The organism is Leptothoe sp. LEGE 181152 (genome assembly GCF_032906605.1).
Lineage (GTDB): Bacteria > Cyanobacteriota > Cyanobacteriia > Phormidesmidales > Phormidesmidaceae > Leptothoe > Leptothoe turfae.
The window spans coordinates 1-57671 of sequence record NZ_JASATU010000008.1; the positions used below are offsets into that span (position 1 = coordinate 1).

General features: G+C 46.3%; 44 protein-coding genes and 1 pseudogene. 15 read left to right on the top strand and 30 right to left on the bottom strand.

Annotated elements, in window-relative coordinates; genetic code table 11:
* Nucleotides 1–354: 354 nt before the first annotated feature.
* The 18 genes from QGP82_RS04360 to QGP82_RS04445 form a co-directional block, all read right to left on the bottom strand.
* Nucleotides 355–1521 (bottom strand): glycosyltransferase, encoded by a 1167-nt coding sequence (locus QGP82_RS04360; protein ID WP_499057283.1) that lies wholly within the window; start codon nt 1519–1521, stop codon nt 355–357.
* Nucleotides 1518–2636 (bottom strand): acyltransferase family protein, encoded by a 1119-nt coding sequence (locus tag QGP82_RS04365; RefSeq protein WP_499057285.1) that lies wholly within the window; start codon nt 2634–2636, stop codon nt 1518–1520. Before QGP82_RS04365 ends, QGP82_RS04360 begins: the two co-directional genes overlap by 4 nt.
* A gap of 76 nt (nt 2637–2712) precedes the next feature.
* Nucleotides 2713–3774, bottom strand: coding sequence for a glycosyltransferase family 4 protein (locus tag QGP82_RS04370; RefSeq protein ID WP_163702754.1), 1062 nt, complete (start codon nt 3772–3774; stop codon nt 2713–2715).
* A complete protein-coding gene (locus QGP82_RS04375; protein ID WP_163670873.1) occupies nt 3774–4931 on the bottom strand; it encodes a glycosyltransferase in 1158 nt (385 codons plus the stop codon). Before QGP82_RS04375 ends, QGP82_RS04370 begins: the two co-directional genes overlap by 1 nt.
* 82 nt (nt 4932–5013) lie before the next feature.
* Nucleotides 5014–6306, bottom strand: a complete 1293-nt coding sequence (locus QGP82_RS04380; protein WP_163702755.1) for a glycoside hydrolase family 17 protein — start codon at nt 6304–6306, stop codon at nt 5014–5016.
* A gap of 4 nt (nt 6307–6310) precedes the next feature.
* Entirely contained in the window at nt 6311–6781 is a 471-nt protein-coding gene (locus tag QGP82_RS04385; RefSeq protein WP_163702756.1) for a hypothetical protein, read from the bottom strand.
* 247 nt (nt 6782–7028) lie between these two features.
* Nucleotides 7029–8474, bottom strand: coding sequence for an O-antigen ligase domain-containing protein (locus tag QGP82_RS04390; protein WP_163670878.1), 1446 nt, complete (start codon nt 8472–8474; stop codon nt 7029–7031).
* A gap of 78 nt (nt 8475–8552) precedes the next feature.
* Entirely contained in the window at nt 8553–9581 is a 1029-nt protein-coding gene (locus tag QGP82_RS04395; protein ID WP_163670880.1) for a glycosyltransferase family 2 protein, read from the bottom strand.
* Between the two features lie 15 nt (nt 9582–9596).
* Nucleotides 9597–10865, bottom strand: coding sequence for a glycosyltransferase (locus QGP82_RS04400; protein ID WP_499057287.1), 1269 nt, complete (start codon nt 10863–10865; stop codon nt 9597–9599).
* Between the two features lie 4 nt (nt 10866–10869).
* Nucleotides 10870–12099: a glycosyltransferase family 4 protein gene (locus tag QGP82_RS04405; RefSeq protein ID WP_499057290.1), complete on the bottom strand. Its 1230-nt coding sequence runs from the start codon at nt 12097–12099 to the stop codon at nt 10870–10872.
* 50 nt (nt 12100–12149) lie between these two features.
* Nucleotides 12150–13553, bottom strand: a complete 1404-nt coding sequence (locus tag QGP82_RS04410; protein ID WP_499057294.1) for a glycosyltransferase — start codon at nt 13551–13553, stop codon at nt 12150–12152.
* Between the two features lie 14 nt (nt 13554–13567).
* Nucleotides 13568–14668 (bottom strand): polysaccharide pyruvyl transferase family protein, encoded by a 1101-nt coding sequence (locus QGP82_RS04415; RefSeq protein WP_499057296.1) that lies wholly within the window; start codon nt 14666–14668, stop codon nt 13568–13570.
* 47 nt (nt 14669–14715) lie between these two features.
* On the bottom strand, nt 14716–15564 hold the full coding sequence (locus QGP82_RS04420) for an FAD-binding protein (RefSeq protein ID WP_499057298.1): 849 nt from the start codon (nt 15562–15564) through the stop codon (nt 14716–14718).
* A 69-nt stretch (nt 15565–15633) separates the two neighbouring features.
* Complete coding sequence (locus QGP82_RS04425; RefSeq protein ID WP_163670892.1) at nt 15634–17097, bottom strand: MOP flippase family protein; 1464 nt, start codon at nt 17095–17097, stop codon at nt 15634–15636.
* 49 nt (nt 17098–17146) lie between these two features.
* The gene (gene hepC, locus QGP82_RS04430; RefSeq protein WP_163670894.1) at nt 17147–18079 is read right to left on the bottom strand and encodes a heterocyst development glycosyltransferase HepC; all 933 of its coding nucleotides are present in this window, start codon (nt 18077–18079) and stop codon (nt 17147–17149) included.
* Nucleotides 18080–18234: 155 nt separating this feature from the next.
* Nucleotides 18235–20490: a GumC family protein gene (locus tag QGP82_RS04435; protein WP_499057301.1), complete on the bottom strand. Its 2256-nt coding sequence runs from the start codon at nt 20488–20490 to the stop codon at nt 18235–18237.
* A gap of 55 nt (nt 20491–20545) precedes the next feature.
* Nucleotides 20546–21667, bottom strand: a complete 1122-nt coding sequence (locus tag QGP82_RS04440; RefSeq protein WP_163700826.1) for a glycosyltransferase — start codon at nt 21665–21667, stop codon at nt 20546–20548.
* A 129-nt stretch (nt 21668–21796) separates the two neighbouring features.
* Complete coding sequence (locus QGP82_RS04445) at nt 21797–22954, bottom strand: SLBB domain-containing protein (protein WP_163670900.1); 1158 nt, start codon at nt 22952–22954, stop codon at nt 21797–21799.
* A gap of 2242 nt (nt 22955–25196) precedes the next feature.
* Here QGP82_RS04445 and QGP82_RS04450 point away from each other — a divergent pair.
* Both QGP82_RS04450 and crtD read left to right on the top strand, forming a co-directional pair.
* A complete protein-coding gene (locus tag QGP82_RS04450) occupies nt 25197–25685 on the top strand; it encodes a hypothetical protein (RefSeq protein WP_006519472.1) in 489 nt (162 codons plus the stop codon).
* A 47-nt stretch (nt 25686–25732) separates the two neighbouring features.
* Complete coding sequence (gene crtD / locus QGP82_RS04455; RefSeq protein WP_499057304.1) at nt 25733–27259, top strand: C-3',4' desaturase CrtD; 1527 nt, start codon at nt 25733–25735, stop codon at nt 27257–27259.
* A 28-nt stretch (nt 27260–27287) separates the two neighbouring features.
* Here crtD and QGP82_RS04460 read toward each other — a convergent pair whose 3' ends face one another.
* Nucleotides 27288–28004, bottom strand: coding sequence for a DNA alkylation repair protein (locus QGP82_RS04460; RefSeq protein WP_499057306.1), 717 nt, complete (start codon nt 28002–28004; stop codon nt 27288–27290).
* Between the two features lie 82 nt (nt 28005–28086).
* On the opposite strand from QGP82_RS04460, the gene lepB reads away from it, so the two are divergent.
* Nucleotides 28087–29178 (top strand): signal peptidase I, encoded by a 1092-nt coding sequence (lepB, locus tag QGP82_RS04465; RefSeq protein WP_163670908.1) that lies wholly within the window; start codon nt 28087–28089, stop codon nt 29176–29178.
* An 86-nt stretch (nt 29179–29264) separates the two neighbouring features.
* Here lepB and QGP82_RS04470 read toward each other — a convergent pair whose 3' ends face one another.
* Nucleotides 29265–31727: an ATP-dependent Clp protease ATP-binding subunit gene (locus QGP82_RS04470; protein WP_163670910.1), complete on the bottom strand. Its 2463-nt coding sequence runs from the start codon at nt 31725–31727 to the stop codon at nt 29265–29267.
* 660 nt (nt 31728–32387) lie between these two features.
* Complete coding sequence (locus tag QGP82_RS04475; protein ID WP_163700838.1) at nt 32388–32792, bottom strand: hypothetical protein; 405 nt, start codon at nt 32790–32792, stop codon at nt 32388–32390.
* Nucleotides 32793–33094: 302 nt separating this feature from the next.
* Between QGP82_RS04475 and QGP82_RS04480 the strand changes: the two genes are divergently transcribed.
* Complete coding sequence (locus QGP82_RS04480) at nt 33095–34792, top strand: ABC-ATPase domain-containing protein (RefSeq protein WP_499057308.1); 1698 nt, start codon at nt 33095–33097, stop codon at nt 34790–34792.
* A 125-nt stretch (nt 34793–34917) separates the two neighbouring features.
* Nucleotides 34918–35112 carry a hypothetical protein gene (locus QGP82_RS04485; protein WP_499057310.1) on the top strand — a complete coding sequence of 65 codons (195 nt, stop codon included), beginning with the start codon at nt 34918–34920 and terminating at the stop codon, nt 35110–35112.
* A gap of 286 nt (nt 35113–35398) precedes the next feature.
* Here QGP82_RS04485 and QGP82_RS04490 read toward each other — a convergent pair whose 3' ends face one another.
* Together QGP82_RS04490 and gnd are read right to left on the bottom strand one after the other, a co-directional pair.
* Complete coding sequence (locus tag QGP82_RS04490; protein WP_163670918.1) at nt 35399–37924, bottom strand: TIR domain-containing protein; 2526 nt, start codon at nt 37922–37924, stop codon at nt 35399–35401.
* Nucleotides 37925–38238: 314 nt separating this feature from the next.
* Nucleotides 38239–39657, bottom strand: coding sequence for an NADP-dependent phosphogluconate dehydrogenase (gene gnd / locus QGP82_RS04495; RefSeq protein WP_163670919.1), 1419 nt, complete (start codon nt 39655–39657; stop codon nt 38239–38241).
* Between the two features lie 412 nt (nt 39658–40069).
* Between gnd and fcmB the strand changes: the two genes are divergently transcribed.
* The 3 genes from fcmB (at nt 40070) to QGP82_RS04510 (ending at nt 43554) form a co-directional block, all read left to right on the top strand.
* Complete coding sequence (fcmB, locus tag QGP82_RS04500) at nt 40070–41110, top strand: filament morphology actin-like protein FcmB (protein WP_163670921.1); 1041 nt, start codon at nt 40070–40072, stop codon at nt 41108–41110.
* A gap of 117 nt (nt 41111–41227) precedes the next feature.
* Entirely contained in the window at nt 41228–41644 is a 417-nt protein-coding gene (gene fcmC / locus QGP82_RS04505; RefSeq protein WP_499057314.1) for a filament morphology membrane protein FcmC, read from the top strand.
* A gap of 377 nt (nt 41645–42021) precedes the next feature.
* Complete coding sequence (locus QGP82_RS04510) at nt 42022–43554, top strand: FecR domain-containing protein (RefSeq protein ID WP_499057316.1); 1533 nt, start codon at nt 42022–42024, stop codon at nt 43552–43554.
* A gap of 107 nt (nt 43555–43661) precedes the next feature.
* Here the strand turns inward: QGP82_RS04510 and QGP82_RS04515 are convergent, their stop codons facing one another.
* The 3 genes from QGP82_RS04515 to QGP82_RS04525 all read right to left on the bottom strand — a co-directional run bounded on the left by QGP82_RS04515 (nt 43662) and on the right by QGP82_RS04525 (nt 47047).
* Nucleotides 43662–45362, bottom strand: coding sequence for a glycoside hydrolase family 10-like protein (locus tag QGP82_RS04515; RefSeq protein ID WP_499057477.1), 1701 nt, complete (start codon nt 45360–45362; stop codon nt 43662–43664).
* 105 nt (nt 45363–45467) lie between these two features.
* Nucleotides 45468–45818, bottom strand: a complete 351-nt coding sequence (locus tag QGP82_RS04520) for a translation initiation factor (RefSeq protein WP_499057318.1) — start codon at nt 45816–45818, stop codon at nt 45468–45470.
* 158 nt (nt 45819–45976) lie between these two features.
* On the bottom strand, nt 45977–47047 hold the full coding sequence (locus QGP82_RS04525) for a hypothetical protein (protein WP_163700855.1): 1071 nt from the start codon (nt 47045–47047) through the stop codon (nt 45977–45979).
* A 662-nt stretch (nt 47048–47709) separates the two neighbouring features.
* Between QGP82_RS04525 and QGP82_RS04530 the strand changes: the two genes are divergently transcribed.
* Nucleotides 47710–48381 (top strand): hypothetical protein, encoded by a 672-nt coding sequence (locus QGP82_RS04530; RefSeq protein WP_163670937.1) that lies wholly within the window; start codon nt 47710–47712, stop codon nt 48379–48381.
* A gap of 71 nt (nt 48382–48452) precedes the next feature.
* On the opposite strand, the gene QGP82_RS04535 is transcribed toward QGP82_RS04530, so the two are convergent.
* Nucleotides 48453–48947: a DUF427 domain-containing protein gene (locus QGP82_RS04535; protein ID WP_163670939.1), complete on the bottom strand. Its 495-nt coding sequence runs from the start codon at nt 48945–48947 to the stop codon at nt 48453–48455.
* A 16-nt stretch (nt 48948–48963) separates the two neighbouring features.
* Nucleotides 48964–51225 (bottom strand): caspase family protein, encoded by a 2262-nt coding sequence (locus QGP82_RS04540; RefSeq protein ID WP_499057321.1) that lies wholly within the window; start codon nt 51223–51225, stop codon nt 48964–48966.
* Nucleotides 51226–51558: 333 nt separating this feature from the next.
* On the opposite strand from QGP82_RS04540, the gene QGP82_RS04545 reads away from it, so the two are divergent.
* The 4 genes and pseudogenes from QGP82_RS04545 to QGP82_RS04560 all read left to right on the top strand — a co-directional run bounded on the left by QGP82_RS04545 (nt 51559) and on the right by QGP82_RS04560 (nt 53154).
* Entirely contained in the window at nt 51559–52026 is a 468-nt protein-coding gene (locus QGP82_RS04545; protein WP_499057323.1) for a hypothetical protein, read from the top strand.
* 198 nt (nt 52027–52224) lie between these two features.
* Entirely contained in the window at nt 52225–52404 is a 180-nt protein-coding gene (rpmF, locus tag QGP82_RS04550) for a 50S ribosomal protein L32 (protein WP_006519493.1), read from the top strand.
* Nucleotides 52405–52525: 121 nt separating this feature from the next.
* Nucleotides 52526–52880, top strand: a pseudogene (locus QGP82_RS04555) (cation:proton antiporter domain-containing protein); the annotation flags it as partial.
* 28 nt (nt 52881–52908) lie between these two features.
* Nucleotides 52909–53154 carry a hypothetical protein gene (locus QGP82_RS04560; protein ID WP_499057326.1) on the top strand — a complete coding sequence of 82 codons (246 nt, stop codon included), beginning with the start codon at nt 52909–52911 and terminating at the stop codon, nt 53152–53154.
* Between the two features lie 118 nt (nt 53155–53272).
* Here QGP82_RS04560 and QGP82_RS04565 read toward each other — a convergent pair whose 3' ends face one another.
* Together QGP82_RS04565 and QGP82_RS04570 are read right to left on the bottom strand one after the other, a co-directional pair.
* Nucleotides 53273–54958: a GAF domain-containing hybrid sensor histidine kinase/response regulator gene (locus QGP82_RS04565; RefSeq protein WP_163670945.1), complete on the bottom strand. Its 1686-nt coding sequence runs from the start codon at nt 54956–54958 to the stop codon at nt 53273–53275.
* A 684-nt stretch (nt 54959–55642) separates the two neighbouring features.
* Nucleotides 55643–55996 (bottom strand): slr1659 superfamily regulator, encoded by a 354-nt coding sequence (locus QGP82_RS04570; protein ID WP_163670947.1) that lies wholly within the window; start codon nt 55994–55996, stop codon nt 55643–55645.
* A 306-nt stretch (nt 55997–56302) separates the two neighbouring features.
* Here QGP82_RS04570 and QGP82_RS04575 point away from each other — a divergent pair, with 306 nt between their 5' ends.
* Nucleotides 56303–56773 (top strand): DUF2656 family protein, encoded by a 471-nt coding sequence (locus QGP82_RS04575; protein ID WP_499057329.1) that lies wholly within the window; start codon nt 56303–56305, stop codon nt 56771–56773.
* Between the two features lie 7 nt (nt 56774–56780).
* Complete coding sequence (locus QGP82_RS04580) at nt 56781–57518, top strand: lysophospholipid acyltransferase family protein (RefSeq protein WP_499057332.1); 738 nt, start codon at nt 56781–56783, stop codon at nt 57516–57518.
* Nucleotides 57519–57671 lie beyond the last annotated feature (153 nt).

Genomic DNA, 57671 nt, shown 5'->3' on the forward strand with positions numbered 1-57671 from the left:
GCTAAGGCTGATGAGTCAGGGAGTAGATGCTGTAGAAAGTCCATGATGGGATGCACGTGAAGGCCAATCCCTATTTACGGTTTGCCATCCCATTCGGATCACCAAAAGTCGCCAAGAGCCCGAAGTTGTGTGAATCAGCAGCGGTCTCGTATAGTGAGTGGCATCGTACCCATAGTTTGACTTTCTCAGGGCTACGATACCGGGCTCTCGGCTTCGCCGCAGAGCTTTTTTAGTAGGTGCTTATTGATACATCATCCCTGATGCTTTTTCATTTCGCCTTCTGTGGATACCCCTCTAATTCTTTAGAGAGTCTATGCACAAGTATTTATGCGGCAAGGTTTAAGTGGCTCAAAGCTAAACCTTGATCGTCTCACTGAGCAACTGTGAAATTTGACCATTTGTCGTTTCTAAATTAAACCTTTGACCAGCTTGCACCTGTGCCTTTTGTGCAAGGGCTTTCGATTGACTAGACTGATCCTGACAGGTGCTGATAATGTCTGCCAACTTTTCAGCATCTCCAGGAGGCGTTAACCAGCCTGTTTGCCCATGGTCAATCAACTCCACAGCTCCTCCAGCCGCTGCTGCTACCACTGGAGTACCACACAACATTGCTTCCACAATCACCCGACCAAAGGGTTCAGGGGCTGTAGACGTATGGGTGACTAAATCACAGGCTGCCATCAGTTGAGGAACATCCGATCGAAATCCCAGAAACTTTACTCGATGCTCCAGATTAAGGCCCTGAATCTGTTGATGTAGGTGTTGCACATACTCTTGCTCATCAAAAAGGGCATCACCAATAAATACGGCCACAACATTCTCTGGACAATGTTGCAGAGCTTCGATTAGCACATGCTGACCTTTCCAAGGAGAGAGACGACTAAAATGTCCAACCACAAATGGAGAAATACTGTCTTCCGGATGAGGTAAGATAGGGACTATTTCATTCTTCAAATGCGCTTGCTTACTAGCGCAGTCAACATAGTTCTCTAGACGAAAACCGTTATGCACAACATGGACTCGATCTGCTCGTCCTCCTTGCTGAATAAACGCTTCACGACTAGCGTGAGAATTAGCAATCACTAAAGCCGCTCGATTGGCCAATGTGATGATAATGTGGCGATTGATCACACTAAAGTGGTCAGGAGAAACAATATCGTGTAGATGATAAACAAGGGGGCAACCGCTCAAAACACTGGCAAGGGCTCCCACCACTAAAGCTTTTTGGGTGTTGGCATAGATCACATCATACTGCTTGCTGAGCTGGGCAACTCTAATAATCAAAGGTATTAACCGGTTTAGACTTTTCAGTCCTGGCAACAAACCGCTCGCTTTTTGTACCTGAAGGGATTGCTCAGCCAGAATTTCGACCGGAATATTGTATTGACGTAGGTAATCTGGGAATATCCCCTCAGCAAAAACACCCACCAGGCTAGTTGTAGAAAACTGCTGCGCAATATCGGCCAAACAAAGTTCAGCGCCTCCTAGCTTGCCACTCTGGTCTAGAAACAGAATCTTCATGCTCGTTTATACGCTAGACGATTTCTAAATATTGATGTGAGTCTCTTTTCAACATAAACGTGAGTAATACACCCAATCAAAACCGTTATCACGCAGGCCAACATCATCCCTATGGTATAAAAACCAATACTGTTGATGCCTGTGGCCTGAATCACTTTGGTGAATATGGATAAGATCAGATAGTGGGTGAGATAAATGGAAAAAGAAGCTGCTCCTAAAACCACGAATCCTTTACTAACCGATAGCTTATGATCTTTTTCTAGAAAAGCAGCGCCTCCTACAATCAAGATTGACGATAGGCCATAGGCCACAAATTCATAATAGTGGGCAAAGCCTGAGCTATTGGAACTCGTCTGTAAAACATAGACGTCGAGCAATCCTGATATCATAAAGGTGCAGCAGCCCGTTAATAATATCCATAAACTGACTGACTTTTTCAGTTGGATTCGTCTAAAGAAAATACCGATTAACCATCCGCCTGCAAATTCAAAATTATAGTAAGAGAAAATAAAATTTAGCAGAAAGTGATTGTTGTTCCGAAGCTGAAAACCTGAGAGTATATCAGTTAGCATAAAAACTGCTGACACTGACAAACCAGCAAGAATAAGTTTAGATGCCACTTTAGGCAACAGAATAACAGTAGTAAACGCTAAGTAGAATAATACTAAATGGCTTAGGAACCAGGCTACGGAAAGTATGGGCGGATGCTCCTGGGGAATAAGTAGCAATGACTTGATAATGACACCAATATCTTGCTCATGACCTTTTCCAAAGGATGGGACTAAAAAGTAAACTGGAATTACGCAGAGGCTCAGCAACCAATAGAGGGGATAAATACGAACACAGCGCTTGATTAGAAAAGCTTTTGCCGTATGCCGATGACCCATATATTTAAAGCTCGACAGTGCTAAGAAGAAGCCACTCAAGACAAAAAAGAAATCAACGCCCGAATCTCCAAAATCAAATAAAGATAGTAAAAAGGGTTGATCAAATTTGAGCGTAAATAACTCCGCTGCATGAAAGGTAACAATAAGTAGAGCTGCGATCCCTCTAAGACTTTCTAAAAGCTCCAACTTTTGAGGGGGTTGTTTTCTCATTTTATTGGCGTACGTCATAGATCCCTGGTATTGCTTTAAGTTGGAGAGTAGGGAGTGGGGGAATAGGGAATAGGGAGTAGTTTTTTTATATCAGTCAATTGGGTTTGAGCTCGCCATATACTCCGAGAGTTTCGGTGGCAACACGGGTAGCATTAAGCCAGTCAAGATTTTTTTGGGCTTGTTCTTTCCAATAATTGAGTTTGGTAGAATGCTTCAGCAGATCGGCTATGGTTGTGGCCAGGGCTTGGCTGTCGCCTGGTGGCACTAATAAACCGGCTTTGCCATGTTCCAATACTTCAGGAATACCATCGACATGGCTAGCGACGATGGCACAACCAACTTCTCGAGCTTCTGAAATAGCCAACCCAAAGGGTTCTCGATGGGAGGCTAGAACAAAAACATCCGTCGATAATAGATAGGCGCGAGGATCAGACTGAAACCCTTCAAAATGAATGCGATGTGCTACACGGGTTTGGCGGGCCTGGGACTGAAATTGTTCTTTTTCCGGACCATGGCCCACCAGGTACAGATGGGCCTCTGGAAAATCTGAAGCCACTCGTTCAAATGCCGCAATCAGCTCAGAAATACCCTTGCGAGAGTTCATGCCAGCCACTGTGGTAATTGCTGGGCGCTGTAAATAGGCAGGAGAGCACTCTGTTAGGGCACCTACCCGAGGACTCTCAAGGGTGCCGTTGGTGACAACTCGCAGCTTGCGTGTGGGAATACCTCGCTGCTGCATCGATTTAGACACCGCCTGGCTCACGGCAATGACGCGATCGGCCAGACCCATGAACTTGGCGCTTTCTTGAAATTCGTTGTGAACGGTTGCTACTAAACCGTATTTACTCCAAAGCTTTAAACCACGAGCCAGGACAGCCCCTGTCATCATGTGGGCATGGACAATGTCAGGCTTTACCTGACGCACGATTGTACGATACTGGGACGCTGCATGCATCAAATTACGCCAGGTTCGGGTTTGGTTTAACCGAAAATGGGTCACCTGATATTGGTCTAACAATGCTTCATATTCACCGCCACCAGAGATAACACTGACCTCATATCCAGCTTGAGCCTGAAGGCAAGCCAAATCCACCGCAACGTTGACAATCCCATTCCCTACTTTTTGAATATGGTTGAGGATGTGTAGGACTCGCATTATATGGCTCCAGCAGTGGTTTGTTGCATAGCCTGTAAACTGTTCAAGACGTCTAGATATTGGCGCACGATGCAGTCTATGGTGAAGGCTTGCGATCGCGCCTTCAGCACCGTGGTATCCATGGGGTCTTTCAGGGTCGAGACGATAGCATTAGCCATCGCTTCATAGTTACCCACCGGCACCAGTGCACCGTACTGACCCTTGTTTAAAATTTCCGCCGGACCGCTCTCACAGTCAGTGGATACCACCGGAGTGCCAGCTGCGATCGCTTCTGCCACCACATTGCCAAAGCCCTCATAGATAGACGACAACACAAAGACATTGGCTCTCGCCATATAGGCATAGGGATTCTCCACAAAGCCCAGAAACAACACATCGTCCTGTAATCCAAACTTTTCAATTAAGGCATCCAACTCAGGCTTAACCTCAGGCTCTCGCGGATCTACATCTCCCAAAATCATTAGCCGTGCCGGATGTTGTTTACGCACAAGGGCAAACGCCTGTACAAGGGTGGCAAAACTCTTTTGTTTAACAATCCGTCCCACCCCCAACAACACAGGCGGTTGACCTTCTTCAAACCATGGATGAGCAATGGTTTCCTGCGCTTTCTGAGTAAAGTCTGAGGTAACCACGGGGTTATGGATAACCGTCATCTGCTGCATTGAGATTTGGGTATGTTGCTCCAAATCACGGGCCACCCCCTCTGATGCGGTCACAATGGCATCGGCCCATGGATAAAACCGCTTGACCACCGCCCACTTAATCTTTTGCATCAGCATGGCGTGGCGATCTTGAAACTGTTGGGACAGATTGGTTTGAACACACATCACCACCCGCGTGTTCACCCCCGCTAAAAGTTTTGCCCAAGTAGCAGAGCTAAAAATATCCAGCGTTGAGATTAAGAAAGCAGGCTGTTCCTGCTTCAGATACTGTTTTAGGGCCAATGTCTTAAACAGAAGTACAGGTGATTTGGCCTCTAAATTTATCAGCCGGATATTGTCTGGAATATTCGATAGATAGGCTCCCTCAGCCTTGGCAACCACTAGATCAACAGCAAATCCTCGCTCAGCAAATCCTTCCGCCAGGTGGAGCATGACTCGCTCCGCCCCGCCGCCATCAAGATTGGGAATAAATAAACTAATAAATGGTTTTGGCATTTTGACTCTTAAAGATCGAATACAAAATCTCTGGCATCAATCGCTACTCGTTAAGCCGTAGAGAGCACAAGCTATATTGCATCTACGCTGGAGCAAGCTCCACCACCAAGGGTTCATCAGCAACATTTAAGACCAGTGACCGAGGATTGTTATACCTGGCCGTAGCATCCGTTGACCTTAGGGGTTGATAGAGGCTGGCGGATCTAATGGCCGTGGTTAATCTCACTGTCACTGCCTGGGTTGGCACTGAAATATCTCGCTTGTTGGATACATCAAAGCTTGGCACCTCTTGCCAGAGAATCAGATAAAAGCGTCCATCCCGTTTTTGTAGCAAGGTGTGATGCACATTTGTTGTTGCTCCAACCATAGTGTAGCTGAGAGCACCTGGCGAGAATACACCTTCCCCATCTCGCAATAGCGCTATTAGGTTCTGTAGCGCAGTAAACGCTGGTTTAGGGGTGCCATTTTGCCGCAGAATACCAAAATTCCCCTCCTTATCAGCCGTCTGCCACTTGTCGATGAACTCATTGATATATACTCGCTGAATATCGCGATTAAAATATTCCAGCCAAAGGCGAGGGACATACTTTCCAGCCGCTGCTTCTGAAATGCCTGGCTGACCAGATTCAGCTGCAACTGCATTATGCCAGCCAGTCTCTGTTGCGATCAGAGGCTTATCAGGACAGATTTGTCGTGTAGATGGAATCCAGTGCCAATCTAAGCCCGCTGTCGGAGGCTGGCCGCCGGGGTAGCTATGCATCGCTCCATAATCACAAACAACTTCACCCAGCGATGTGGCATTATGCCAAAGGGCCACCGTCGGGCTCAGTACGTCAAGTCTGGCGGTGGCTGGATCTTGCTTGACAGCATTGAAAAGTTCAGACTGAAACAATCTTACTCCCTGGGGAAAGGGCTGTCCTTTGTAGGATAAATCAGGCCAAACATCCCACTCATTCGGACCTTCAACCGCCTCGACCGCTGTGGGTATTGCCTTCACAATATCAACGGCAACGGAGGCATCTTGCTGATCTCTGGGATCCATTACTAACGTGGACTTGATACCGACGGTGGCAAGATCCACAAATTTTTGCTGGGTTTCTCGATCATCTAGCCGAACGCCGTCTCGAATATGACGCACACCCAGTTCTTGTAATCTCGGCTTAATAATGGAATCGTAATTACGGTAGGCACTATTGGATCTGTTTAGATGGACAACAACACCCAGTGAATCAATAAATGAGCTAGCCGCGTGAGCCGTTTCGGATGGGTTCTGGGATTGACCTGGCAGCACCGTACTACAGGCAAATACAGTGCTCACCAATAACACAAGCAAATACTGACGACGCTGAATCCAGGGTGACAACAACGATTTCATAGGTTTAGATTTCCAAAAATCTCCGATAGAGCGAATTAGCGGTGGGTAAGAGCGGATGTTCTTTCAGTTCTTGAAGCACATCCTGTTTAATTCGAGCCTTAGCTACAGTTGGAATAGCAACTAAATGCTCAGGTTGTTTCAGTTGTTTTTGAGTTTCCTGTAGCTGATTAAAAATCGTATCTCGGGTTTCAGGGGTAATGGGCTCCATATGAAATGAAGTGCCATAGCGCTGGTTGATTCTTTCCACCACATACTGGGGGCGTTGGGTTGTATCTTTGAAGTCTGAAATGGTGACATCATCGCGAACGGGCCAAATCTTCTCGTAAAAATTGATGTAGCTTTGAATGGAAAAACGTGTAGACAGAGTACGATCAACTACCAAAACAGAAGCGATAGCATCAATGGGATTGCGAATCAACACAACACAGGGAATGCCATAGTTGACAGCTTTAATGACCTGCAATGGCGCGTGCATATGGTGCGCGGCTTTAGCAGTCGGATTATACAACCGAAACATCTTCGCAAAAAAAGAGTTCGCCGAGCGGGGGAACCCTTCTATACAAATATCTTTATCAGGTGATATTTTCTTCCATCGGTTTTTTTCAGAAAAAGGAAGGAACTGAAACAGGATTTCATGGCGTCCCATGATGTGTCCTGTTCGATATTTTGTATTTTTAATCAGGCCTTTAGCAATCATGATTTTAACTGTTTAGATTATGGAGTTAATTTTGGTCCCAAATTTCATAACGCTCAAATTTGGATTTGGCATGATAGCGGGATGCCGCTAGGCCAATGCCTAAAAAGCCCCACAGCACCATGCCAACAACACCCACCATGGAGACATTGAGACCCATCTGAGCAAAAATGCCAAATGCGATCGCACGTGACGCACTGGCAAATGTATCAAAACTCGCTTCGGTTCCCTCAAACAGCTTGAAGAAGATCAAAAATACTCCGGTAATGTAAGGAATTGTTCCCATCCACCCCAAAGAAAATAACAATGTCAAAATACCGCTGTCCTGGCTTCCTAAACGGCTACTTTCTACCACTGTTCCCAAACCGCGACCCACACCTTCAGTAAGAGCCTGCCCGAGCAACTCGTTATAGCCATCCAAACGGGCTTGATAACTACCATCCTCTTGGGTGTTTGACAGAGATTCTAATCGAGGAGCAATCTCGCTGGCCAGGGGCTCTACGGAGGCTAATGGAACTACCAATAAAGCCATACTCATTAGAGTAATGAGCAACCTAACTTGCAAGTGTGATTTAAGTGAGGGCAGATAAAGCATTAGCGCAGCCACCCAGCTCAGCCACCCTGAGCGAGCCAGGGTCAGTAAAAAGGAGAGATATCCGACGCCAGTGGCAACAAACTTTATGCTTTCGCGATTACTCAACAGCAAAATCAGCCCTGCCATAATCACAGCTGCAAACGGCTGAGGAGAATTCATCGTGCTCCATACCCGAATCCCTAAGGGTTCTGGATAACCAAACACATTTGTATCCACCGCATTGCTTAACCAAAAGCGATCCCATTCCGGAGCTGTTAGATACTGCCATACGCCGTAGCCCCCCATCACCAAAGTCCCCCAGAGGAAGGTGCGCTGGATTGTTTGACGACACACAGGATATTGACGCCAGTTAACAAATAGGTGAAAGCCAAATAGGAGTGGGGGCAGCCAGTTTAACAATGCAACAAGGGTGCCTGCTACCGAGTTTTGCACTAGGCCCATCAGAAATCCATAAAAGACGCTGACAAAACAGAGAATAAAGGGCAGTCCCCCCTGACGATGAATCTTCGGCAAATAGCGCACCAGTGTGGCAGCAGAGATTAAGGTCACCAAAGGGGGTGCCAATAAGACAATGCTAGGATCTTGCCAACCACTGCGCTGATCAATTAACCGACGTACCAGGGGCGTTAAAAACCAAATCCACCAGGTAAATCCTATGTAGAGTAAGGGATAACGCACATACAACAAAACACCGACGGCAGTGGCCATCAATGGAAATAACAGCCGTAACAGGCTGCCTGCTCCAGCAACCGTGCCCAGGCCTGTGATTAGCACCAAGCTCAGAATACCGGTCCAGGCTAACGCAGGCCGAAAACGCAGCCATGAAAACGTGCCATGGCTCGGGAAATAATTGCCTGGTTGTTGCTCTTGCAAGATCATCTAATGGCGTTAGAGGTCTATCTCAGAAATCTGTCTTGGAATTATTAGCATCAGAAAATAAATAGCCAGCGCTGTCTGTTATCGGAATCTTGTGAACAGTCCAGGACTGCGCATATGGGCTAAGGAGTAGGCCATGGACTGTGGTAGGTAGCTGGCGCTAAGTGCCACCAGCGTACGCAAATTGAAAGTCTGATGCCGTAAGGCTTGTTTCAGATGAAAACGGGCATCGTCAAGCTGCCCAAGCCGCAGAAAACCAATTCCTAAGGTAGTACTGGCGTGGGCCAATTCCCGTTGAAAATAAGGCCGATAGTCTTGGAGATTTTCATCCTCCATAAACTGTTGATGACAAAATGTAGCAGCTTTGCCCTTACGGATTTTTGCCTGAATATTACGGCTTCCACTAACCATGTTTTCAGACTGAGCATGCACCCGATAATAGGCCAAGCGCTCATCGCAGTAGTAGGCCCCTTTCCCTGAACGGCAGGCTAGATAAGCGATGTAGTAATCCCAAAACACCCCTGCCTTAAATAGCTGCTCCCAAGGTACAGCAGCCCTACGAATTAATGCAGCGGATGCGGTAAAGACCGCCTGATCAACTAAACCAATCTTCCAGAAAGGCTGATAAACACCTTCTTGTAGGTGATGACGTTTTTCTTTTTGAGTCTGTTTTTTACTGGCTGACCATTGGACAATACCATTGTCATCAATCACGTAATAGTCACAGAACGCCAGCACTAATTCTGAATTTTCTTCCAGCGGCTGCACCAGTGTTTCTAGAAAGTCGCTGGCCCAGCGATCGTCGTCGTTGAGACTGGCCACATATTTGCCATTAGACTCAGCAAAAGCATAGCTCGTGTTTAAGCCAACACCCAGATTTCTAGAATTACGTCTGAGGCGCAGGCGGGGGTCTTGAAATGAATTAACCATGTCTTCCGGACTGTGATCGCTACAGTCATCCGAAACAATGATCTCAAGATTGGCATAGGTTTGATTAACGACACTTGCGATCGCTTCTTTTAAATAAGCCGGACGATTATAGGTGGGAATAATCACACTAATCAGTGGCAGTTCTGAATTATGCGTTTTTTCTAAAGGATTATCCATCATCAAAAGAGTATTGAACTAAGAGGTGGCTAATGAAGGCACGTTAACTGTTGAATTTGATGCCAAAGCAGCTCGCACATGGTTTTGAATCAGCTGAATAACGTTGGCGCGATCGTACTGCTGAGACGCTTGTTGGTGGGCAGCAGAGCCCAGACGTTGACAGAGATGATCGTTGCTCAACAAGTCAATGCAGGCTTGCGCCATCCCCTGGGCTGACGTTCTAATCAGTACATCGTCACCGTCATTGAGAGATAATCCTTCAGCGCCAATGGAAGTGGAGACAATGGGTTTGCCATAGGCTGCGGCCTCAATAATTTTGACACGGGTGCCGCCACCCGACAAAATTGGGCAGCAGACTATTCGGCTACGGGCATAGAGCTCATCCAAATTTTCAACAAAGCCAGTAAACTCCACTCCCGGAATTCTTGAGTGATAGCTGCGAATATTCTCAGGATGGGTGCCAGCAATGATTAACTTAGCATCGGATCTGACCTTGGTAATCTGGGGCCAGACTTGCTCAATCAAAAAGTTAGCGGCATTGAGATTAGGGTAATAGTAATAGCCGCCGAGAAACATGATGGTAGGTTCAGGGCAGAGGGATTGTGGCTTGGGAATTGCCACTGCATTGGGCACGCTCACCACTCCCTTTAGTCGTCCTTGCTGAGTCAAATATTGCTGATCTAACTGAGAACAAACAAATGTGCGTAGAGCTGTTTGCACGCTGCGCCGTTCTCCCCACCAGAGGGCAGGAATTTGCAAGTAATAAAGCTTTGTTATCAATCGAGTGGGCGGCTGACGAATCTGACGGGCAAAGGAAATATGTTCAACATCATCCAGGTCAAAGAACAATGGCGGCAGGGTTTTCTGAGTTTGCAAAATAGGCGTCATTGATTCTAGGCGATGGCAGAAAATTGCATCGGGCTGCCGTTCTAAGCAAGTCTCTAAAGCCTTTACCTGTTTAGCCGCGCTAGTTGCCACAAAGTTCCCCTGGGCACGATAGTCAAAGATGGGGGCAAACTGTCGCTGCCATTTGGGGCCTGAATTGTCAGCTGTGTGTTGCGGGCATAGGAACAGGTTAATGGGTGCTCTCCAATGTTCTGATAGGGCTTTTTGATGAGTTGCGATCGCATCCACAGAACAATCGACATCCGCTGGCACATAAAACAGGACGTCAAGCTGTGCCATCGCCTTCAACGCATCCAGAAATAAATTAAACCGCCTAAAGGTGCCCTGAACATCTCGTTTAAGATCCGTAGGAAATCGGCAGGAAATAAGTAAGATTCTCATGGAACTAAGCACGATCGGTATTGAGCAACGGCGACAACGTTTGGGCAGAACTAGGGACAGCCCGGCAAAGGTTTTGCCAAATCTCCATATAGTTCTGGAGCATTTTTTCTTCAGTAAAGTCCTGAGCGCGATCGCAGGCATTATTTGCCATCTGCTTCATCTCGTCAGGATGTTTAAGCGCCCAGCGAACAGACTCCAGTAAATCACAGCTATCCCCTGTTCTAAAAACAAGCCCATGGATTTGATGGTGGATCACTTCTGGAATACCACTGGCATTGGAGGTAATAATCGGTAAACCAGACGCCATCGCCTCTGCTATAGCAAATGATTGTCCCCCTTCAAAATGAGTGGGAAATACAAATAAGTCAGATGCTTGTAACAATTGGGACACATCTGAACGATAGCCTAAAAGAAAGACTTTATCTGTAACCTGATACTCATTTAGTTGACTCTCTAGAGTCCCTCGCAAATCGCCATCACCAACCCAAATGAATCGCACATCGGGAAAATCTCGAATAATGTGCGAAATCGCTGGGATTAAATCACAATGGCCCTTTTGAAAATTCAACCGACCAACGGTGATCAGTAACTTGGTCGTATCAGGTAACGTCAGCTCGTCGAGAATTTGCCGACGACATGTTTGCTGCTGAGCAGCCGTTAATGGAAGAGACGCATCTGAGTTAGCACCGTTATAGATACACGTAAGTTCGCTTTCAGGAATTTGAAACAGATTAGATAGTAAACGTCGATTATTTTGTGAAATCACCACCCACTGTTGCTGACGAGTTCTAACCCAGTTATAAAGCTTAACTCGCCATTGATTAACCGGTATCTCCAGTGGCAAAACCAATCCAAATCGTACAACCGTTGGAATCTTCAACAGTCCACAAGCAAGGATACTGGCAAAACAATATTCTGGAGCAGGCAAGGTGATTTGAACAACATCAGGTTTAAGCGTCATCAACAACCGTAGTGTTCTAAAAAAACGAGGCACATGTCGAGCAATGCCCGGCAGCCAGTTTCTATCTTCAGCAATGGAGAGTGGGTGATAGGTTACACCGCTTTCCACAAAATCTTGAATTAGTGAAGCCGTCCCATGCACATTGGGAAACGCAGCATGCACATCCCATCCATGCTTTACAGCCCCTCCGGAAACTGTGAGGTTATATTGCTCCACACCTCCACGTAATGTGGAGGGGAAAATCATGAGTAGCTTTTTAGGACTAGATTCCATCGATGTAATAATACGCTAAATAGTTCTCTAACCTATGCCTGGCAAAGGATTCATCTCTGCCCAGAAATATTTGTCGTCCCCATGACTAGTGGCCCTGTCAAGGACTTGCCATCATCTGCCTTATGCAAAACATCAAGAATTAGCGTTGCTAATTCATCTCCCCGCCTAGAATAACTAATCTTTCTCTGCGTCTCGACCCTATCGACCACTAACGTTTCGCCTACCATATGTTTAGCCACTAGCTGCTCAAGCACCTGAGCCATCGCCTTCACATCAAAGGGATTAACTAAATGCACACCTGGCTTATCACTCAAATAGTTGCGATTCTCACCGGGTGGCACAGCGGCCAAAATGGGGCGGTCAGTCATCAAATACTCGTAGGTTTTGAGCGATATGCGATCGCCAGGAGTTCCGTCAAGACGATCGGGTAAAGGCATAAATAACAAATTTGCCGATTGCAGTTTCTGGAGTGCGTCACTGTATGGCACCGGTCCGGTTACAGTCACTACATCAGATAGATCCTGATCCTTTAAAACGGCTGACGCTGATTCAAATTTATTGCCGTAGATCTTTAATTTGATCTTACCTGCCCAATCAGGATTCTGAGCAACAACCTGTTTAATAGCACGACCAATAAAGATAGGGCTTGAGCTAGCAGGGTTAACGTTGACATTAAAGTACCGTCCCCAGTTCATCCATGCGTGACGTAGCTTCTTAATAACGCTCTGATTCGGGAAGTTCAAAAATTCTTCCCAGCCTGTCATACCACCTGTGAAGACAATTTTAAAATCATTTGAGACAGCGTTACTGCCAATAATCCCTTGAAAATCTTGAGGATCAGCCCCGCCACGGATAAGGTGAAATTTAGAATGTTGCTCTTTAGTCTGCCTAGAACATACCTGTTCTAAACTTAGTTGTGATACATAAACAATAGCATCAGACTGTCTAACATAAATGTCTTCGAGCCAACGGTTGAGATAGTAGTGAAGTTTAGTTGGAAAAACCGCATAGAGATCATCACAGGTTGAAGGTTCACAGACATTAATAACCAGAGGTTTACCCGTCAGCCATTTCAGCAAAATACCAATGAGGCCTGCAGAATAGGGTTTGAGGAAGACAATGATTAAATCAATATCATAGGTTTTGATAACGTTTATGCCTTTGAAAACAGCAGGCAACAACCAAAAAATATCTTCATCAGGCCAGACAAACCAATCTAGGAATTTGCCAAACTTAATCGATCTAATAAAATTAAGCAGTTTTTCAGGCAGCCAAGATCGAGCAAAGTGAGTCTGCGCCCCCTCTAGGGTCGCATTTTGGTTGCCAGATAAAACATGAACCTGCCAAGCATCTGGCAGATACTTTAGTGTTTTACTAGAGCGAATGGCAGTAGGGGTCGTTTCTGGCGGAAACTTCTGGGATATTGATAAAATCTTTTTGTGAAAATCACCCATGACTTCAAGCCTCCTTAGACAGGCAAACAGACACGATTTAAAGCTTTCGCCAAGAAGGCTTTTGAGTTATCAATTTGAGGACTAAGTTTTTTATAGACAAAGTCATAATCAATCTGCGATCCATCAACCTTATAATCGCCTGTCAGTTCAGTAATAATTCGTCCTTTCAGATCCAATGGAGTGAGCAGATCGAATACCTTATTACGTTTTCCTTTACCTACAAAAACTGTAAAATCCTTCCGAAAGAGAAGTGAGAAAATAGTGCCATGAAATGTATTTGTAAAAATATATGATGCATGTTTGAAATAGCCTATCCATTCACGTGGATGAACAGAGATGAAGCTATCATCGGCAACATCCCAAGCATCACCAATGGAAATCACCTTAAGATTCTTTGATTCAGCAATCCCTTGAATGGCTTTCTTCTGTATATGCCCCAACTCTTTATGGTTATAAACCAACAGATATGGATTTTTCGCTTTAGGTGGCACTAAAACATCTTCATAATCAACTAAAAATGTAGGATCTAGAACTTTAGTGGGTGCTATACCGCATTCTTCCTGGATCACCCTTGCACTGTGATAGTCCCGAACTGACACATGATCAAATTCCGCAAGCAGCTTCGATACCTGTTCTCTATTGTTCTTAAATGATTGTGTCCCGCCGACACTAGGGGCATAGCTCACTTTGAGGCAATTGTCAGTCTTGCCAAAAAAATCAAGAAAATAGGAAGCATCAAAACCACGGAATTTTGTGTCTAGACACCACACCTGATCACTGCCAGTAATCACTGCATCGTAGTTAGACCCTTCAAAAATTTCCCGCAGTTTATCGCTTGAGTAACACTTCAATTTACTTAGACTCAACGAAGAGACTAAGAACTTACGCATTTGAAGCGCTTTCAAAATATGCTTATGAAAGTTTAGATTCCAATCAAGCTTTCTATTGCGAACAGGCAGCAGCTGTCTTAGGTAAAAAGCAACTGCTCCTTTAGGTCTATAGTCAATAACTTCTACAGTATGTCCCCACGAAGCTAGCGTTTTTGACAACGCATAGGCTTGCAAGGTAGCGCCGTAGTTAGTTGTGTGATGAAAGGTGATAATGCCAATCTTCATAGTGTTACTTATAAAAAAGTGATACGACTTTTTATCTAAATTTTCTACTATTCAATAACGATGACTTCTAGCTCAATTTTTTTACCGAGAAAAGCATGTAAAATCTGAGCCATTGAAATTAAAAATCTAATGGGCAAGCTACTTTTTGACTTATTTAAAATCCAGTTGGTCGTTTTCTTAGAGAACGCAGATTGCCCAATGGATAACCCTTCTAGTTTTCTCAAGATTCGGTAGTCAGCCTGCTTAAAAACCGATCCACAATTTGGGGCTGAATAGTCCTGAAACTCTTTTGACCATTTTTTCCTTTCTAATATTGGATCAGACTGAAAACTGATGGATTCAAATTTGAATATCGCCTTGAGAATTAGCTTCTTCTGAATTCCTGTAAAAGTAGTTTGCCGATATCCTTGAACAATCTCATTGGGCAGCAGAGTCTTTATTTGATTTTGCTCAAAGTCAAAGAAGGTAACGCTCTCTACAAAGTCATAAACTGTCATGTTTTGTTGCCGACCGCGACCAGCATTCATTGCCAAAGCACCACCAATAGTGGCTGGCACCGATGATAAATAGTAGAAAGATTCTAGGGATTGAGCATAGCAGTATCTTAGTACATCTATCACCTGCGTAGAGGAGGAGATCTCAAATCGCCCTTCCCCTAAAGGCTTAATATCCTTATTGAGTTTATTTTTTAATACTAGAGACGATATTTTTCTTGACTTAAAGAGTACATTGGAACCATTACCTAAAACATACAAGGGCACGTCACGCTGTTGAGCCCACTGACAATATTGAATGAACTCATCTACAGTATGAAATTCACCATATTTTTCAAAATGATGTTTTGTTCTGTAGAAAGATAGTTTATCGGTATCTAGCGAGCTTATCGGTGACTTCATAATCAAAAGTTCCTTATACAGCTGATGACGATCGATTCAGATTTATACAGTTTTAAGGTGAGGCATACTTCAATCCCGTTTTTGTGTTGATCTTGGCAGTGAAGACAAGGCTAATTTATAGGTTTGATTAAACAAGTTAGGAGATAAAAGCATTACTCCAGATAGATATGCAAGCACTCCTATTGCTAGGTATATGCCAAGCACTACATATGAGTTAGTCCAGCCACGCAATATCTGTTTAGCTCCCAAGATGAAGATCACCATTAACAAGCTGCTGATCAGTGGAGTCGTATATTGCAGAAAATATTTTTTGAAGTCTATCTGTATTAATTTTCTCACCATACCTAAGAATATAGGTGAGAAGGAGTAAACACAGATGGCATAAGATAAGGCGACCGCAGTTATTCCCCACCGAACCGCTACAAAGAAACCAGCAATATTACAAAGGGTAATTAAAAAGACAACCCGTAATCGCCATAGAGGTTTATTCATAGCTAAGAGAACCGTTCCAGCAAAGTATTGCACCGATTGAAGAATACCGATTAGTGCAAGAATACGCATAACTGGAACGCTAGGCAGCCATTCTTCTCCAAACAAAGTCTGTATTAACTCTGGTGCAAGAACAACGACGCCTAAAAATGCAGGAAATGAAACTAAGCTGGTATACCGCGTAACCCTATAAAAAGCATCTCTCATTCTTGCTGGCTGTTTTTGCAGTTTCGAAAACGTAGGGAGTGCTACTTGAGTAGTCACACTGGTCAATAGCTTAATCATAATCAGCAGCAATCGATAGGCTACGTTGTAATAGCCTAGGGCAACGGCTCCTAAGAAATAACCAATCAATAAATCATCTGAGCGTCGGTTAAAGAAATCGAGAAAGTTAAAGCCAATAATATTGATGCCAAACGCAAAGAGTTCTCTAAAATGTTGAGGAGAAAACCTAAATCCTGGCCGCCAGTCGCTCGAACTCCACAACATTAAGGCTCCCGTTGAGCCAAATACTATTTCTTTAATAACCAGACTCCAAACCCCTAACCCCATAAGGGCAGCCCCAATGCCCGCTACCCCACAGGCTGCCGTTGCCACTAAAGAACGTGCTGCAAAAACCTTGAACTGCATATTACGTTGCAAGATTGCAGACTGCACGCTACTTAGCCCTGCAAACAGAAAACTGATGGACATCCACCGAATAATCGGTGCTAGCTCTGGCTCACTGTAGAAGTTTGCAACAGCTCCAGCTCCAGCTAAAACAGCTAAAAGGAACAATGCCCCCATCAATACACTGGTCCAAAAAGCTGTATCTAGATGCTCCGGCTCCAGCTTATCTTTTTGAATAATGGCTTGAGCAAAGCCTTGATCCAAAAAGATCTGCATAAAATACATAAATACATTTGCCAGAGCTACTAAACCAAAGGCTTCAGCACCGAGCAGCCGAGCTAGCAACAGAAAAATTGCAGTTGAGACAAGCTGAGCCCCCCATTTTTCTATAGCGGACCACATTGCCCCTTGAATTGCTTTCTGTCGCAAACTCATAAGAAACTACTCACATCTAAGAAAAGAAACAAGGTAAGTAAGCAATACGTTAGAACGCACCAAATCCTGTCATGACTTTAGGGACTGTCATTAGCAACAGTTTTAAATCTTCCTGGAATGTCCACTGTCGAAGGTAATCCAAATCCATTCGATTGACCGATGTCAGATCGCATCCTTGAGAGCGGGTCGTTACCTGCCACATGCCGGTCATACCAGGTAACGCTCTCAATCGTCTCCGCAATACTGGCTCAATCCTTACCGCATCATATAGAGCCCAAGGTCTTGGCCCTACTAAGCTCATCTCACCGCGCAACACGTTAACCAGCTGAGGCAGCTCATCTAAGCTAAATTTTCGTAGCCAACGACCCACCCCTGTTACCCGTGGATCTTTTTCCAGTTTATGTAGGCCGGTCTGATTCCTCATAACCTTATGGTGCTGTGCTTCGGCATCTGTCTTCATACTGCGGAACTTGCAAATCTGAAACAGTCTGCCTTGGTAACCCACTCTCCACTGACGAAATAAGATAGGCCCAGGAGAATCTAATCGAACCCATAAAGCCAATAGCCCCATTAATGGGCTGAGTAGAATACATAGGAAAGATGCAACTAACCAATCTGCCAACCGTTTTACTCGCCAGAGGATGGGTTGTCGAGCCTGGGGTAAATCGGGAGCCAAAGGTACTCTCAAATAGACCTGCTTTTTAGTAGCGCTACAAATATCTGCCCAGGCAGTAAACTTCGATGATTCTAACTGTGGGTCAAGATATACTCGCTTGACAGGTGAGCGGCGCAGACAGTCTCGCAACCACACTTTATTGCTGAGAGCAGGAATCTCGGGTTCTAATTTAGACGAGCGAGGCTTTACGATTAATGCATCTTTTTCCCAAATCAATGTACAGTTTTCAAATGCAGATGGTGTTCTCTTGGTAGGTGGCACTTGAAAAACAATGGGAGCCTTTAACAAAACTGTAGAAGTTGTCATACGTCTGAAGAGTCTCTTAATAGAAAGCCTGATTCAAGTTAAGCCTGTTGCCTAAAAACTTGTCTTAGATAAACTTATAGCAAATAAATCTCCATTTGGGATGTCCGATTAACTACAATTGTGTCAATTCAGTGACTGAACTAGTAGAGTAAAGTCTAGCTGCGCCAGAGCATTACGGGCTCTTTGGAGAGTTTTGAAGAGCCATTGCGCTCATAATGTTTCATAGGTCGCATACTCTCGCGGTGACCATTGGCGACAATACCAATGGTATTTACTTGATCCAGCATGGTAGTGGTATGGGTTAAATCAGCCTGAGTAATGCGATCTAGGCGGCTGACAATAATGGATGCGTTACACATGGATGCCAGCTGTAGTCCATCAGCCAGGCCTGAAATAGCAGGGGCATCAACAATCACAAGATCATAATTTGCTTCAGCTTTTTCTAACACCTGTCGCATTTGTTGTGAGCTTAGAAGCCTCATGGGGTCTTCAGGTACCGCTCCTGCCAGCAGAACATCAACACTGGTGCCGGAATGAGACAGAGAAACAGGAGAAATTTTTGTTTTATTCCACCGTGCCAAATTTGGATGCAACAGGGTTGATAAACCCTGAACATTTAATAGACCCAGATATTGATGCAACGATGGATTACGGAAATTAGCATCAATCAACAACACCCGTTGGTGAGATCGGGCTGCACTAAGCGCTAAGCCAATGGATAATGTTGTTTTCCCTTCTCCCATCAGAGCTGATGTGACGAGTAAAGAAGACAATGACTGAGAATTGGTCAGCTGAATAGTCTTATAAATCAGATCGACAGCGTCTCGAAATGGCTGACTTTGACTGAGGGCAGGAGAATCCGCAGGAGCCCGCTCAGCATCCAGAATGGTCAGCAAGGCATCGGCTTTGCGGGTGGGTATTTCAGGAATCACCCCTAAGAGAGGCAAGGCAGCTTGTTTTTTCAGCTCATCCGATGTACGTACCACCGTGTCTATCGCTTCTCGACCAAAGGCTAACCCACCGCCAATGAATATACCAGCCACTACACCCAACAGTATGTTTTGCTTGGGTTGAGGTGAAATTTGTTCACCTAGCTGCGAAGGTTCAACAATATCCCAACTAAAACCACCCTGAGCTAATTCATTACTTAGTTCTTGGCGTAGTTGTAACAGTTGTTCCAACGATTGCTGTTGTATTTGAGCTTCGGGTTGAATGCGGTCGTATTCTGCAATTAAGCTAGGGAATTTAGAGAGTTCAGATTTTAATTGTTGCGCAGCCTGTTCTAAACCATTTTTTCGTGCTTTAAAACGCTGTAAGCTAATCGTAGCCTGCACCAGCTCAGCGGCCAATCCCAGTTCAATTTCACCCAACTGCCCTTCGGTTAACAACGCCGTTTCATCCAGATTAATCTGTTGTGGGATATCACCTAATACCCGTTCAACCTCTGATTGCAACAGAGAAATATTTCCCTCCCGTCGACTTACCAGATCCTGCACTCCGGGATCAGCTTCTGCATAAAGTGATCGCCGTTCCTCTAACTCTAGCTCGGTTGCCTGCAATGCATTTAAAAGCTGCTGATAACGCGATGACTGACTTAAACGTGAAGCAATCATCGCCGATTGAGGATCGGCGGCCAGTTGATCTTGCAGGGAATTATATTTAGCCTGAGCATCTAAAAATTCAGTCTCGACATCCACTTTCGATTGCTCAATCTGTCTGAGGGATTCAGCAACCGTCAGTGATTGCTGCTCTGGATCAATCAGGTTCTCTGATTCGCGAAACTCTTTTAAGGCCTGACGAGACACAGCAAGATTTTCTTGCACGCTTTCTATTTGCTGATTAACCAGGGCTAATCCTCGCTTAAGGCGCTGCTCTTGCTGATCTTTGTTATAGCTTAAATAGACATCGCCTAATTTTTCTAAAAACCTTTGAACAACTTCTGGGTCTTTACCAGTAAAGGTTGCTTTGAAAATACCAGTTTTGGCATCGCCTTCAGCCACCTGGGATAGGGTCAACGCATTTTGAAAACCATCAGCACATTCTGATAGTGGGGCTGACGCATCACATAGCTCTGGATACTCAGGCTGAAGCTGTTCAACCGTTTTTTCAACAAAGGACTTACTGCGCATCAGGTTGAGCTGAGTTGCATAGTCTGTTTGGGAAGAGGATGAACGTCGCCCTTGCTGTTGTCCGTTGGTGATATCAACCGTCTGACGATAGTTAGGCTCAACTAATAACTGCATTGAACTTTGATAAAGAGGATCTTCTTTTAAAGTTAATGCGATCGCAATCCCCACCGTCCCTAAAACGGCTCCACCAAACCAGACAAAGCGTCTTAGCAGTATATTCAGAAGCTGACCATAGCCAATCTCTGTTTTATCTGAGGAGGAGGAAAATTGTGATGTTCGCATATCTGTGTTGTTATTCGCCATCAGATTTATCGAGCTGCGCTAACTATCGTGGCCACTATGCAGATGGAGTTAAAACTGGAGCAACGGCTTTATGTTTCGCGTAAGCTTCTTCAATAATTTTCAGCACCCGTTCAAAAAAAACTTTCTCAGTAAAATTCTTGAGCACATGCTCGCGAATCTGACGATAATTCCAGTCGATGGTATCGGCTCTGAGCAAGGCCTGATGGACAGCTTCTGGAGATTGGCGGTAGAAAAAGACGCCTGTTTTCCCAGGCAACTGTGTGTCTAACACCCCTCCAGCACCGTAAGCAACAACAGGGGTACCGCTAACATTTGCTTCAATAGGCACCAACCCATAATCCTCCAGGGCTGTAACAATTACCGCTTTAGCTCTTGACATCAAGCTTTTACGCTGATCATCACTGACATGACCCAAGAAAGAAATATTGGGTAGAGCAGCCATTTCTAATCTCTCTCTCTCTGGGCCATCACCAGTAATAATCAGTGGCCACCCTAACCAGTTAAAGGCTTCTACTACTACATCTACACGCTTATATCCCAATAACCGAGATGACACCAGGTAATAATCATCTTTCTGATCCGAAAATTCAAACTGGCTGATATCAATTGGATAGTTAACGGTAACTGCCGGTTGCTTATAGGTTTCTTGAATGCGCTCAGTGACAATTGATGAGTTAGAAATATACAGGTCTGGTTTTTGGGCATGTACAAAGTCCACTTCTCTCAGCTTTTGGAAAATTGGCTGAATGATTGGCATCAAAGTCTTATAATTTTTGTATTGATCAATATAGGTACGCGTATCCCAAAGAAAACGAGTGATATTATGACAGAAACAAATGTGGTACGCATTAGGACGCTTGATCACTGACTTTGCAAAGCTGGTTGTACTGCTAATAATCAGCTCATATTGTTGCAAATCTAAGGCTTCAAAAGCTGGGAAATAAAAGGGAGCCAGCAATCTAAAATTCTGACTTGCTCCGGGGATCGCCTGAAGCTTAGTCGTGTGAACAGGTCGGTCACCCAGATTAATCGTATCTTTCGGACTATATAATGAGGTGTAAATATCTGCGTCTGGAAATCGTCTGCAAAGAAGCTCAAATACACGCTCTGCGCCGCCTCTCTGGGTAAGGTAATCATGCACCAATGCAATTTTCATACTAAAACCAATCTCTAGAAATAATCACAATGTTGAATTAGTAACAATCTAGAGGGAACAAAGATCCTTGAAGAATCTCTATTTATGGTACTGAAGGTCGTTGTTTGTCGACTCAATGCCCACACTTTCCTAAATGCCCAACAAACGCAAAACAAAGTTTAAAGGTGATAAAACCGAGCTGAATGCATCGCCTACACTAGCAACTCCAGAACGTTGGACAATAACCGTGTCGTTCGGGCGTAAGGATGGGTTAGTTTCCTCATTAATCCCTTGAGCAAAATCAATGTCGATATCGCTCTGGGATACTGTACCGTTGAGATTTAGGCGAACAAGTCTTACGGTTCCTTTTCGAGCCCGATTATTAAACCCACCTGCAGCTAAGATTGCTTGATTAAGCGGTGTATTGGGGGGGATCCGAATATTGCCAGGAGATTCTACTTCCCCAACAACATTTACGGAAATCTCATCAGGTGAAAAGCTAGCCGTGGCTAGTTCAGCTGCTTCATCTGAATTCAGATTGCTAGCCGTAGGAATGATAATGCGATCGCCATCTTGCAACTGCAAGTCTTCATTGAGATTACCTTCTTTTAGGAGATTCCACAAATTGACGGCAACTGTTTGGGATTTATTTTCCTTATGACGTTGATCAGCTAATAAAGTAGCACTCGATACTAAGGCAGCTGATGAGCGCGGCAGCCGACGTTGCACTTCAATTTGGCGAATATCTGCTAACTGGGTGATTCCCCCTGCTAACTCAATTGCCTGGGTCAAGGTGGGGATATCTTCAGCTGCAACATTTGTACCGCTCTGCGCGGAGATTCGATAAGAGCCAGGTCGATGGACTTCACCAGCGATGGCAATCTGAATAGGACGCGTCTCAAGCACACTCAGGGTAACCACAGGACGCTGAACATAGGGTTCAAGGGTTTGTTCAATCTGAACTTTTGCTTGCTGGAGAGAAAGACCTTCAACATCAATGGCTCCGACGATGGGAATATTTAGATTGCCACTGGACAATACTCGAAATTCACCACTGTAGTCAGGGATGTTAAACACATCTACGCGTAAGTAATCACCAACACCCAGGATGTAGGATTCTCCTACTGTAGGATCAGGGGCCGCCAACTCTGATGAACTTGATGTTTCGACAGGCAAGGGGGGTAACGACGGTTCAGCTGGAGTCGTAGACTGGGCAACCGCATAGCGGCCTGCAGATTCTCCTAGAACCAGGCACATCAGAGTCAGCTTAATCAGAAATATTCCTCTAGTTGAAAAATGCTTTTTCATGATGACTGCCAACAATAAATACAAACATCTAGATGCCTAAAGCGATCGCATCATCACTGATCACAGATGTAAACCACATGCAAGACTCTTCCCACCACAGGGCTAGAGAATTTAGGCAGTGATAACATTGAAACTTGAAAAACTCGTCAAGAACTGCACGCTAAGAATCAACAGAGCCACATACCCATAGGTATCCTACAGATATCTAACTAAAACTCTGCCGTCTACTACAGTTCTTATTTTTTGGGATCACACACTATAGATGAAAAACCAGTCTTCGTAAGCTTACATACAGGACAACAATAAGATCTAGCCTTAACTAACCATTCAGGAAACAGTGACTCGTGGACTACCGACACAATCTGCTTGTGCACTCACCCCAAGAAGGGGAACGGAGTCGATGTAAACATAGTACTTAAATGTCATCTAGTCAAAATTTTGCTTGCCATTCTGGCTTTTAGGCGTTCTCATATGGGGAAACCACGCTTAAAACTTAAAAGCCACGAGCATGAATGACGATTATCAGGTATCTAGCAAAAATAGAAGACTTTTAGATTCACATAGACATTGTTAACTGTATCTAACCATAGATGCGTACAAGAAAAATTTTCTTAGGGGCTTTCAGAAATGAAAACAGATAAACATTCTGAAGCACTAAGCGTTAGTAATTAAACTGCATATCTGGGTCTAACATAACCTAAATTTTAAAAATGAGCTACGTATCTTTATATTCTTTGTGCGGAGTTTCTGTAAAGTCAGATTTTGCTAATGCTAATGCCTAAAAAGTTACCTATTTAACATTTTTCATTATCATCAAAAAACAATAATTGCAATGATCTTGGTACATGTTTTCAGTGTTATTTAGGCGGCCATGGCTTCACTCAGTATTGCCATGTTAGTTTTTTAGTGTCACAAGCTAAAGTCCTGATATCACGGAAGTCTGGCTCCAATAATTAATCAGGCTTTGACCAGGAAAACCGGCAAGTTGACGGATCAACGGTCTATCAATTCGAAAAAACATCCAACTAGATTGAGTTTTTGCTGTTGCTGATTTAGGGGAGAAACTGAGCAATCTATTAGAATATCAATCCATAACCTGAAGGATGAAATTATGCCGAGGATCAGCGAAGCCAGTTTTTTTACTCTGTTATGACCGACATTATTATTAGTAGGTCTTACGAAGTTTATGGCGGTTAGCATAACATTGAGTACGTTGCAATGATCACTGACATAGAACCCTATGGTTTTGATTGTCTGTATAACTAGACAGCCGAGAAAACATTTTTGCTAAAAAATATTTAAAGCCTTAGTTATTAGAGAACTTTGCAAGTGATGAAGACCTACCGCAACGTGGAAATAGCAATCACATTCTCTTTTGTGAGTTGATGTAAGCACTAACGAAGTGACAAAAGGCACAACGTAAAATCGCTGACGAGAAACAATTACCTCATCTAATGTCCTACTGAATTTAGATGAGATCAGCAAGACTTACCGTTGTTGATTTAGAAAATGGATCGATCTGGCAAGATCACTCTACATCAATGTTTTTTCACTTAAATCTTCCCAAGGATCAGCAATGGCAAAGATCTTATTCTCTGAAAACGGGGTATCAACTCAAATCGAGACGTTTTCCTAAGCATGGTACTCAGAGGTTAGTAGCCAGAAAGAAGTCAGTAGCCAAAAATCCCAGCTTCAATTGATGCCGCTGAAACTGTTATGGACAGAGAGTTATGAATAACTTCTTATTGTTGTGCAAGAGGATCTAGTGTCACTTAATTCTCCCATGCGTAGGAATGTTCCTATTTTTTTACTGGCCTCATCAATCAGCACAATTATGGGTTTATTATGAGATGTTGTTACCGATCCGGCTGAATAGAATCATAGTTCGGAGCAGCAACATTTTAAATTATTAAGCTAATATTCCTTAAAGCACCTGTGATACCTGTCAGATGCTGAATACAGTAATTTACCTATGTGAGATATACGAGTCTTTATTTCACTAGTAGAAGGAAATTTTATCAAAAAGATTTCATTAAGAAGCTACTGGATTCATAAAGTTAGTAGGAATAATTCTATGGACAAACACGGCATAGGATTTTTTCTTACCCATGGATGATATACGGCTTGAGCCGCTGCATGATCAATAAATGCAATGGCTCAAGATTGATTCTATGCCAAAGGTCTTTGGAGGCATCTAGGGGACTCATATTATTGCCGTTTCTTTAGTCCATACGTCTTGACTATGGTATTTGTTAGCACCAAACCCACCCTGCCACGCTGGCTCTGCGAAAATATTTTGTTAGGGAATCTACCTTGGCAACATGGTCTATGTCAGGCTTACAGTCATTTCAGCCAGGTTTACACATTGCACGATGCCTATTTGCTAGGAACGTATCAAAGTGCAGAAACCTATGGTGAAACTGTTCTTTGTTTACTATGGGATTCATTGTGGCTTCCCGAAGCCATCACCCGTCAAGCCAATCAGAACGAACCGATTTTTTTACTGATTAAGGCCACTAAAACCCTGGGTATCGCCCTATCTGAAGGGACATTGCCTAAACCGGAGAAAAAGCCCCAACGCATCCTTAAGGCAGAGCATGTTGAAGTAGACGATCAAACCGTTTTAGTCATTGACGATGTTCAAGGCAATACGCTGACGATTGTATTTGCTGGTCAGATGCATTTTCTAGCTGTCGATAACAAGCACCGCATCATTGATCTAGATATCTAGTGGTCAGCACAGACCGTTACACTAGGGTCAGGTAAACAAATGTAAACATGACCCCATTGGTAGAATCCCACACACACTATGGCCCATCCAAGGTGCTTGTCGTCGGGGCGGGTATTGGCGGGCTGACAGCTGCAGCTTTACTGGCCAAACGGGGTTACCAGGTTCGTGTTTTTGAACAGGCCCTGGTGCCGGGGGGCTGTGCGTCTACCTTTCGACGACGGGGGTTTACCTTTGATGTCGGTGCGACCCAGGTTGCTGGCTTAGAACCAGGGGGAATTCACCATCAAATTTTTTCAGAATTAGGGATAGATCTACCGGCAGCTGAGCATTGCGATCCGGCTTGTGCCGTTTTCTTACCCGGAGAAACGACGCCGATCAATGTTTGGCGGGATCCGCAGCGGTGGAAAACCGAGCGTCAACAGCAGTTTCCAGGTAGTGAACCGTTTTGGCAAAAGCTGAGCGATCTATTTAGCTATAGCTGGCGATTTCAGGCCAGACAGCCGGTGTTGCCACCGCGCAATCTTTGGGATGCTTGGCAGCTGGGCAATGCACTGCGACCGGACACGCTGCTGACAGTGCCCTACACATTCTCAACCGTGGGCCAATTGCTTAAAGGCTATGGCCTCTATGAAAATCGTCGACTAAAAACATTTTTGGACCTACAGCTCAAGCTCTATTCCCAGGTGGGTGCAGATGAAACAGCTTTGTTATATGCGGCAACAGCCTTAGGCGTATCCCAAGCGCCGCAGGGGTTATTTCATCTACAGGGCAGTATGCAGGGGTTGAGCACTGCATTGGTAAACGCAATCAAACAGTTTGGCGGTCAGGTTTTTTTGGGATATGCCGTTGAGAAAATTCAGCTAGAGAATAATCGACCCCGGTTTGCCCAGGTCCGCCATCAGAAAACGGATGACATCTGGTTAGAGTCTGCCGATCATATCGTCGCTAATGTGACCGTGCAGAATTTAACCACATTGCTGGGTGAGCAAACGCCCCAAGGCTATCAGCGGCGGGTGGATAAGCTGATGCCGTCATCGGGAGCTTTTGTGGTTTACCTCGGTGTCGATCAAGCGGCGATTCCTGAAAATTGCCCACCGCATCTACAGTTTCTCTATGACTATGATGGCCCAATTGGGGAGAATAACTCGCTGTTTGTGTCAGTCAGTCGATCGGGAGATGGTCGTGCCCCTGAAGGCAAGGCAACGATCGTGGCGTCGTCATTTACGGATGTGCAGGCATGGCAAAAGTGTGATGACTATGGGGCTTTGAAGGCTGAGTATGAACGGGATGCGATCGCAAAACTAAACCAATACTTCAACCTGGACCCACAGCACATTATCCACGCTGAATCGGGCACTCCCCGCACCTTTGAGCGCTACACAGCTCGACACCAGGGCATGGTAGGCGGCATCGGTCAGCGGTTATCGACCTTTGGTCCCTTTGGCTTTGCCACCCGGACGCCGATTCCTAAGCTATGGCTGGTAGGAGACTGTGTGCATCCAGGGGAAGGAACCGCTGGCGTTAGCTATGCAGCCTTAACCGCAGTGAGGCAGATTGATGCCATGGAGCGGTAGGTATAGCGTGAAGGATGTACTCTCATTTTCATACTACACCAGTCAAATCACCGGTCAAATACTGTTGCCGTTCTTGCTTTGGAAATTTCTCGATGGCATAGCGCAGCATGGTGCGAGGCATTGTTTTGTAATGGGTTTTCAAGAACGCTTTTTCAGTTGCCACATCCCGCTTGCCAATTTCTCGCAACATCCAGCCCACAGCTTTGTGGATCAAGTCTTCTGAATCATTTAGCAACAACTCTGACAGCTGTAGCGTATCGTCAAACTGATCGTTGCGAATAAACTGAAACGTGGACATGATTGCAATTCGTCTTTCCCAGAGATTACAGGATTGAGCTAATTGATAGAGAATTTGTCGGTCCCTTGTTTCGAGGTAAACACCCACAATTTTGTAAGCTGAGCTATCCACCAAGTCCCAATTGTTGATGTATTGAGTATGGTCCAAATATAGCTGATAAATCGTTGTTTTCTCGGCATCGTTACCTTGGCTAAATTTGTGCACCAGGAGTAACAACGCAAACAAGCGTTCTTCATGAAAAGGGGACATTAACAGTTTTTTGACGTCTGGTAGTGATGTTGCCTGATGCTTTTTCACCTGTTTTCTAAGCGCAGGAACACGAATGCCGAGAAATTGGTCACCCTCGCCATATTCACCTTTTCCTGTCTTAAAGAAGCGTTGTGAATGTTCTGCTATAACAGGATCAGCAAGGTCTCGAAGAATGTTACTAATGTCTTTTGCCGTCATAGTACGCTGTTAGCCTATAACTGGTTGCTATACGTTCGCGCTCCTTGACAGGTTATCGTCAATTTTTACTGATACTTGAAGCATGAAACCATCGTTTCAGTCAAGCCGGTCAACCCATCTGAACCCTTGGCTAGCCGTGAATTATTCGCTGGTGTTTCCAGGGCTGGGGCAGTTATACAGCGCTTTCTGGTGGAAAGGAATCAGCCTGGTGCTAATGGCAGTTGTCATGATCGGCTATGCCACATGGTCTATTTTTGGGGCCCATGGCCAAACCATGTGGGGATTTTGGACGATAGGCTGCTTCCTCATGGTCTATAGCTTTAGTATTTTGGATGCCTATCGTGGCACTCAACCGGGGTACGCCAGCCGGATTTCAGTACCTCAGGGCAGGTCCGATCCTTGGTATGCCGTTTTTTTATCACAGCTGTTGCCTGGATTAGGCCATTTGTATCTACAGCAGGCTTTGGCTGGTGGGTTATTTCTTGGTACAGGTCTGCTGACGGCTTGGCTAGCGAATTCTATTCCCCAGTTGGTGCCCATTCCACCGCTGATTTGGGCACTGAGTTGTTATCACGTGTATGCCAGTTTTCCCCATCGAACCAGGGGTAAATCAGGTGCAAACTACCAAGCCAGCGCTGACGCGATCGCACGCCTCGTTATCGGTCTCCTGGTGATCCGACTGTGCTTAGGTTCAATACCAGGCTGGATTCAACGGGCGGTTGAGCAATGCATTGTCCCAAGTGAGTCCATGGCCCCGACCCTGCAAGTGGGCGATCGCCTTTTTGTACGGCGTGATCAAACGTATCGCCCTAACATTGGCGACATTATTGTATTTACCCCACCCGATGAGGCCCTGCTCGATCTTCCTGAGCCAGAGACAGCCGAGAATCTACTGTATGTAAAGCGCGTGATTGGCTTACCGGGTCAGCAAATAACCGTTAAAGAGGGTCGTGTTTATGTCGGCAATCGCCCGCTTACAGAAGCTTACGCTCAAGCAACATCTGCCTATGGGTGGGGACCGGAAACCGTGCCCGAAAACAGTTATTTTGTATTGGGCGATAACCGAAACAACAGTCAGGATTCCCATGTCTGGGGATATGTTCCTGAAGCCAACATTCTAGGGGCAGCCTACAAAATCTACTGGCCACCCAGTCGGGTTCAGCCATTGGGATAGATGACCGAGCAATCGCTAATTCAAAGCTGAAAAGATGGGCACCCATAAAAATTGGGGTGCCCTAAGGGCTTAAGGCACCTAAGTCGCTAACGACTAACACCCACCAACGCAGGCTGTTTCGCAGACCTAACTACAACTCGAGCATCATCATCCAGATCAAAAACAGCCGTATCGCCATCTGTGATCGTTCCTGCCAGCAGGGCTTCAGCCAGGTAATCTTCTACCAAACGAGAGATGGCTCGACGCATGGGGCGAGCACCATAGGTTTGGTCATAGCCTTCATTCACCAGGTGCTCCCTAAAGGCATCGGTGAGTTCAAAGGTAATGTTGCGTTCAGCCAGGCGTCCAGTTACCTGAGCAAGGAGGATATCGGCAATCTGAGCAACCTCCTGCTTGATCAACTGACGGAAGACGATAATCTCGTCAATACGGTTCAACAACTCAGGGCGGAAGAACTGCTTCATTTCTTCGTTAACCAAGTTACGAATATTGTTATAGCGAGACGTCATCTCATCATCGGTACTGAGCTCAAAGCCCAAACCACCGCCACCTTTCTCAATCACCTTGGAACCAATGTTCGAAGTCATGATGATCAAGGTGTTCTTGAAGCTAACTTTGCGGCCCTTCGCATCATTTAGGTGACCATCATCCAACAGCTGTAGCAAAATGTTAAAGACATCGGGATGGGCCTTTTCAATTTCATCCAGCAAAATGACGGTGTAAGGCTTACGGCGTACGGCCTCGGTTAGCTGTCCGCCTTCGTCATAGCCCACATATCCCGGAGGAGAGCCAATCAGCTTAGACACCGATTGAGGTTCCATAAATTCCGACATATCGACGCGAATCATGGCGTCTTCTGCACCAAAGACAGAAGCTGCTAACGCTTTAGCCAACTCAGTTTTACCGACACCCGTGGGACCCGAGAAAATCAGGCTAGCAATGGGGCGATTGGGGTTACGCATGCCCACACGAGAACGTCGCACCGCCTTAGCAACCGCTTCGACCGCTTCGTTCTGGCCTATTACACGTTCATGCAGCGTATCTTCCAGATGCAGAATCATGGCAGATTCTGACTCAGACAAGCGGTTAACGGGTACGCCAGTCCAGGAGGACACAATGTCGGCAATGTCTTCATTCGTGACCTCAGGATGGGGCGTGCCATTGGGCAATAACTCTGCCAATAGACCCTGTTCCTTAACCCTTAAAGCTGCCACATCATTGAAGGCCTGACTTTCCAAAAGCTCCATAATTTTGCCCTGCACCTGACGCAGCTCCGTGCGCTTCTCCCCAGCCGGAATTTTCTGTGAGTATCGCAAACGCACCCGTGAGCCGGCTTCATCAATCAAGTCGATAGCTTTATCAGGCAAGTAACGATCGTTGATGTAGCGATCTGCCAGCGTCGCTGCGGCCTCAAGGGCTTCATCTGTAATGGTCAGCCGGTGGAACTGTTCGTAACGTCCCCGAATACCGCCCAAAATTTCTAACGTATCTTCGACGGAAGGCGGTGCCACAGTCACTCGCTGAAAACGACGCTCTAGGGCTGCATCCTTCTCGATGTACTTGCGGTATTCTTCCAGGGTCGTCGCTCCAATGCACTGAAGTTCACCGCGAGCCAGGGCGGGCTTCAGCAGGTTAGCCGCATCCATGCTGCCTTCTAACGAACCGGCACCGACCAGGGTATGAATTTCATCAATCACTAGAATGATGTTTTGAGCTTCCCGTACTTCAGACATTACCTGGTTGAGACGCTCTTCAAAGTCACCCCGGAAGCGGGTACCCGAAACCAGCATTGCCAGGTCAAGACTGATAACGCGACGGTCAAATAACGCCTCAGGCACATCTTGGTTGACGATGCGCTGGGCTAAGCCTTCTGCGATCGCAGTTTTACCTACACCCGGTTCACCTACTAAAACGGGGTTATTCTTAGTGCGCCGACCCAGAATTTGCACCACCCGCTCAATTTCTTCAAAGCGACCGATGACTGGATCCAGCTTTCCATTGGCGGCTAGCTCCGTTAAGTCAGTACTAAATTCAGCCAGGACACCGCTGTTGCGCTTAGAGGCCTGTTCCGGTCGCTCACCATCACGGGAACGACCACCAGCCGTCACCGCCGACACCTCGCCAATGGTGCGAATCAACTGTGTACGGACCTGAGTAGGATCTACACCTAAATTAGTCAGGACTCGATAAGCAACGCTTTCTACGTTTTGAGTCAGACTCAGCAGTAAATGCTCTGGTTCGATGTAGGGATGATCCAGCTTACGTGCCTCTTGGAAAGCCTGCTCAAAAACTTGCTTAACCTTAGGCGTAAAAGGAATTTCAGTAGGCCCGTTACCAGATCCACGACCAATAATAGACTCCACTTCAGCACGAGAGTTGGCCAGGTTGACTCCAAAATCACTGAGTACTCGAGCGGCAATGCTAGAGCCTTCCTTCACAATCCCAAGTAGTAACTGCTCGCTACCAACGAAATTGTGACCCAGGCGTCTTGCCTCTTCCTGAGCTTGCATGATCACCGCAATTGCCGCATTGGTGAAATGTTCAAACATATTTTGTGGACCTCTGCCAGGATATGGAGTCGAAACCTATAAAAGACACTAGGTAATCGGTGTTAACCAAGATTACTCCAGACATTAAGTTTTTTAACTATGTAATAAAAATATACCCATCTTCGTTGCATCTCGACAGCCTGGAGAGCCGAAGTTGAGAAAGTGGGGTAATCCGTATAGCCCTGTAGACAACAGATATGGTTTCAGTTTGCCCGAAGGATAAAGGAATTTATAGGTCTATGAATCAACGAAGACCGAATCTCCATATCTATGCAGGGTGGATAAAAAATTGATAAAGAAATCGCCCCCTCACTGATGTTTGCTCGTGGTCAGCAGGGGGGCATCCGGACGGAATCTATTTAAATTGATTATTTTCTTTCAGCTTAAAAGAAGAATTCTAGAAAGAATTTATCAAGAGGGCGAGTGGTACGGTGCAATATTCTATCAGCCGTAAAAAATAACCTAAAAAAATCAATCAAGAGGAAAAACTATCAGACCTAGCAATAAAAACTCAGGGCAAAACCGCCCAGTTATATATCCATTACACGTACACAACTTTCTACGGTCTGTTCATGTCAAATGTTTTAACAAAGTTTTAGTTTAGAAACTCAATCATGAACCGTCTTTGTGTGGCAGTCTGTCAGCTACTTTTGAGACACCCTAGATAACGCCAGCTTGATCGGCATGACAAGTTTCTAAAATTCTTTCATCTAGCTCAGATAGGGTATTGATACGAGTAAATCCATCAATACCAAATTCAGGAGCGGCACCACCGGCAGCTAGCGTCGGCTGAGTCTCAACTGCAAGAGAGTAGGGATGGCTTGTCTGCTCGTAACTGTCCACAACCATTAAGTCTAAACGGGTCGCAGAGATATCACCATGGAAACAGTCGAATGAAGAGCTAGGCATGTAAAAAGCACCAACCGTGCGATCGCCAGTTACTTCAAACACCATATAAACTGACCCAGGTTGAGCCGCTGCCGGTTGTTGACCATATAGATAAACACCGTCGACCAGGGGGGCATTAGATAAAGGACTGGCTAGAGCGCTAGCTGAGCTTAGCAAGGTAGCACCGAGGAAAACGAGAGCAGACTTGACGAATTTCGGGCAACGGGGGTGAACTGACAAATAAGCCATGGGATACGTGATTACACCTCTTATGTAACTAGTATTGATGAATTTTTGGGCTAGCTAAGTGATACCTCTAGACATGGCTGATGACGTCTAACACTGGGTCATGTGATTGATGTCACAATGAACTGTATTGCTTGTATTGCAAGACTTATACAGATCTAACGCGGTGAAAATGATCAGCTTTAACCGTAAAATCATGATTGCTTGACGCAAATGCCGTTCACATCCCACCCATGACGTCACACAATGCCCTTAGGCAACAGCTAGAGCAGCTTGATGGACGCAGCTACTCTGCTTACAAACGCCTCAAGGGCAGCTATGACTTCCCTGGGTTTAAGCTCATCCTGGCCCATATTCAGGGAGATCCCTTTGCTGCCCCCAGTCGGGTCAGCCTCTGGACCAGTCACCAACACAGTCAATGGCCACAAACCTACTGGCATGACCAAACGCGACGCATCGTGCTAGCCGATTTTCTGCATCGGCAAATTCATCAGGCCATCCCCAAAATTCAGCAACGGCGGGGCTCCGGCAAAAGCGGTCGACTGATCATTGCAGACACTAGCCAGGCTGTTTTGGCGCGCACAGCTGTGCAGGTCACTGCCGAGGGGATAGAGTTGCGCCTGGGGGTGGGTTTACCTGCCTTTGGCCGCAGAATCGCAGGTCACGCTGTCAGGGATTTGCTAATTCAAGATTTACCGCATCTTGTGGCTACGGCTCTACACTATCAGCCCCAATGGTGTCAGGCTGTGGAGCAGCATATTGCGACCGTCGAAGATGCCAATGCCCTCAGACAGCAGTTGTCGGCTCAAAACCTCGTAGCTTTTATCGCCAATGGCTCAATTTTACCCAGACGTAGCGGTGTCGATTCTCGACCTCTAGCAACAGCCATGCCGTTTAAATCGCCAGGTTCTTTAGAGACTACCCTACCAACCCCCCATGGTGGACCCGTCACAGGTCTCGGTATTCCCCAGGGGGTAACGTTAATAGTCGGTGGTGGCTACCATGGCAAATCGACAGTACTCAAAGCCATTGCCCAGGGGGCCTATAATCATATCCCTGGTGACGGTCGTGAACAGGTAGTAGCCAATACAGCCACCGTCAAGATTCGAGCAGAGGATGGTCGCAGTGTGACCGGTGTGGATATTTCGCCGTTTATTGATCGGCTGCCCCAGGGAATATCCACCCGATCTTTTAGTACCACTAACGCTAGCGGCAGTACATCCCAAGCCGCCAATATTTTAGAGGCGATTGAAGCTGGGGTGCAGGTATTGTTGATTGATGAGGATACGGCGGCGACGAATTTGATGATTCGCGATCGCAACATGCAAACGCTCATCGCCAAGGATAAAGAACCCATCACCCCATTTATTGATAAGGTCCGACAGCTTTACACCGATCACGGTATTTCTACAGTTTTGGTCATGGGCGGCAGCGGTGACTATTTTGAAGTGGCTGACCATGTGATTGCCCTGGATAACTATGGGGCTAAGGATGTCACTGCTGAGGCTAAGGCAATTGCGGCTGAGTATCCTAGCGATCGCAAAATAGAAGGCGGTCAGAACTTTGGCACCATCACCCAACGACACATTCAGCTACCTAAATTTGACACCGATCGCAAACCGGCTAAAGTCAAAACCCAAAGTCTCACCACCCTAACCATCGGCCAAGAAAATATCGACCTATGCGGCATTGAACAACTCATAGAGCCCAATCAAACCAGAGCCATCGCCCACGCCATTCTCACCTGGCAACAGCAAAATCGTTCCCACTCATTAAAAAGTCTCTTAGACGACATCATGGACTGGGTAAACCGAGGAGACTTTGACTCACTCACTCCTTATCCCATGGCCGACCTCAGTGAATTTCGTCGCTATGAACTCGCCGCTGTCATTAATCGACTGAGAAATCTCAGGATAATTGCGGATAGATAGATTTTATCAACTTAGTAGAAACACTCATAAACTCTCCTAAAAATGAAATAATTGAAACTTTAGTGAATCGATATTGTTATCGATAGTCAGTGAAGCCAGGTGGGCACGTTTAGCTTGAGATAGATGTGTCTTTTTATACCTCTGCCTATACTGGTCATATGCAACACCCTCAAGACCCCAACCTCGAACAGCCATGCATTCGATGGTCCTGGTTTACCCTCAGCTGTATTTGCCTATTCTCTGGCTTTCTGTATCTGGCCGTTGTGGATATTACAGATCCAGTACATCTCACACAAAACCCAACAGAGCAACAACCATAGAGTCTCAATCCATATTCTTCTTATTGCAAGGGTTCACCATCACTGTCATGGTGAACCCTTTAGGAAAGCTCTAATTTCTGCTGATTTTTTAACTACTCGATAAAAGCTGCATGCTCAGCAGTTACTAATCCCTTCTGAACTTCTACTAAAACAATATTTTAAAGTTTAGGAAGATTCAGGACCAATTGACCAGCTATTTTGACGTGCTGGAGTTAGGCTTAAACCAGAGGTATCTCCAGGATTTTATTCAATTCCATACCAGCCTTCAAACAAACAGGAAATTTCTTTAGATTGGACAGTTTTTTTGGGGAATCTCTGAATCATCCGAATGAATTGGTACAAAGTCAAAATCTACATTAGCTCCAGATGTTGAAGCTCTCTCTGGATTGAGAGAAGTATCCTGAACCTTCACAAGTTGCAGTTCTAAGTTAGAGACGCCATTTTGCTCAAATTTCAGAGCTTTTGAGTCGCTATAATCTACTTCAGTACCCGATTTAAGAGCCATATAAATAGAAGAACGACTAGGAGAGTTAAAGAATGGAATAGAAGAATTAGTTTCCTTAATGGCTTCAGCAACAGCTATCAATCCAAAGTAAGACATTGCAGTAGCATGGTTCACTATTTTTTTATTCCAAAAATTGTATGCTTCACAAGCAAAACCTGAAGGATCGCTATCAAAGTGCCAAGGAATAGCAAGAACCATATCTAAAGCTGCTTTTTGTTTTAGGGCATCTGGAGTGTAAAGATTTGCCATATCTCCAACAACCGAAATATCGCCTGATAAATCGTTGTCATCTATATATTCAAGTAGCTTAATTGCTTTACTAGTGGCCCTGATTGATGGAAATAAAACTAGAGCTTTGGCTGCTCCATTAACATCTTGCAAAAAAGGGTCCGTGACATTACTTTGAACTGAATCATCATCTTTTACTAGAGAGTCGAAAGATATCTCTTGTATAACCTCTCCATGCTTCTCAAACTCATTTCTGAAATTGATGGTCAGTTCATTGGCGTAGTCATTTTCTGACGCATAAACCACTGAAGTTTTGATATAGCCATTATCTGAAAGATATTGGGATAATTTTTCTGCACCTCTCTTGCTGGCAGGATTCATGCGAAAGACGTAGTCATAGCCTTCTAAATCATCTAATATACTAATCGGCGTAATGAGTACGAGTTCATCCTTGTAGACTTTTGCTGCTTCTAGGCTAACGTTGCTTGTCCAGTGCCCCACCACAGCTAAGATATTATTGAGCTTAAGAATTTCCTCACTGATTCTTCTTCCAACTTCAGGATCGTCAGCATCATCAACAATTAACAATCTTAAACCTCCACCTCTAATTGCACATTCTTCATTTATCTTATTTTGAGCTTGTGCAAACCCACGAAGCATTTCTGCGGCCTTGCCAGGTTCCTTTCCACTAGTAGGTACTGGAACAGCTACAGTGTAGCTTTTACCGTTACATATTTCTCTATTAGCAAGTTTCTTATTTTGCGTGTGGATTTTCTCTTCAGGATTAACATTGACGGGCCCGTCAAAATCTTTGAGAAGACGATTTCCATCTAAACTTAGCCTATCTAGTAATTCCGATGAAAACTTCTGTTTGATTTCCTTATCAAGGCTTACATCTCTTAAGAAGACTGCTAAGACACCATAGACGCCCAATAACACTCCGCCAAAAACAAGCACAGTTAATTTCTTTGGATTGGAAAAGAATTTCAATCCAAAGTTCTTGATTCTTTCATTTACTGAAAAAGAACCATTTACCGTAACTTCCTTGTCCCTCTCACCCACCAGCTCAGCTCTAACAGATGATATCTCGTCAGCAATTTTAGTCTCAGTAGCTGTAGGTTCAACAGGAATGTCAGTTTCATCTAATTTGGTTCCTGATCCATCTACATTGTTTATTTTTATCTCCGTAGCTACATCTGTAGCTACTTTACTCTTAACCAGTTCAAAGTCAGTAGACTGATCTTGAATAGGTTCAATATTAAACTCTTCAAGTACCTTAAACTTTGCTCTTTCTGCATCTACAGGCATAATCCCTTTATCCTGTTGTCGTCCTTCTAAGCTTTTTCTGATTTTTTCGCTGAAAGGATAACTCTCTCCATTCTCAAGTAGATCGCGTAAGGTATCTTCATAAAGGAGAATATTCTTTCGATATTCCTCTATAGGTAAAAAAGCCTCGCTCTCAATCTTTAGAGCCTCCTGAAGGGTTAATTTAAGCTCTTCTCGAAGCTCATCTAAAGTGCGTCTTTCAACAATTCCTATTTCTCCTCCTGTTCGCAACAAGAGCTCCTCGACTTTTTGCTTGTACCGTGATTTATTAGCCTCTTTCTGTTCAGCTAGCTCTTGACGTTTCTTGTGTAGCTCCTTCACAACTTTTCTAATACCCGCAGCTATGTTCTTAAATGCCGCATCTCTGTTAGGCCATGTAGTTACAGGTTTCGCATCCTTTGGAAAAGCTTGAAGCATACCAAAAGACATATCAGTCCACTCCGCTGGCCTTAGGATAATTGGAATAACTATTGCTTCTCCTTTTTTATGCCTATTCATTGCCTCTTGAAGTTCTATCTCGTAACAATATTTCGAGGCTATAAAATCGGGACTAATCAAAAGCAAGATAATATCTGCTTTTTTCAAATTTTTATCTATATCGCCACTCCATTCGCTACCTGCTGGTATCTGACGATCATGCCAAGTACTTACAATGCCTTTCCATTTTAGAGAAGCAAGGCTAGTATCCAGCTGATCACGAAGCTCTTCATCTTTATGTGAATAAGAAATAAACAACTCAATCTTATCGTTCATGGCAGATGTACCAATGGCTACAGAGAGTTAGATAGCTACGAATTAGGGCTCAGGATTTGTACTTAAACACCCTGAATTTATGATTACATACCACTATGTACGGTTCTACTGACTTTAATATGCGTTAATTTTGCCTAGCTCTATTGACTTGAGGTGTATCCGAGCCTTTGAGGATGAATGCTTTTCTCAGATCGAGTTCTGTATCAAATGATTCAGTCTCTTTTCAAATCAGAAAACAAAAGGGACTCACTGCCAAAACCAATGAGTCCCTTTATCTAAATAGATTGTTCGACTATTACATGAACTGTAAAGCGTTAGACCGTGGCTGTTTCCTTAGTCCACTCTGTGTGGAAGGTACCTTCTTGGTCCACACGCTTGTAGGTGTGAGCACCGAAGTAATCGCGCTGAGCCTGGGTGAGGTTCTGGGGTAGCTGAGCCCGACGGTAGCTGTCGAAGTAATCTAAAGATGCACTAAAGGCAGGCACTGGCACACCATATTGGGCGGCCATGGCAACCACATCACGCCAAGCAGACTGGCGGTCTAAAATTGTCTGCTTAAACTCAGGAGCCAACAACAAGTTAGGCAGTGCAGGATTCTCAGAAAATGCATGCTTAATCTTGTTCAAGAATCTGGCGCGGATGATGCAGCCACCTTTCCAAATGCGGGCACATTCGCCTAGATCCAGGTCATAATCATAGGTCTCTGATGCCTTACGCAACAGGGCCATTCCTTGAGCATAGGAACAAATTTTAGAACAATACAACGCATCCCGAATCTTGTTGATCCACAGGGTGGTGTTATCCGTGATCGTGCCATCGGGACCGCTAATCTGGGTAGATGCGGCCACCCGCTCATCCTTAAGAGAAGACATAATCCGCGCATTGACCGCTGCTGTGATGGTGGGAATACTCACACCCATTTCCAGGGCATTCATCACTGTCCAACGACCAGTGCCTTTTTGACCAGCAGCATCTAAGATTTTTTCTACCAGAGCCGTATCACCTTCGGTTTTGGTGAAAATATCAGCCGTAATCTCAATTAAAAAGGAATCCAACTCCTCAGTTGTATTCCACTGGGCAAAGATTTCATGGAGCTGCTGATGTCCCAAACCCAAGACATTTTTCATCAGATCATAGGCTTCGGCAATTAGCTGCATGTCGCCATACTCGATGCCGTTATGCACCATCTTGACGTAGTGGCCAGCACCGCCGGGGCCAATGTAGGTGACACAGGGACCATCATCCACTTGGGCCGCAATTTTTCTGACAATGGATTCGATGGACTCATAGGCAGCACGGGTACCACCGGGCATCAAACTGGGACCATTCAGGGCTCCTTCTTCACCGCCGCTTACACCCATGCCGATAAAGCGAAAACCTGCCGCTTCCAGGGTCTTTACACGACGCTCGGTGTCTTCATATAGGGAGTTACCACCGTCGATGATCATGTCATCGGGATCAAGCAATGGCATTAATTGCTCAATCACAGCATCCACTGGCTTACCCGCCTTAACCATCAGTAAAATCTGACGAGGGCGCTCTAGCGAAGCAACGAACTCCTCCAGGGAATAGGCAGCTACAACATTTTTACCAACTGCTCGATTTGCCATAAAGGCATCGGTTTTTTCGCGCGATCGGTTGTAAACAGAAATCGGAAAACCGTTGCGTTCGACATTGAGGGCTAGATTTTCCCCCATCACCGCCAGTCCAATTACTCCAAAACTTTGTGCCATAACCTGTTTCCTAGTGTCTACGATGTAATATTGGCGCTGTCATTGGGTACCAGCGTAGACACAATTTTCTAAAACATGGACGGACTCATAGGTTTTCTTCAAACTCCATGTAATAACCCTGTATTCAAGGTTTTATTTGCTACTAAAACCCTCGGTTATTCGGGAGGTTGAGTGTGATTTACATCTTATAGTACAATTGAACTGGCTATTGGGTCTGTATATGTACTAATTTTAATTGAAATGACAGCTTTGTCACGAAGACGACCCATGGTTATCCAGGGGTACGGCATGATATATCAGAACTTGAGCTGCCGACCTTGATATGGGGTTTTACTTAGCAGTATCTTCACAGTTAGTATCGGTTTGAGTTAGTTATTCGTTGTCAAAAGTTTTTTAGCTCCCAACTTGCGTTATGCCTACTTCTACGATGAAGCTCCTTAGCATTGATCTGGGTCGTACAGCCACGAAAACCTGTATTAAGCGAAATCAGAATGATGTGGTACTAGTTCCTTCGAATGTTGCCCATCTGACAGTAGAGCAAGCTCGACGGGGTGGCTTTGAATCGCAACCCAGCGATCCGTTGCTTGATATGTGGTTGGAATACCAGGGCAAGGGATATGCCGTTGGGCATTTGGCTGCTGACTTTGGGGCTGATCTAGGTGTGGGGCAATCTAAAGTAGATGATGCCCTGGTGAAAACGTTGGCCTGTGTAGGTTACTTTGGCCTCAAGGGCAACCTGGGCGTTGTATTGGGTTTGCCTTATCACTCCCAGGAGCAGTTTGATAGCGAAAAGTCAGAAATTATCAGTTTACTGACATCTCCCCATGTCATGGTTTATCGAGGCCAGTCCATGGAAATAAATATAGACAAGGTTTGGGTGATGCCAGAGGGGTACGGCAGTCTAATTTGGAGTGAGGCTCAAAATAAGCGCACTTCCAGTCCTGATTTCCCAAATCTATCGGTCGCCATTGTGGATATTGGCCATCAAACGACGGATTTTCTGGCCATTGATCGTTTCCGGTTTGCCCGTGGGGCGTCCCAAAGTGAATCGTTTGGGATGGCTCAGTTTTATGAGCGGGTGGCGGCGCAAATTGATGGAGCTGATAGTCAATCCCTTTCCTTAATTACGGCTGTACATAATCTCGAAGGGGAGCGTTTTTATCGTCCCAAGGGGGCTTCTCGGCCAACGGATTTGGATGAAATTCTGCCTAGCTTAAGAAAGAGCTTTGCCCGTGAGCTATCCCAACGTTTTCTAAGCTGGTTGCCAGAGCGCGCTACAGATGTGATTGTGACGGGTGGTGGCGGTGAATTTTTCTGGAGCGATCTGCGTCCTTTATTAAAAGAGGCCAGACTTAAGGGGCATTTGGCTAAGCCTTCACGACAGGCTAATGCGTTAGGCCAGTATATCTACGGTGAGGCCCAGCTAGCTAATCTAAAAGCTGCTGCTGGGTAGTTTTCTGGGTAAGTAATTTTAATTTCCAGCTAATAAAGGTTAATCGAACCTTAGATTGACGGGTAACCCCCAGCTATGCGTTATTAGGGGCAGTGTTATTTGTGCCGCTGCTCGATCATGCCTGCCAAATCTATCCGTAAGAGTGTTTCCTTTGACGATAGTGATGGGGATCGGGTTTTGCTGGATGCGATCGCAAACCACCAGTCTAAGCATGCTCAATCGTTTAGCGATCTCTGTAAGCAGGCACTCCATCAATATCTATTAAGCCGTGAACCCACGCAATCGGTAATGCTGTTTATGGAATTGCAGCATCAGATTGCCCAATTGAATGTGCGTGTAGCCACCCTCGAAGACAACAGCAGCCTTGCAGCGGCCTTTCCCCCACCAGATAGTCAGCATGGGGATCCTAACAGGGGAACTCATCATGAGATTCCGGCAGAGCAGGCCACAGTCCCAGACGAAGAAGCCGATGCAGCGACAGTAACCGATGACCCGGTGCTTAATCGCTTGGGGCCTCTGTTGGAGGAATTCTAAACTGGGAAATTACCGGTGTTGATTCAGAGGATAATAAACCGATCAGTCCAATTGCGTACCCACCAAAACTGGAGACATAAAATCCGACTGAGGATTAGCCACACCGGAAAATTTATAGCTTTGCAAACACAATCTTCAAAAAAAACGTAAACTAACTGCGGACACTTCATCAAATCTTGCCCATCTTTGTAAACAAGGCCAGTAGCATAAGTTCAAGGGTGTATCAAGAACTTTACATATTCGGGGGTTTAATGCTGTCTTATTGTTCCTGTAGCCAGATAGCCAGATCCGGTTTGATCTAGCCCATTAGCTCTGGTGTGAACTTAGATGGCTGATTAATAGTCCTTAATGTTTAGCGGGTTCACTAACCGACTGTAATGGAAAAACTGAATGTGACGGCAACGGGCCGCTGGTTGTCCTTGGTCTGCGCATCCTTGGGCATACTGTTGGCTCTGCCCGGGTCTGCCAGTGCTCAATCTGCTTTGACGTGGGCCAGAATAGAACTTACACGTAATCAGGTACAGCTATTTACCGATGGTCGATCTCGTAGGGCACGGGTCTCCGATGTGCTTGGCGTTGGCGACGCCTTGAGCACGGCTCGCAGGGCACGAGCAGAGTTGCGTTTTAATGATGGCTCCCTTGCCCGCATTGGCGAAAGTGCGGTGTTTCAATTTACCCCCAATACCCGTAATTTTCGGCTGTCCAACGGTACGGTCCTGCTATTAATTCCACCTGGCCAGGGGCGGACGACTATCCAAACACCTAACGCTGTCACTGGTATCCATGGCTCAGCGCTGTTTGTGCGCTTTGTTCCTGACACCAACACCACGATTATTGGTGCCCTGACAAACAATCCAGAAGGTCCGATGATGGCCTTCAATGAAGATGGTTCTGCCCAACAGCCGCTCTACGCTGGAGAGATGGCGGTGCTGCATGAAGATGGCAGGTTAGAGCTTTTTTCTTTTGACCTCCACGAGTTCTATGCCACCAGTGATTTAGTCACTGGCCTCCTATTGGATAACCCGGAAGCATCCACAGGTGATGAGGCCATTGATGCGGTCAGACAAGAAATTCATGAGGCCCTGGAAGAAGAGAGTTTTGAGGATGGTGACGATGTCATTCAAAATCCAGCCTTCCTTTCGGCCAATTCATCTAGCCGTATAGCGTCGTCCACAACCATACCGGACTTTTCCCTATCGCCCGCTGCTGACTTTTTACAACAGCGTAATATCAATGAGCGGTTTGATAATACGGTTAATGCTACGGTGAATCAACCGGATATAGAATCACGACGGCCTAACCCACCTGGGGTAGATCGCCCTAATCCTCAGCCCCCCGCTAGACCCAATCCACCGACAACGCCTAAACCACCCGTGGCACCTAGACCCGTTGAGCCGACCAATCCTATCGGTGGCCCGACCCCCGGTGGCCCTGGTGGCCCAACCCCTGGTGGCGGCGACAAGCCTGATCTACCGATTGAGCCCCCTAACCAACCAACACCAAATATTCCTGCCCCCGTTACCCCTGAGCCTACAGAACCGATTTCTCAGCCAACTCCAGGTGTTGAGCCGATTGCGCCAACGCCTCAAACACCGCCTGAACCGAGCGTTCCTGAACCGGCACCTTCACCACCTGTGATTGATACTCCCGTCATCGTAGGTACCCCTGAACCTACTGTCCCTGGGGTGATTCCACCTCCTGACAAACCTGCACCCCCCATTGAACCGATTGCGCCTGAAGCCGTCATACCCCCCGATAACAACGTTGAAAATATTGTGGAAAGCCCCATCGAGGTGGTCCCCCAGCCTGAGACTGAGGTCCAAATAGACCGTCTGCCAGACGCTGTCGCTGAGCCACCTGTGGAGCCACCGGCACAAACAGCGCCGGTGAACGCACCCCCAGGGACCTAACAATAGATACGCCAGATACGCCAGATACGCCAGATACGTAAGGCATGGGCCAAGCAGAAGAGGACAGAGGAAACAACTTTCCTCTGTCCTTGTTATATTTGTCCTTGTTATATTTGAGGCGCAATCACTTTCTCAGGAAATATCTGTAGAAGAGAGTTTTGACGTTGTTCTAACGTCTCAGTATTTGACCACCAGAGAGACTCATAGAAGAAAAAGGAAACGCCAGCATAGGCGCGATCGCGCACCGCTGTCACCTGTTCTTGAATCCGCGCCATAGGCACAGGGCGGCCTCGTAAACCACTAAGTACACCCACCGCCGTTGGAATGTGACGGCGCGCATCCTGAGCAGGATCACGGTTCATTTCCCAAACGAATCGCCCTAAATCACTGCGATAAAGCTGCACAATGAGTTCTTCAATGTAGCCTCGATTCACCCAGGTATCCCAATCTTGCAAAAAGTGTTTGTAGGCAAACTCCTGGGGATTGGGAGACACTGACACAATTGCCTGGGGCTGTTGGGCCTTCACCACTTCAAAGGTGCGACCCATAAAGTCGGTAATTTTGTTAGCCCGCCAGCGAGTCCACTCTGGGTCATGGATATCTGCTGGAGGAGCCTTACCGTTGTGTTCTTGGCGATACAGGTTAACGGTATAAGGGTCATAGCCATAGACCGCCGGTAACCCAAAATGATCATCCACCTGGAAGCCATCGATGGGGTAATTAGCTGCCAACTCGCTCACCATGTCGAGCATAAACTGTTGCACTTCAGGGTGAAACGGATTGAGCCAAACTCGATTATGGGTACCTTCTGCTTTCACCGTGCTGCCGTCAGCTTTTTGAGTGAGCCAGTCTGGGTGGCTGCGTGCTAAAGCCGAATCAGCTGGAGCCATAAACCCGAATTCAAACCAGGGAATCACCCGCAACCCTAAGGGACGAGCCAAGCTGATCAGCTCCAGCAACATGTCGCGATCGCCCTGGGCAGCTTCCAGGGCTTCATTACGCTCCCCAGTATCATCCACATCCGGGTACAGACCTTGTTGATAGCCAAAGGTCCGTTTGGCCACATCGCTGGGATACAGGGTATATCCCCAATTCCACACCGTTGGATATACCGTATTAAAGTTGAGATCGGCTAGGCGCTGCAAACTGGTCTCTAGGGCATCCCGCGAAAATAACACCTGGCTATCAACATTGGTCATCCACACCCCGCGAATCTCTCTTGCGGGCAGGGGGGCATCAGCCATGGTCCCCGGTTGCACTCGATCAGGAACCAACGCAGCCACGGTCTGATCTGGGCTCGCCGCACACAACAGATTAGCGGCCATACCATAGGTGGCACTGCGGTTGGGGTAAAAACGAACCTGTTCCCTGGAGGCTCGGCCATAGGACTCAGTCGGTATCACCCCTTGGCCTAACGCTGCTGCCACACCTTCACGATTTTCGTAAGCGATGAGGGCGCTGTCACGAAATGTGGCGTCTAATAGCTGTGTGGCCTGGGCTTCATAGGGTAAAGCCGCACCGGTGGTGAGAATGGATAGGGCTTGCGATCGCAAAAGTGCCCGCTGTCCATTAGCCTCATCACCCAGGGCTGCATCCAACAGTTGCTCGACCTCGGTATCCCCCTCAAACGTCAATCCCAACGACTCATTAGCGGCTGCAAACTTACCTGGAAAGGTCACCAATACTGCCGAAGCAAACGTCTGCTGCGAAATCGATTGAAACGACTGGCGTATCGCACTAGTATCTAAGATTTGGCGCTGGCCAAGGGTGGCAACACAAGGCTGTTGACGCCAGTCTGCAGCCCGCACACCCAAACCGAAACACCCAAGCCAAGCACAAATGAAAAAACTCAAAATCCCATAGCACAGGAATTTTGCTCGCAAAAAAGATCCCCAAAAAGACATTCGCCTGCTTCAGCCTCCGCTGCGCTTGGCGCGATAGCCTTTTTCAATTAGCAGTGCCACCAACTTAGGGGCATGCTCCCCTTGAATTTCAATGGTGTTATCCTTCACTGTTCCGCCAGAGCCGCACTGAGCTTTGAGGGTCTTAGCCAGCTTTGTCAGTGTCTCAGGGGCATGTTGAAACCCACTAATAATGGTTACTTTCTTGCCTTTACGCCCTTTACCACTCACCTGCACCCGCAGGTCTTGCTCTGTCGGGGAGCGGTCAGGCACTGCCCTGGCCATAGCCGGGTTTTGACCAAATTCTGAATACACAACCCGGTTTGTTGCCTGATCTGTCTTTTTACCCTTGTGTTTCGCCATCTAAGGTGCTCCTTTCTACCCAAACATTCAACCCAGCCAGACCTAGAGCATACAGCCTAGGCAACATGACTCTAAACTACCCTTCATAAGGGTTGAATCCAAAGGCCCAGGGCAAGCTTTCGCCCTAATGGCATACCCATAAGTTTGGCTCGGACAATCTAATCCCAGAAGGCTTCCCACGCATTACGCGGTTGATTCGACGTGTCTTGAGAAGTGCCATCAAAAGTAGGTACTTCTAGAGGTGCAGCCACTGACGTATCCGCCGATGGCAACACCTGGGAACGGTCAGGTACATTGATTGACGGCTGATTACCAAAGGCCCCCGTTGCGGGCTGAGCTGCTGGGAACGGATTGGCACTATTAGCACCTTGGCGTGCACCATTAAATGTTGAAAGTGACGCCGGGGGGGTGTAGCCAGTTGTCCCTGGCGGTGGAGACATGTTGGGAGTCGTGCGAATAAAGGACCGATCAAGGCCATTCAAACTACCAGGTACTACCCCCGTATCCACCTGTCCAAAGGAAAATGTTGGCGTGTCGACATTGCTCTGTTCTGTAGCTGCCGCAGCATCACTCGCAGGTAAAACAGGCAGACCTCTGGAATCTACCTCAGGGGTCTGAGCAGATGTGGTTGCAGCTTCCTGTTCCGCCTCTTGTCGAGCCAAGGCGTCAGCTAAGGCACTGGGAGCTAAAACAGTGGTGGGTTGATTAGCGTTAGGCTGTGATGTCAAAACAGATTCAGAAGGACGCTGTACCGGTATCGCCCCTGCCCCTTTGTCCGACTGAGTATTAGAGCCCCTGGCCCGAGTTCCAAGGAAACTGTATTCGTCAATGTAGCGAGTTAAACGCTCCACACCTGTCTCACTAGGTACGCCGCTAGCATTACCCAATGCCTCATTCAGCGATGCTGCAGCGCTGAGCTCACCACCAGACGTCAAGGCAGATACATCTGAATCTAGTTGGGCCAGCAGCAGTTCTATGTTGTCCAGTTCCGCAGCTACGGCCTGTTCCTCAGGAGTCAGAGACTCTAGCAGCACATCACTAGAGGTGGAATCACCGGAACTACCTAGCCCCGTAGAACCAATTTGCCATGGTAACTGGCCTGGGTTTTGACGATACTCCCAGGCATATACACCTACAACTCCGGTCACTAGAATGCCAAGCCAAAGCCATGGATTTAAGAGGACCTGTAAGCGAGATGGGAAGTATCGAACAGATGGAGGTAATCGCATAAGTCAATGACCCCAATAACGATGGTAATCGTGTGGGCAGCTAAAAAATCAGCAGACAATGAACTAGGAACACAGACGCTCTAAAGAGATTTAGTACCCACCTTTATGCTGGCACGTATCAAAAAATCTTGCCTTTAGAAACGTAACGATAGCTTCAGTGGCACAAGCACAAAAGTTAGCTTGTAAAAGATTAAAGGTTAGCTTGTAAAAGATTATATGTCATGGGAAAAATTCTCCGTGAATATTACAGGGTTTATTGGGTTCACTGTGGCGCTTCTATAAAGCAGGAGTATACTAGGGCAGGAATCCATTTGGATGTTCTAGCAAGCTCCCTTCGGGACGAAAAAAGTAGTTAGCTAAATTTCTCAAGCTGATTACAAAGATGGTGAGTGGCATGTATTGGCTACTTTATTTCTCTGAACTCAACTCCGGAGTAGTGTTTTGATATGGGGTCACACAGGATGTCTTAATCGACACCGAGGAAGCCTTCATCACAATTAAATTTGCTAAAACTCCAAATATTCAAAGATTCTGTTAAGTGTTCCGGCGTTCCGACGGTCTTGTCCTGATTGTTTTAAGATTAGAGCGCGCCAGGGTTAGCATCTCTTTTATCTTCAGCAAAGCCTACAGATTATTCCATTGGCGGTTTGGTAGAACATGTAATGTCTACTTCTAGAGTCCCCAAGCTCCCACCCACAGACAATGGCGAAACTAATAGCGTTCGCTATGAAGTGAATCCGGCTATTGCCCTTAATACTTTGACCGATATCTACAAGCAGGTCCAGAAGTATCAGATACAACTAAGACAGCTAGTCAATAAAATTCATCAGGTCTATGCGGAAGGGCCCGTGGTATCTGGCTGGTTGGCCTCGGAAGCCAGCTTAAATGCGGCAGTTAAATACTCAAATCGTTCTGAGCATGCTCAAACCTGCTATGCAAGGGATCACGCTAGCCCATCCCGCTCCTTAGAGGCCATGGATGTAGCTTTGTTTCGCCATGGCGATGCGGATGATTTGATGAACTATCTGTCAGCCTTAGAAAGTGCCATGCTAGAAAATGGCGCAGTGGCTAACGCAAACACATGCTTGGCTGCAGAATCTCCCTCCAGTTCATTGGCTAACGGCAACCTTAGCCAGTATTATCTATGTCGGCTGAACAGTAGCGGGCAAATTCAAACAGAACAATGCCCACCCGAGCAAGTGCCGGTGTTGAGTATGGCCATTGCTCGCTATCGACGGCTCAACCAGTTGATCAAGCAGAAGCAGGCCATTGAAGCAAAATTGCAGGCCATTGTGGAGCTTTTAGGGGATATACAAATGGTATTGGCAGATTAATACCAATGTCGTGTAGGGGTGTTCCACGGAACACCCCTACACGACGTTTGAAAATCACCAACCCCTGAAAATCACCAACCCCAGGTATTAGCTTCGCCCTTAAAAGGGCCCACAATATCTGAGGTAATCCAACCGCCGTAAAAATCCCCAGCCTGGGCTTGAACTTGCTCGTTATCGACGTAGCAAGCGTCCATGGCACTTGGGTAAAAGGCCACGTAGTTAGCAATTGACTTGAATCGCTCCGTAGGGGTGGGATAGTACCAAGCCACCCGCTCCGCTATTTGTTCACCAACGGTGAGCGAGTAATAGTGGGCGCGTCCTTTCCATTCACAAAACGAGGTGCCAGATGCCCCGGTCAAATATTCCATGGCAATATCACCAGGAGGAATATAGTAGACCGGTGGGTGACTAGTTTCTAACACTCGTTTTGTCTGATTACTTTCAGCAATTACCTGATCGTTAAAGACAATTTTAATGTGCTTGGGGCTATCCACTAATGCGGGCGGACGTGGATAGTCCCAAACAGACTCCTGGCCTGGACCAGGTGGAATACGTCGAGAAAGCATCTGTATGTAGAGTCTCCTATTCGCCTGTCCAGCGTCGAATTTCGGCTTGGGCCTGGTCGTAATTTTCAGTGCCCTCGGGGATCAGCTCCGCAGCCTCAATGGCACTAAAAAAGAGGCCTTGGTCAGCACGGGTCTGGGCAATGGCCAACATTTTGCCTGTCCAGTCGCCAATCAACCTTTGGGCATCGGCGTACTCAACCGACAGCTCTTCTGGGATTTCCTGAAGCTTCAAAATGCCGTTTTGATACGTGCTTGCCTGACCTATGCGTGGAATAGATTGGGCTTCGCGAATCAGGGCGCGGGCATCCGCTCGTTTTTCCCATAGGCTAAGGCGTTCCTGAGCCTCTTGATAAATATCGGCAGGCTCACTGGGAATCAGCTTTGCTGCGTCAATGGCAGCCTGGAGTTCAGCCTCAGCAGCACGACCTTCAGCCAGGTCGAGGATAACCTGACTCCAGCGTTGGATGTCAGCCTGGGCCTCAGCATAGTTGGGATCGCCTGGACGAATTTGGCGGGCGGTTGCGATCGCACTTGCAAACCGAGATGCCTGACTTGGGCGCAGTGACCGACGTGCCTCTTCCAAAATTGCAGCCGTATCAGCACCATTGTCAGACCCATCACCTGTCGTATTACCAGCCGCAGGTACAGTATTGGGCGCAGCCGCCGTCGGCGTCTCAGTCTCTGCCGTATCATCGGGCACATCCGCTGTATCATCGGCATCTGGGTCGTCTACCTCTGGCCCAGTATCCCCTGCCTCCGCATCGGTGGTCACCTCTGGGTCGTCAGGGTTTTCAGGATCTGGGTCGTCAGACGTTTCGGCCTCTGGGTCCGCTGTAGCCTCCGCATCAGGAGTGTCAGCAGTATCGGGCTCATCAGGAACCTCAGTGCCATCAGGGATACCCACTGAAGGATCGGCATCCGGATCATCCAGCACCGTTCCGTCCGGATCATCAGCCCCCTCCGGATCCATACCGATGCGAGCCAACCATTCCGGCGGCACGCGCTCTTGCAGCGTACTTTGCACCAACGGCTGATCACGAAATAGCACCGCCGTCAATAGCAACAGAGCCCCCAGCACACCTAAGGCACCCAGGCAGCCTCCCGTGCGGTTCTTAGCAGGTGGAGGATCATCTGGCAGATTATCCACCGTTGTGCTGCCATAGATATCGCCCTCATCATCGGTGTCGGTATCCAGCGAAAACGGCTCCCGTGGTGGCTCCTCCGGTAGTTCATCTTCCAGTACAAACTCCGGTACAGGCTCTGGGATTAGATCGCCATCGTCACCGGCATCTGGATTGTCGGGAACAAGACCCGCATCCATGGCTCCAGCATCCATGGCTGACGTTTCAGGAATCAAAGGCGGTTCTTCCGGCATGTATTCTGGTGTGTCTATTGGTGAGATCTCATCCTCTGTAAATTCATCTATAAACTCATCTGTAAATTCATCGTTTGCGATCGCATTCGGAGCATCCACCATCGCCGCCAACCCTGCTGCTCCAGCAACAGCCGTAGACTCCACTGACTGAGCCGCCATTGTTTCCCGTTGATGCCAAAGCAACTGAAACTTTTGTTCTTCAGGGAGTATCACCACCGGATTTTGAATGGGCCGCCAATGATGCTCACACAGCTCAGGAATCCGTTCTACCAAATAGCGCTCCAGGTGACTGAGGGTGGCACAACCGTCGTAGCGCAGGCCCTCTAATAGGGCTGCCGTAAATAACCCATGGCGCACCGCCAATGTCTCGTGGGAAAACTCGTTGGGCTGACAGGACAAAATTAAGGGAATCCGAGCCTTTTGAGCCAACTTAGCCACCTGTTCACCAATGGCTTGACCCGCTAGCGCACTCTGACTACGGTTCATATCCAGCACCATCATGATGTTGTCAGTTGGTGCTTGTTTGAGATATTGCACCACATCCTGTAGCGCAATCCCAGTTTGTTTCACCTGGGCCGGATCACCATCCACAGGCATTAAATAGTCTTTGTTATCAGCTTGAGCCCCATAGCCACTGAAATAAAACCAAAGGGTGTCATCCTGTTGCACCCGGCCCTGGCAAATGGTCTCTAACCAATCATGAATAGCCACCCGGTCAGGGACAACCGCTTCCTGTTCCGTCGAGGTGGACAAATCACTCAGCAAAATGCAGTTTTCCGGCGCAAAACCAGCATCTTCAATTAGATATCTGCGAATACCCACCGCATCATTTTGAGCTTGCATCAGCGGCTGAAACCCCTGATACTGATTGATTCCAATAATAATTGCCCAGCAATTCGACATCAGAGACCACCAAATACAGATTGGACGTTGAAGGGAACAGAAGCTTTCAGCGCCATATATTACTGCAAGTTGAGCCGTTTGCGTTGGGATCCGGCATCAACTTATAGATCAATCACTGAGTGACTTCCTTATCCAGTCAAAATTGTGGCCTGCACAGCTTTGCTATTCTTGTTCATTCAAGCTACAAAAGTGGGAAAGTTTGACGATAGTCTTACTTAGCTGTCATATCGGAGTAAACCCTTGAGTTTTCCCGAAACCGCAATTCTGTACATGAACGCAGTTTATATTACAGTTCTACCCGGACGGCATTACTCCTAGCATTTGTTAATCTACATGTCTACGACATCCCTCTACCGACCCTATTCCAGACGGCGACGCCAGCGCACCCTAGCGCAACACCTCAGCGCCTCATGCGCCCCCCTTGGGTTAGCGGTCTTACTGGGGACCTCTGGAGCTTTGTGGCTAACCGAAGCTTTGATCATGCCTAAGGCATCCTATGCCTATACGTCTCGGTTAAATTTATTTTTGACGTTGGAAGACGGTGAACCTTACAGCAGTCTGGTAACGCGGGCCAATATGGCAGCTCGGGCAGGCGCACAGCGTAGTTTTGACCAAGATTTGCTAATCACGGAAGTGATGATTAGTGTGACTGCGGAAAATAGCGACGGTATTGCCGTGCCTATTTTGAACCTACGGGTCAGCCGTCAGGAGTGGGGTCAGCAGCCGATGACTGAATATTGGGCGACATATTTTCGGGGGGCTCAGACGTTACTTGAGTCTTCGTCGGGATCGTCGTTTTAGGGAATTTTTGAGACCAGCCTGCTAATGACTAGGGATATCCCAGGGCAGGTACAAGACCAGCCTGCTAATGACTAGGGATATCCCAGGGCAGGTACAAGACCAGCCCCTACAACGCCCCTAAATTTCCTCACTAGAAACTAGCCCCTGCGCACAACTTTGGTCTATTATCAATAGGTTGTCTAATTTTCCAACAGGTCCATGGCGGTTCCTAAGAAGAAACGCTCCAAGTCTAAGCGCAACATGCACCGCGCTGTTTGGAAGCGTAAAGCAGAATTACAGGCTCAGCGGGCTTTGAGCCTTGGCAAGTCGGTATTGACTAATCGGTCCAATAGTTTTGAGTATCCTCAAGATGATGAGGATGAGGACGACGACGAGTAGGGTTACGGACGTCTTTTGGATAAAAGCAGCGGGTGGGGTTCTGAGGGGCTTCACCCGTTGTTTTTTTTGCACATTACGGCAAGCCTTGTCAGGTGATACAAACATTATTCATGCAACATAAGGCTTTGGATTATTTATTTTTGTATCCTCGCTAGCCGCTGGGCTTTTTGTTGGACGCTTGCTGGGCTTTGGCTGGAATACGGCCCTACTGATGGGAGCCGTATTTGCTCCCCATACATTGTTGGGATATCCAATTGTGAATCGGCTGGGGGGTAATGGGTAATGAAGCCATTACTGTTACCATTGGTGCCACCATTTTTACCGATATTCTGGGGCTTTTACTCCTGGCAATTTCTGTTTCTATCCATGCCGGAGAGTTCTCTCTATTTAGTCTGGTCGCTCAAATCCTTGCCCTTGCCATCTACGCTGCCACTGTTCTTTTTGGCCTGGACTGGGCGGGTAAACTTTATTTTCGGCTTAGCCATCAGTCGTGCCTATGCCCATATGGATGACCCAATCTTGGTGGATGATTTGAAAAAGTGCCAACTGATGGTGCAAGAAGCGAACAATATTAGTCAAACGCTGAGTGTAAAAGCAAATCCTATTGTCAGCATTGCCGATGATGCAGCCACGGGCATTAGCCACACAGCCCGTGAACAAAATGCCAACCTGATGGTAAGTGATGTCACGACTCAATTAATCCGAGAACTGACCTGTTCTATTGTGTTGTTTGGTGAGCCCCATATGTAACACCACACTTTTTGCCTGAACAGTTTAAAATGCAATACCACAATGGCTTTAGAACTCTAACCTAGAGTAGGCCCTGGCCCAACACACATCGTTTGAGGATCGGTCTGAATACAAGCAATTAAGCCAGTACTTGTGCGATCGCACCCAGCAATTCCTGAGCCCGAATCGGTTTAGTCAAGTAGCCATCGATCCCTTGTGCTATTAACCGCTCTTGGGTTTCTGAGATCGCATGGGCCGTAACCATCAAAACAGGCACCTGTATCTGTTGTTTTTGACAGTACTTAAATATCTCTTGAGCAGCCTCTTCCCCTCCCATGATAGGCATTTCAAGATCCATTAGCACCAGGTCAAAAGAATGTTCTAAAAACTGTTTACATGCCTCTTTTCCGTTGTTAGTCAAGCTTACAATACAGCCATTTTTCTGCAACAGGTGTTCCAAAAGCTTCTGGTTAATGGGATTATCCTCTGCCACCAAAACACGAATTGAACGACGCAGCCGCAACCGCACATCCTTGAGAGGATTGTCGGGCAATACCTGAATTGCAGCAGCCTGAATAATTGGGCACGTCAAGGTAAACGAAAAAATTGAGCCCTCTCCCAACTCACTTTTCAGGTGTAGTTTCGACTTCATAAGCTCCAACAGCCGTGATGAAATCGCCAACCCTAAGCCGGTGCCGCCATGTTCTTGCCGATTATGGTTACTAGCCTGGACGAACGGTGAGAATATGTCTTGCTGCTGATCGTTGGCAATGCCAATACCCGTATCTGACACACAAATTTTGACAGTTACAACATCAGAGGCCATGTGCTGTAAACTACAGCGCAGATTAATCAACCCATAGCGAGGTGTAAATTTAACCGCATTGCTGCATAAATTCAGCAAAATTTGGGAGAGCCTATTCTTATCGATTAAAAGCCTTTCTGGAATGGACGGGTCAACGTCAATTGAAAATTGCAGCTGTTTTTGAAAAATCTCATCCTGCAAAACCTCTTCGATGATTGTGCAAAGATTGCTCAATGATGTTGGGGTCGGTTTGAGGGTTAATTTGTTAGCCTCAATTTTTGAGAAGTCCAGAACATCGCTGATAATAGCCTGCAAAATTTGTGCAGAGGTATTGGCCGTATCCACATACTGCTGCTGCTCTAGCGACAGTTGGGTATCGGACAGCAGGTCCAATGCCCCGATGATGCCGTGGAGCGGCGTGCGAATATCATGGCTAATCATGGCTAAAAACTGGGATTTTGCCTGATTCGCCTCCAGTGCCTGAAAATGAGCCTCTTCTAGAACACTGGTATAGTGGGTAATCTTCTCAGAAAATAACCGGGCTTCTAGCAAGTACATTACTTGCGATGCCAACGTCTTGAGGCCATCAATTTGATGCTGGTTCAATTTTCTAGGAACAAAATCGATCACGCATAGGGATCCGAGGTTATGGCCCCGAGGTGTAACCAGCGGAATACCTGCATAAAAGCGAATTTTTGGATTGCCCAATACCAAGGGGTTGTCCTTAACCCGCTCATCAGCCGTGGCGTCCTCAACGATGAATGGAACTTTGCCCAGAACTGTATATCCACAGAATGCTTGTTGCCTGGGCGTTTGATTAATATCAAGACCGCAAACAGATTTAAACCACTGACGATGCTTATCAACCAGGCTGATTAAGCTTACAGGGGTTTGACAAATATAGCCAGCCAGACGAGTCAGTTGATCAAAGGAGGCTTCAGAAGGGGTATCTAAAATCCTGTAATAACTTAGGTCCGCTAGGCGGTCAGCATCGTTTTTGGGAATAGGAGCGGCCGGCATATTAAAATCAGGCAGCATCTCTGAGATCTACTGCCTGTAAAGTCTAATATCAGAATTAATAATTTTATTATAGCTGGCTGAATTCCGTCATTTTTGCGATCGCATTTTTTGAAACCGCTCCTTTTCATAAGCTTTGACGCCTTACCTAGGCTTTCATAAAGATTCCAGCCAGAATTGATAAGTTTATTGCCAAAATCTGTTTTTTCCCCGGATATATCTAAATGCACGGAACTGTCAGGTCTCAGCATCAGGTTAAGGGATGATTAAACCCAATCAATGGATATGTCCAGCCATCAGTGTATCGGTGAAGAGATGGAACCATCGGATTACTGGTGGAAACACTCAAACGACGAAAACCGGCTTACTCCGATGCGGCGGCACGTCCTAAAGAAATACACCCCTAAAAAATAGTAAGGACTTAATTAAGCATTAGTAACAAGCATGAAGCCCATCTAATAAAGCTTCAGCCTTTAACGTGATGTTCATCTTTTCTTTATCTCTGTTTGTGATAGTCAATCCCATTGTTGTATTAGAGAGCGTGACTGCTACAGACGTAACAGCTAAAAACTTTGTTGTCTAAAAACATTTCTTTTAACAGGGTGACAACGTTAACTCTCGTTTAATTCCCCTGTCAAAAACTGTTCAGCCAATGAAATCAGCTTAGGAAAGTTACCTTTAGATTAATCAATCAAGGATTAGCTGTACTCTGGGTAAAAGTTTAGGCATATTCTTGAGAGATTTAGCTTGCCAAGGAATCCCTCGATCTCCAATAACAATTAATCCAATATTTTTTTGCGTGCGTAAGCTTAACAAGAATTTGGAAAACATGTTAATGCCTGAGCTGTTGAGAAATAACACATCCCTCAGATCTAGCGTTATGGCAGCGGGTTGAGTCGCTGCTATCTTCAGCAACAGGTGCATAATCGGTGTATATTCCGCATATCCCCTGAGCACTAACTGTCCCCTGAATTTTACAGTCGCTGTGTCAGCGTTATAAGTAATGGAGTAATGATCACCGGACAGTTCTTGATTAAGCATAGTCATCATTTCAAGCAGATTACTTGGCTTTGCCCCCAGTCAGGCACAGGTATAAATGGTGTCCTGAACTAAGTGTGTCAACACCACTGGGCAGATAAATCCCGCAACCCACATTCCGCATTTTGAAGTGGCATAGTCGGCTATCAATATCAGCCTGTCTCAAATACACCCAGACAATATAAAACCCAGACAATATAAATTGTGAATACAGGCAAATCAGCCATATTAATTCAACCACATCAATAGTTTGATTGACCTACCACTGATATCCTATTTAACGTCGTAACATTTTTTCACCAAGCAGATATGGCAGCGACTACCCGGATGCTTCTCTCTCACAATTGCACACTTCCTGATGGCCAAGTATCTAGCCTTAGTCGTGACGACTTTGCCAGTGTATTCATTAAAGGGCTTCAGGTGCATACTGATATTACATGCAGCCTAATTGACAACCCCCATTGGATGGTGGAAGTTCTTTTTGATGCAGAGCAAACGTCTCCCACTGAGGTTGCCACACTCTGTGCTCAGAGTCTTAGCTCTCAACGTTTGGCGGACCCGGCAAAAAGCATTGACAGTTTCACGGTGATGTTACTAGGCGGTGTCAAAACTACACCTGCCATGGGTACTTCGCCTACATCATTGCAAACCGGTGAGTGGGGTGTGGATGTGGTAGAGACAACATCGCCTGAGCAATTTTTAGCGGGTCTCAATTGGGAAACGGTGATTGCTAGCAAGCCGTCTGAACAAATTTTCAAGGTTACCTGTGTAGTTGAATAATTCCACTATGGCAGGTGATACGCTCCTACCTTTGTCGCGAAATCTGCTCAGGCTAGCTGGCTCTCAACTAACTATTCACCATCAGCGGAGAATACCGACAACGGGGGCCTTGATCATTATTAGCAACCACCGAAGTTTGCTGGATGTGCCGTTGCTGATGACGGCTGTGGGACGTCCAGTGAGGTTTGCCTGTCATCATTTTATGGGACAGACCCAGGGCATCAAGCAAGTGATAAATGCCTTGGGATGTTTTCCCTTAGCTCCTCCGGGGCAACATCCCAAGGCACTTTTCCAAAAGGCGATGCCGTTATTGCAGGCCGGTGAGGTTGTGGGTCTCTTTCCTGAAGGAGCCCGACCGATGATTCAACCCCTACTAACTCGGCAAGTGGGACCTTTCCATAGAGGATTTGCTCATCTGGCTCTACAGTCTTCTATGGAGCGTTTGGCAATTATACCGGTTGCGATCGCACCTACCAAGGAAATCATTACCCCCATTGCTCCATTTAAATTATTCCAATGGTTAGCTCCCTCTGAACCCTTATTCCATCGACCTGGATGGCACCCTGCCATTTATTATCGGCAGGTCCACGTGATTATTGGACAACCTCTATGGATAACCGCTAAACATAGAGCGAGCTATCGAAATAGTCGTTCAAATACTGAAGTTAAAAGGTTGACCCAAACTTGCCATACAGCAATTGCGACGTTGCTACAGAACAGTTCAATGTTGTCTACTGGTGAGTAAACTTACCTATCAAAACAACAACTTAGCTGTGGAATTGTAGTGTGATGTTGCACTGACTGACTAATCTCTGTAGCAAGATTAATTGATTGAGTTCTATAGCTTTAACCTTAGGTTTAGGCTAATACTGTTTTGCCAGCAATAAAAGACTTACTT

Excerpts from the sequence above, each read along its gene's own strand:
- QGP82_RS04440 (WP_163700826.1), bottom strand. The coding sequence starts at position 21,667 with ATGAAAATTGCATTGGTGCATGATTACCTTACCCAGAGAGGCGGCGCA.
- QGP82_RS04435 (WP_499057301.1), bottom strand. The coding sequence starts at position 20,490 with ATGCGAACATCACAATTTTCCTCCTCCTCAGATAAAACAGAGATTGGC.
- QGP82_RS04380 (WP_163702755.1), bottom strand. The coding sequence starts at position 6,306 with ATGAAATCGTTGTTGTCACCCTGGATTCAGCGTCGTCAGTATTTGCTT.
- QGP82_RS04520 (WP_499057318.1), bottom strand. The coding sequence starts at position 45,818 with ATGGCGAAACACAAGGGTAAAAAGACAGATCAGGCAACAAACCGGGTT.
- QGP82_RS04390 (WP_163670878.1), bottom strand. The coding sequence starts at position 8,474 with ATGATCTTGCAAGAGCAACAACCAGGCAATTATTTCCCGAGCCATGGC.
- QGP82_RS04375 (WP_163670873.1), bottom strand. The coding sequence starts at position 4,931 with ATGCCAAAACCATTTATTAGTTTATTTATTCCCAATCTTGATGGCGGC.
- QGP82_RS04385 (WP_163702756.1), bottom strand. The coding sequence starts at position 6,781 with ATGCACGCGCCATTGCAGGTCATTAAAGCTGTCAACTATGGCATTCCC.
- QGP82_RS04560 (WP_499057326.1), top strand. The coding sequence starts at position 52,909 with ATGGATGACCCAATCTTGGTGGATGATTTGAAAAAGTGCCAACTGATG.
- QGP82_RS04425 (WP_163670892.1), bottom strand. The coding sequence starts at position 17,097 with ATGAGTTTGCGACAGAAAGCAATTCAAGGGGCAATGTGGTCCGCTATA.
- QGP82_RS04400 (WP_499057287.1), bottom strand. The coding sequence starts at position 10,865 with ATGAGAATCTTACTTATTTCCTGCCGATTTCCTACGGATCTTAAACGA.
- QGP82_RS04525 (WP_163700855.1), bottom strand. The coding sequence starts at position 47,047 with ATGCGATTACCTCCATCTGTTCGATACTTCCCATCTCGCTTACAGGTC.
- QGP82_RS04545 (WP_499057323.1), top strand. The coding sequence starts at position 51,559 with ATGTCTACGACATCCCTCTACCGACCCTATTCCAGACGGCGACGCCAG.
- QGP82_RS04395 (WP_163670880.1), bottom strand. The coding sequence starts at position 9,581 with ATGATGGATAATCCTTTAGAAAAAACGCATAATTCAGAACTGCCACTG.
- QGP82_RS04480 (WP_499057308.1), top strand. The coding sequence starts at position 33,095 with ATGACGTCACACAATGCCCTTAGGCAACAGCTAGAGCAGCTTGATGGA.
- QGP82_RS04420 (WP_499057298.1), bottom strand. The coding sequence starts at position 15,564 with ATGAAGTCACCGATAAGCTCGCTAGATACCGATAAACTATCTTTCTAC.
- QGP82_RS04540 (WP_499057321.1), bottom strand. The coding sequence starts at position 51,225 with ATGTCGAATTGCTGGGCAATTATTATTGGAATCAATCAGTATCAGGGG.
- hepC (WP_163670894.1), bottom strand. The coding sequence starts at position 18,079 with ATGACAACTTCTACAGTTTTGTTAAAGGCTCCCATTGTTTTTCAAGTG.
- QGP82_RS04370 (WP_163702754.1), bottom strand. The coding sequence starts at position 3,774 with ATGCGAGTCCTACACATCCTCAACCATATTCAAAAAGTAGGGAATGGG.
- QGP82_RS04360 (WP_499057283.1), bottom strand. The coding sequence starts at position 1,521 with ATGAAGATTCTGTTTCTAGACCAGAGTGGCAAGCTAGGAGGCGCTGAA.
- fcmB (WP_163670921.1), top strand. The coding sequence starts at position 40,070 with ATGCCTACTTCTACGATGAAGCTCCTTAGCATTGATCTGGGTCGTACA.
- QGP82_RS04365 (WP_499057285.1), bottom strand. The coding sequence starts at position 2,636 with ATGACGTACGCCAATAAAATGAGAAAACAACCCCCTCAAAAGTTGGAG.
- rpmF (WP_006519493.1), top strand. The coding sequence starts at position 52,225 with ATGGCGGTTCCTAAGAAGAAACGCTCCAAGTCTAAGCGCAACATGCAC.
- QGP82_RS04570 (WP_163670947.1), bottom strand. The coding sequence starts at position 55,996 with ATGCTTAATCAAGAACTGTCCGGTGATCATTACTCCATTACTTATAAC.
- QGP82_RS04445 (WP_163670900.1), bottom strand. The coding sequence starts at position 22,954 with ATGAAAAAGCATTTTTCAACTAGAGGAATATTTCTGATTAAGCTGACT.
- QGP82_RS04535 (WP_163670939.1), bottom strand. The coding sequence starts at position 48,947 with ATGCTTTCTCGACGTATTCCACCTGGTCCAGGCCAGGAGTCTGTTTGG.
- QGP82_RS04580 (WP_499057332.1), top strand. The coding sequence starts at position 56,781 with ATGGCAGGTGATACGCTCCTACCTTTGTCGCGAAATCTGCTCAGGCTA.
- QGP82_RS04565 (WP_163670945.1), bottom strand. The coding sequence starts at position 54,958 with ATGCCGGCCGCTCCTATTCCCAAAAACGATGCTGACCGCCTAGCGGAC.
- fcmC (WP_499057314.1), top strand. The coding sequence starts at position 41,228 with ATGCCTGCCAAATCTATCCGTAAGAGTGTTTCCTTTGACGATAGTGAT.
- QGP82_RS04470 (WP_163670910.1), bottom strand. The coding sequence starts at position 31,727 with ATGTTTGAACATTTCACCAATGCGGCAATTGCGGTGATCATGCAAGCT.
- QGP82_RS04405 (WP_499057290.1), bottom strand. The coding sequence starts at position 12,099 with ATGGAATCTAGTCCTAAAAAGCTACTCATGATTTTCCCCTCCACATTA.
- QGP82_RS04530 (WP_163670937.1), top strand. The coding sequence starts at position 47,710 with ATGTCTACTTCTAGAGTCCCCAAGCTCCCACCCACAGACAATGGCGAA.
- QGP82_RS04490 (WP_163670918.1), bottom strand. The coding sequence starts at position 37,924 with ATGAACGATAAGATTGAGTTGTTTATTTCTTATTCACATAAAGATGAA.
- crtD (WP_499057304.1), top strand. The coding sequence starts at position 25,733 with ATGACCCCATTGGTAGAATCCCACACACACTATGGCCCATCCAAGGTG.
- gnd (WP_163670919.1), bottom strand. The coding sequence starts at position 39,657 with ATGGCACAAAGTTTTGGAGTAATTGGACTGGCGGTGATGGGGGAAAAT.
- QGP82_RS04415 (WP_499057296.1), bottom strand. The coding sequence starts at position 14,668 with ATGAAGATTGGCATTATCACCTTTCATCACACAACTAACTACGGCGCT.
- QGP82_RS04575 (WP_499057329.1), top strand. The coding sequence starts at position 56,303 with ATGGCAGCGACTACCCGGATGCTTCTCTCTCACAATTGCACACTTCCT.
- QGP82_RS04450 (WP_006519472.1), top strand. The coding sequence starts at position 25,197 with ATGGTATTTGTTAGCACCAAACCCACCCTGCCACGCTGGCTCTGCGAA.
- lepB (WP_163670908.1), top strand. The coding sequence starts at position 28,087 with ATGAAACCATCGTTTCAGTCAAGCCGGTCAACCCATCTGAACCCTTGG.
- QGP82_RS04510 (WP_499057316.1), top strand. The coding sequence starts at position 42,022 with ATGGAAAAACTGAATGTGACGGCAACGGGCCGCTGGTTGTCCTTGGTC.
- QGP82_RS04410 (WP_499057294.1), bottom strand. The coding sequence starts at position 13,553 with ATGGGTGATTTTCACAAAAAGATTTTATCAATATCCCAGAAGTTTCCG.
- QGP82_RS04460 (WP_499057306.1), bottom strand. The coding sequence starts at position 28,004 with ATGACGGCAAAAGACATTAGTAACATTCTTCGAGACCTTGCTGATCCT.